The sequence below is a fragment of the Flavobacterium ginsengiterrae genome, assembly GCF_039539785.1.
Taxonomy (GTDB): domain Bacteria; phylum Bacteroidota; class Bacteroidia; order Flavobacteriales; family Flavobacteriaceae; genus Flavobacterium; species Flavobacterium ginsengiterrae.
This window is the reverse complement of record NZ_BAABDU010000005.1, coordinates 1-57,671: the sequence shown is the minus strand read 5'-3', so window position 1 is coordinate 57,671 and position 57,671 is coordinate 1. Positions and strand designations below refer to the sequence as shown.

48 protein-coding genes (1 of these 48 running past the window's edge) are annotated in these 57,671 nt (G+C 32.4%); 27 read left to right on the top strand and 21 right to left on the bottom strand.

Annotated features, from left to right (window positions below; all coding sequences use genetic code 11):
• From ABD859_RS16005 to ABD859_RS15985, 5 genes are all read left to right on the top strand, one after another.
• Nucleotides 1-730, top strand: the 3' portion of a protein-coding gene (locus ABD859_RS16005) for a sigma-54-dependent transcriptional regulator (protein ID WP_345145603.1). 629 nt of this gene lie to the left of the window's left edge; only the last 730 of its 1,359 coding nucleotides appear in the window; the start codon falls outside the window, past its left edge; its stop codon occupies nt 728-730.
• Between the two features lie 439 nt (nt 731-1,169).
• Nucleotides 1,170-1,460, top strand: a complete 291-nt coding sequence (locus tag ABD859_RS16000; protein WP_345145602.1) for a GNAT family N-acetyltransferase — start codon at nt 1,170-1,172, stop codon at nt 1,458-1,460.
• Between the two features lie 16 nt (nt 1,461-1,476).
• On the top strand, nt 1,477-2,097 hold the full coding sequence (locus tag ABD859_RS15995; RefSeq protein WP_345145601.1) for an alpha/beta hydrolase: 621 nt from the start codon (nt 1,477-1,479) through the stop codon (nt 2,095-2,097).
• Nucleotides 2,097-2,453 (top strand): cupin domain-containing protein, encoded by a 357-nt coding sequence (locus ABD859_RS15990; RefSeq protein ID WP_345145600.1) that lies wholly within the window; start codon nt 2,097-2,099, stop codon nt 2,451-2,453. Before ABD859_RS15995 ends, ABD859_RS15990 begins: the two co-directional genes overlap by 1 nt.
• Nucleotides 2,454-2,628: 175 nt before the next feature.
• Nucleotides 2,629-3,246: a TMEM175 family protein gene (locus tag ABD859_RS15985; RefSeq protein WP_345145599.1), complete on the top strand. Its 618-nt coding sequence runs from the start codon at nt 2,629-2,631 to the stop codon at nt 3,244-3,246.
• A gap of 6 nt (nt 3,247-3,252) precedes the next feature.
• On the opposite strand, the gene ABD859_RS15980 is transcribed toward ABD859_RS15985, so the two are convergent.
• Entirely contained in the window at nt 3,253-4,842 is a 1,590-nt protein-coding gene (locus ABD859_RS15980) for a sigma-54 interaction domain-containing protein (RefSeq protein ID WP_345145598.1), read from the bottom strand.
• 314 nt (nt 4,843-5,156) lie between these two features.
• Between ABD859_RS15980 and ABD859_RS15975 the strand changes: the two genes are divergently transcribed.
• Nucleotides 5,157-6,095 (top strand): ring-cleaving dioxygenase, encoded by a 939-nt coding sequence (locus tag ABD859_RS15975; protein WP_345145597.1) that lies wholly within the window; start codon nt 5,157-5,159, stop codon nt 6,093-6,095.
• Between the two features lie 53 nt (nt 6,096-6,148).
• On the opposite strand, the gene ABD859_RS15970 is transcribed toward ABD859_RS15975, so the two are convergent.
• Nucleotides 6,149-8,152 carry a RagB/SusD family nutrient uptake outer membrane protein gene (locus ABD859_RS15970; RefSeq protein ID WP_345145596.1) on the bottom strand — a complete coding sequence of 668 codons (2,004 nt, stop codon included), beginning with the start codon at nt 8,150-8,152 and terminating at the stop codon, nt 6,149-6,151.
• A 12-nt stretch (nt 8,153-8,164) separates the two neighbouring features.
• Complete coding sequence (locus ABD859_RS15965; RefSeq protein ID WP_345145595.1) at nt 8,165-11,557, bottom strand: SusC/RagA family TonB-linked outer membrane protein; 3,393 nt, start codon at nt 11,555-11,557, stop codon at nt 8,165-8,167.
• Nucleotides 11,558-11,915: 358 nt separating this feature from the next.
• On the opposite strand from ABD859_RS15965, the gene ABD859_RS15960 reads away from it, so the two are divergent.
• From ABD859_RS15960 to ABD859_RS15950, 3 genes are all read left to right on the top strand, one after another.
• Entirely contained in the window at nt 11,916-12,773 is an 858-nt protein-coding gene (locus tag ABD859_RS15960; RefSeq protein ID WP_345145594.1) for a helix-turn-helix domain-containing protein, read from the top strand.
• A gap of 74 nt (nt 12,774-12,847) precedes the next feature.
• Complete coding sequence (locus ABD859_RS15955; protein WP_345145593.1) at nt 12,848-13,444, top strand: DUF417 family protein; 597 nt, start codon at nt 12,848-12,850, stop codon at nt 13,442-13,444.
• Between the two features lie 19 nt (nt 13,445-13,463).
• Entirely contained in the window at nt 13,464-14,003 is a 540-nt protein-coding gene (locus ABD859_RS15950; RefSeq protein ID WP_345145592.1) for a carboxymuconolactone decarboxylase family protein, read from the top strand.
• Between the two features lie 123 nt (nt 14,004-14,126).
• Here ABD859_RS15950 and ABD859_RS15945 read toward each other — a convergent pair whose 3' ends face one another.
• From ABD859_RS15945 to ABD859_RS15910, 8 genes are all read right to left on the bottom strand, one after another.
• Nucleotides 14,127-16,949: a M16 family metallopeptidase gene (locus ABD859_RS15945; RefSeq protein WP_345145591.1), complete on the bottom strand. Its 2,823-nt coding sequence runs from the start codon at nt 16,947-16,949 to the stop codon at nt 14,127-14,129.
• A 167-nt stretch (nt 16,950-17,116) separates the two neighbouring features.
• Complete coding sequence (locus ABD859_RS15940) at nt 17,117-19,180, bottom strand: protein-disulfide reductase DsbD family protein (protein WP_345145590.1); 2,064 nt, start codon at nt 19,178-19,180, stop codon at nt 17,117-17,119.
• 188 nt (nt 19,181-19,368) lie between these two features.
• Nucleotides 19,369-20,790, bottom strand: a complete 1,422-nt coding sequence (locus ABD859_RS15935) for an alpha/beta hydrolase family protein (RefSeq protein ID WP_345145589.1) — start codon at nt 20,788-20,790, stop codon at nt 19,369-19,371.
• A complete protein-coding gene (locus ABD859_RS15930; RefSeq protein WP_345145588.1) occupies nt 20,790-22,790 on the bottom strand; it encodes a TlpA family protein disulfide reductase in 2,001 nt (666 codons plus the stop codon). The genes ABD859_RS15935 and ABD859_RS15930 overlap by 1 nt, the downstream gene beginning before the upstream one ends.
• A 52-nt stretch (nt 22,791-22,842) precedes the next feature.
• On the bottom strand, nt 22,843-24,240 hold the full coding sequence (locus ABD859_RS15925; RefSeq protein WP_345145587.1) for a RagB/SusD family nutrient uptake outer membrane protein: 1,398 nt from the start codon (nt 24,238-24,240) through the stop codon (nt 22,843-22,845).
• 11 nt (nt 24,241-24,251) lie between these two features.
• Nucleotides 24,252-27,833 carry a SusC/RagA family TonB-linked outer membrane protein gene (locus tag ABD859_RS15920; RefSeq protein WP_345145586.1) on the bottom strand — a complete coding sequence of 1,194 codons (3,582 nt, stop codon included), beginning with the start codon at nt 27,831-27,833 and terminating at the stop codon, nt 24,252-24,254.
• Between the two features lie 100 nt (nt 27,834-27,933).
• A complete protein-coding gene (locus ABD859_RS15915) occupies nt 27,934-29,130 on the bottom strand; it encodes a FecR family protein (RefSeq protein ID WP_345145585.1) in 1,197 nt (398 codons plus the stop codon).
• Nucleotides 29,131-29,230: 100 nt separating this feature from the next.
• Nucleotides 29,231-29,746 carry an RNA polymerase sigma-70 factor gene (locus ABD859_RS15910; protein ID WP_345145628.1) on the bottom strand — a complete coding sequence of 172 codons (516 nt, stop codon included), beginning with the start codon at nt 29,744-29,746 and terminating at the stop codon, nt 29,231-29,233.
• 281 nt (nt 29,747-30,027) lie between these two features.
• Here ABD859_RS15910 and ABD859_RS15905 point away from each other — a divergent pair, with 281 nt between their 5' ends.
• From ABD859_RS15905 to ABD859_RS15885, 5 genes are all read left to right on the top strand, one after another.
• Nucleotides 30,028-30,354 (top strand): ArsR/SmtB family transcription factor, encoded by a 327-nt coding sequence (locus ABD859_RS15905; protein WP_345145584.1) that lies wholly within the window; start codon nt 30,028-30,030, stop codon nt 30,352-30,354.
• A 60-nt stretch (nt 30,355-30,414) separates the two neighbouring features.
• The gene (locus ABD859_RS15900) at nt 30,415-30,888 is read left to right on the top strand and encodes a DUF6428 family protein (RefSeq protein ID WP_345145583.1); all 474 of its coding nucleotides are present in this window, start codon (nt 30,415-30,417) and stop codon (nt 30,886-30,888) included.
• A gap of 50 nt (nt 30,889-30,938) precedes the next feature.
• Nucleotides 30,939-31,358, top strand: a complete 420-nt coding sequence (locus tag ABD859_RS15895) for an arsenate reductase ArsC (protein ID WP_345145582.1) — start codon at nt 30,939-30,941, stop codon at nt 31,356-31,358.
• Between the two features lie 155 nt (nt 31,359-31,513).
• Nucleotides 31,514-32,089, top strand: a complete 576-nt coding sequence (locus tag ABD859_RS15890; RefSeq protein ID WP_345145581.1) for a hypothetical protein — start codon at nt 31,514-31,516, stop codon at nt 32,087-32,089.
• Nucleotides 32,090-32,092: 3 nt separating this feature from the next.
• Nucleotides 32,093-34,210, top strand: a complete 2,118-nt coding sequence (locus ABD859_RS15885) for a cation:proton antiporter domain-containing protein (RefSeq protein ID WP_345145580.1) — start codon at nt 32,093-32,095, stop codon at nt 34,208-34,210.
• Nucleotides 34,211-34,244: 34 nt separating this feature from the next.
• On the opposite strand, the gene ABD859_RS15880 is transcribed toward ABD859_RS15885, so the two are convergent.
• The 10 genes from ABD859_RS15880 to ABD859_RS15835 all read right to left on the bottom strand — a co-directional run bounded on the left by ABD859_RS15880 (nt 34,245) and on the right by ABD859_RS15835 (nt 43,544).
• Nucleotides 34,245-34,694 carry a response regulator gene (locus ABD859_RS15880; RefSeq protein WP_345145579.1) on the bottom strand — a complete coding sequence of 150 codons (450 nt, stop codon included), beginning with the start codon at nt 34,692-34,694 and terminating at the stop codon, nt 34,245-34,247.
• A 607-nt stretch (nt 34,695-35,301) separates the two neighbouring features.
• A complete protein-coding gene (locus tag ABD859_RS15875; protein ID WP_345145578.1) occupies nt 35,302-36,300 on the bottom strand; it encodes a hypothetical protein in 999 nt (332 codons plus the stop codon).
• Between the two features lie 186 nt (nt 36,301-36,486).
• Nucleotides 36,487-36,864 carry a hypothetical protein gene (locus ABD859_RS15870; protein WP_345145577.1) on the bottom strand — a complete coding sequence of 126 codons (378 nt, stop codon included), beginning with the start codon at nt 36,862-36,864 and terminating at the stop codon, nt 36,487-36,489.
• 225 nt (nt 36,865-37,089) lie between these two features.
• Nucleotides 37,090-37,242, bottom strand: a complete 153-nt coding sequence (locus tag ABD859_RS15865; RefSeq protein ID WP_345145576.1) for a hypothetical protein — start codon at nt 37,240-37,242, stop codon at nt 37,090-37,092.
• A 36-nt stretch (nt 37,243-37,278) separates the two neighbouring features.
• Nucleotides 37,279-37,800: a hypothetical protein gene (locus ABD859_RS15860; protein ID WP_345145575.1), complete on the bottom strand. Its 522-nt coding sequence runs from the start codon at nt 37,798-37,800 to the stop codon at nt 37,279-37,281.
• On the bottom strand, nt 37,800-38,993 hold the full coding sequence (locus tag ABD859_RS15855; RefSeq protein ID WP_345145574.1) for a hypothetical protein: 1,194 nt from the start codon (nt 38,991-38,993) through the stop codon (nt 37,800-37,802). Before ABD859_RS15855 ends, ABD859_RS15860 begins: the two co-directional genes overlap by 1 nt.
• Nucleotides 38,993-41,182 carry a type II secretion system protein GspD gene (locus ABD859_RS15850; RefSeq protein WP_345145573.1) on the bottom strand — a complete coding sequence of 730 codons (2,190 nt, stop codon included), beginning with the start codon at nt 41,180-41,182 and terminating at the stop codon, nt 38,993-38,995. Before ABD859_RS15850 ends, ABD859_RS15855 begins: the two co-directional genes overlap by 1 nt.
• Nucleotides 41,183-41,225: 43 nt before the next feature.
• Complete coding sequence (locus ABD859_RS15845; RefSeq protein WP_345145572.1) at nt 41,226-42,626, bottom strand: GspE/PulE family protein; 1,401 nt, start codon at nt 42,624-42,626, stop codon at nt 41,226-41,228.
• 1 nt (nt 42,627) lies between these two features.
• Complete coding sequence (locus tag ABD859_RS15840; RefSeq protein WP_345145571.1) at nt 42,628-43,104, bottom strand: hypothetical protein; 477 nt, start codon at nt 43,102-43,104, stop codon at nt 42,628-42,630.
• Nucleotides 43,104-43,544 carry a type IV pilin protein gene (locus ABD859_RS15835; protein WP_425554259.1) on the bottom strand — a complete coding sequence of 147 codons (441 nt, stop codon included), beginning with the start codon at nt 43,542-43,544 and terminating at the stop codon, nt 43,104-43,106. The genes ABD859_RS15840 and ABD859_RS15835 overlap by 1 nt, the downstream gene beginning before the upstream one ends.
• Before the next feature lie 437 nt (nt 43,545-43,981).
• Between ABD859_RS15835 and ABD859_RS15830 the strand changes: the two genes are divergently transcribed.
• The 13 genes from ABD859_RS15830 to ABD859_RS15770 all read left to right on the top strand — a co-directional run.
• Nucleotides 43,982-44,710, top strand: coding sequence for a hypothetical protein (locus ABD859_RS15830; RefSeq protein WP_345145569.1), 729 nt, complete (start codon nt 43,982-43,984; stop codon nt 44,708-44,710).
• A gap of 29 nt (nt 44,711-44,739) precedes the next feature.
• On the top strand, nt 44,740-45,672 hold the full coding sequence (locus tag ABD859_RS15825; protein ID WP_345145568.1) for a hypothetical protein: 933 nt from the start codon (nt 44,740-44,742) through the stop codon (nt 45,670-45,672).
• Between the two features lie 241 nt (nt 45,673-45,913).
• Nucleotides 45,914-46,957, top strand: coding sequence for a hypothetical protein (locus tag ABD859_RS15820; RefSeq protein ID WP_345145567.1), 1,044 nt, complete (start codon nt 45,914-45,916; stop codon nt 46,955-46,957).
• A 3-nt stretch (nt 46,958-46,960) separates the two neighbouring features.
• Nucleotides 46,961-47,869 carry a DUF4200 domain-containing protein gene (locus tag ABD859_RS15815; RefSeq protein WP_345145566.1) on the top strand — a complete coding sequence of 303 codons (909 nt, stop codon included), beginning with the start codon at nt 46,961-46,963 and terminating at the stop codon, nt 47,867-47,869.
• Nucleotides 47,870-48,050: 181 nt separating this feature from the next.
• Nucleotides 48,051-48,239 (top strand): hypothetical protein, encoded by a 189-nt coding sequence (locus tag ABD859_RS15810; protein WP_345145565.1) that lies wholly within the window; start codon nt 48,051-48,053, stop codon nt 48,237-48,239.
• A 7-nt stretch (nt 48,240-48,246) separates the two neighbouring features.
• Nucleotides 48,247-49,602, top strand: a complete 1,356-nt coding sequence (locus ABD859_RS15805; RefSeq protein WP_345145564.1) for a hypothetical protein — start codon at nt 48,247-48,249, stop codon at nt 49,600-49,602.
• Nucleotides 49,603-49,618: 16 nt separating this feature from the next.
• Nucleotides 49,619-50,608 carry a hypothetical protein gene (locus tag ABD859_RS15800; protein ID WP_345145563.1) on the top strand — a complete coding sequence of 330 codons (990 nt, stop codon included), beginning with the start codon at nt 49,619-49,621 and terminating at the stop codon, nt 50,606-50,608.
• A 6-nt stretch (nt 50,609-50,614) separates the two neighbouring features.
• Entirely contained in the window at nt 50,615-51,097 is a 483-nt protein-coding gene (locus ABD859_RS15795; protein WP_345145562.1) for a hypothetical protein, read from the top strand.
• Nucleotides 51,094-52,383 carry a hypothetical protein gene (locus ABD859_RS15790; protein WP_345145561.1) on the top strand — a complete coding sequence of 430 codons (1,290 nt, stop codon included), beginning with the start codon at nt 51,094-51,096 and terminating at the stop codon, nt 52,381-52,383. Before ABD859_RS15795 ends, ABD859_RS15790 begins: the two co-directional genes overlap by 4 nt.
• Entirely contained in the window at nt 52,371-52,718 is a 348-nt protein-coding gene (locus ABD859_RS15785) for a hypothetical protein (RefSeq protein WP_345145560.1), read from the top strand. The genes ABD859_RS15790 and ABD859_RS15785 overlap by 13 nt, the downstream gene beginning before the upstream one ends.
• Nucleotides 52,700-53,176, top strand: a complete 477-nt coding sequence (locus ABD859_RS15780; protein WP_345145559.1) for a PulJ/GspJ family protein — start codon at nt 52,700-52,702, stop codon at nt 53,174-53,176. The genes ABD859_RS15785 and ABD859_RS15780 overlap by 19 nt, the downstream gene beginning before the upstream one ends.
• Nucleotides 53,166-54,302, top strand: a complete 1,137-nt coding sequence (locus tag ABD859_RS15775) for a type II secretion system F family protein (protein WP_345145558.1) — start codon at nt 53,166-53,168, stop codon at nt 54,300-54,302. The genes ABD859_RS15780 and ABD859_RS15775 overlap by 11 nt, the downstream gene beginning before the upstream one ends.
• Nucleotides 54,303-54,520: 218 nt before the next feature.
• A partial coding sequence (locus ABD859_RS15770) for a hypothetical protein (RefSeq protein WP_345145557.1) occupies nt 54,521-57,671 on the top strand: 3,151 nt, incomplete at its 3' end.

The window sequence follows — 57,671 nt, the reverse complement described above, 5'->3', positions numbered from 1 at the left end:
AGAACTTTTTGGACATGAAAAAGGCGCTTTTACAGGAGCAAATTCTTTACGAATTGGAAAATTTGAACAAGCACATAACGGAACTATTTTTCTAGATGAAATTGGTGAATTGCCTTTAGACTCTCAGGTAAAATTATTACGCGTTTTACAAGAAAAAGAAATTCAGCGTTTAGGTGGAAATTCAACCATAAAAATTAATGTTCGTATTGTTGCGGCAACCAACAGATCGTTGGAAAAAGAAGTTGCAGAAGGCCGTTTCAGGCTCGATTTGTATTATCGATTGAATGTTTTTCCAATTGAATTACCGCCATTAAAAGAACGAAAAGAAGATATTGAAGCACTTGCCAATCATTTTCTTAGAAAATATGCTGCAAGTTCGCGCAAAAACGTTTCGAGTATAAGTGCCAATGCTTTGGAACAACTAATGCAATACAACTGGCCGGGAAATATTCGCGAACTCGAACATTTGATAGAAAGAAATGTTTTGCTTTCTAAAACAAATGAAATTGAAAAATTTGATCTTCCACTGTCAGTCTCGAGTCCGATTCAAGAAAGTTCGGGTAAAATGAAAACGATGGAAGAAATGGAAAAAGAACATATTTTGAATGCATTAAAAGCCTGTGATGGAAAAGTTTCGGGAATCGGCGGTGCAGCAGAACTATTGCAAATGTCTGCTCAAACCTTGTATTCAAAAATGAAAAAGTTAGGGATAAAACAGGGATATAATTAATTTGTTTTGCCGTTTTTAACCGCAAAGGACGCAAGGAATTACGCAAGGTTCGCAAAGGTTTGTTATATTGATTATTAGGCACAGTTTGTCATTTCGACGAAGGAGAAATCTCCGCAAGAAGCTCGACAAAGATTGACTTCTCATTGCGGAGTTACTTACGGAGATTTCTCCTCCGTCGAAATGACAAATTAGACTTTTATTCTTTGTGTTTACGAGTACGATTTTTCATTTATTAAAATGAAAAACAAGACTTAAAAAACTTTGTGTCTTTGCGCCTTTGCGGCAATAGCATAAAAAACAGGAACATTATTAATCTAGATTAAGCTGACTTCACAGTAAGCTTAGCGAACTTTGTAACTATAAAACCAACAAATAAAAACAAAACTTCGCGAACCTTGCGTAAACCTTTGCGCTCTTCGCGGTTAAAAACCAAAAAATTATGGAAACAATAAAACTAGAATTAGACGAAAAAAAACACGGCGCTTTTAATCTTTATGTTGACGGAAAAAAACTAGGTGAAATGGTTATAAGTTTAAAAGATGATGTATTAACCGTTTACCACACAGGTGTTGAACCGGAAGCTGAAGGAAAAGGTTACGCAAAAAAACTTCTTGAAGAAATGGTTTCGTATGTACGCGAACATAAAATGATGGTTAAAGCACTTTGTCCGTACGTACATGCACAATTTACAAGACATCCGGACGAATATCAAGATATCTGGAAAAAATAATTCAAAAACAAAGCTTATGAACTTAGATACAATTACAGCGGGCGTTCCTTTAAACGAAGCCAAAAAAGCTTTAATCATGCTTCACGGACGTGGTGCAACTTCGCACGATATTTTATCGATTGCCAAATATCTTGATGTAGAAAAATTTGCTTTAATAGCGCCGCAAGCAGAAAACAGAACGTGGTATCCCTATTCGTTTTTAGCTCCGATTAACGAAAACGAACCTTCTTTTTCAAAATCTTTAGAAGCCATACATCAGGTTTTAGTTGCAGTACAGCAAAACGGAATCGAAAAAGAGAATATTTATTTCTTAGGATTTTCGCAGGGCGCTTGTCTTGCTTTAGAATTTACAGCCAGAAATGCTGCAAAATATGGTGGCGTCGTGGCTTTTACAGGCGGACTTATCGGCGATAAAGTTTACGAAGAGCATTATCACGGAAACTTTGAAAATACGCCAATTTTCATCGGTACAAGCGATCCAGATTTTCATGTTCCTGTAGAAAGGGTAAATGATTCTGAAGCACTTTTGAAAAAACTGGGCGCCAATGTGACCAAAAAAATCTACGACAATATGGGACACACCATAAGTCAGGACGAAATTGACTTAGCCAATCAACTTATTTTTTCTAAGAAATAATGATTCAGATTACGCGAGTTTACAGCGACGAAAATGGCGAAAGTCATTTTGAAGATTTTGAAGTTCCGTTGAAAAATAACGGTGACATCGGCTTTTTGTCTGATGATGAACCTGTAAAATCGATCGTTTTTAGAGAAGTAAAACCTTCATACGATTATGATTTTCACAATGCGCCAGACCGTCAATATATAGTTTTACTTGACGGAGGCGTAGAAATCGAAACTTCATTAGGAGAAAAAAGAACTTTTGAAACGGGTTCTATATTATTGGTTGAAGACACAACTGGTAAAGGACACAAAACAAAGAATATCGAACCAAAACTTCGAAAATCGATATTTATTAAACTAAATCACTAGTTACAAGAACGCGGATAAAACGGATTTGCTAACGCAAAAACGCTGATTTACGCGGGTCTATTTACAACTTTTAGAAAAAACTGTGTAAATCTGCGTCTTCGTGATAACGAATCCGTTTTATCCGCGTCAAAATACTTTGAATTTAAATTATACCCAAACAATCAAATCATAAAAAATGGAAAAAGAAACCGGAAGAATAGAAGGCTTCAGCGATGGCGTATTTGCAATTGCAATTACGCTTTTGGTTCTAGATCTTCATGCGCCCGAAATTGGAATTGTAAAAACCAGCAGCGAATTATTGACTTTTCTAAAAAGCGAATGGACAACCTATCTGGCTTTTACGCTTTCTTTTTTCAGTATTTTTATCATGTGGGTCAATCATCACAAAATTTTCAAACAGATTTACAGCCGCAATACCGGAATCATGTTTGCCAACGGATTGATTCTTTTTCTGGTTTCTGCCGTTTCCTATCCAACTGCATTATTAGCCCGTTTTTTTGATGGCGAAGCTTCGAATATTGCGGTTGCAGTTTATACGGGAATCTTCGTTTTAATCAATATTTCGTACAATCTTTTATGGTTTATTGCGAGCCATAACAAAAAACTGCTTCGTCCAGGAATTACCGATTCGGCTATAAAGAAAATCACAAATAATTATCTCTACGGATTTCCAACGTATTTAATTGCTTTCGGAATTTCGTTCAAGTTTCCCACAATTGCATTGGCTATTAATATGATGCTTCTGATTTTTTGGGCTGTTTCTTCTGGAAAAATAAAAGTTGCTCAGGAATAAAATCGCCTAAAAATACTTTTTCTTAATCCCTAATTTCTGCATTTTAGAAATGAGCGTTGTTGGAGGCAGATCTAATAAAACCGCAGCGCCTTGAGGTCCGGAAATTCTTCCATTGCATTTTTTTAAAACTTTTAAAATATGCTCTGCTTCCACTTCTTGCAGGGTTTTAGTGTAAAGTTCATTTTCGGTACTTTGAGATTCTGTGATAAAAACTTTCGAAAAAGTCATTTCTTTGATTATCTCATCTTTGGCAAACAAAATACTGCGTTCCACCATATTTTCGAGTTCGCGCACATTTCCCGGCCAAGGATTTGCTGCCATACTTTTAAGGACTTTTTTAGAAAATCCTTTTATCTTTTTTCCGATTTTCTGCGAATGTTTTTCTAAGAAAAAATTTCCCAGAACTTCTATATCTTCCGGTCGTTCACGCAAGGCCGGAAGTGAAATCGGAAACACATTCAAACGATAAAATAAATCGCTTCTAAAATGACCTTCTGCCACTTCTTTTTCAAGTACTTTATTGGTCGCTGCAATAACTCTTGCGTTTACTTTTATAGCATTTTGACCACCAATTCTTTCTATTTCTTTTTCCTGTAAAACACGAAGCAATTTCCCTTGGAGTTCCAAAGGCAGTTCTCCTATTTCATCCAGAAAAATAGTGCTGTTTTTGGCAAGTTCAAATTTTCCAATTTTTAAATCTGTCGCTCCCGTAAATGCTCCTTTTTCATGTCCGAATAATTCACTTTCGATTAAACTTTCGGGAATTGAAGCGCAATTTACTTTAATCATTTTTTCATTAGAAACCGATGATAAATGATGAATAGCGTTTGCAATTAACTCTTTTCCTGTTCCCGTTTCACCTAAAATCAAAACCGTAGATTGTGATGGCGCAACTTGGTTTACCAATTCAAAAACCTTTTGCATGACTTGGCTGTTGCCGACAATTTCAAGAAAATTTTCTTCTTTTATAAGTTTTGGATCTGGTTTTCTTTCGCTTAAATTATTTTTCAAAAACTGCAATTCTCTTAGATTGCTTTCGTATTCTTCCGATAATTTAATATTTCTAACCGTTATGCAAAGCTGTGAAGCAATTCCACGAATAATTCGATTGGATTCTCTCGTAAAAGTGACGGCATTTTTAAAGAATAGAAAAAGTACACTTTGATTTCCTTTTATAGACGGCAGGCAAATTCCGATTCCGTTTTTGAAATTTTTATTTTTTATGGAATGAAGATAATCTGGAAGTTTGTTTTTCTTTTCAGTTAAACTTTTTAAATCAAAAATAACCGAATCGGCAGAATCCAGACAAACATCAAAAAAACCATCATTTATAATATAGGTTTTGTTTTCTGTATTTTTTTGATCTGAGAGTTGATAGAAGATTTCGTAACTCGTTTGATTCTCTTCCGCGAAAGCGAAAATAAAATCTTCAAATAAAAACTGCTCTTTTAAAACATCATTTACAACCGTGTGAAATTCTTCTTTGGTTAAAGCTTCAGAAAGCCATTTGCAGATCGACAAAACCAACATTTGTTCTTTTTCTCTCTCCTGCAATCTGTTGAGCATAATTGCGGTTTGATCTGCTGGCTTTTCCATAATTATTTAGACGTGGTATTTTATTGGGTAAAAGGTAAATTTAAGAAATAGCCTAATTTAAATTACTATTGATTTTTGAAATAAAGCATTTTCGAGATATAAAATTACGATATATCGTATAATTAAAAACCATCAAAGAAGCCAAAACCTTTGTTTTACAACACATTAATTCAAATGGAATATTATTTGGATATTATTTAAACGATAAAAAAATACCGCTTTTTTATTTCTTAATCTAGGTTAATCGATGCGCAGTCATAACGGACGTAAATTTGTAAAAGAAAAATCAAACAACAATTTAATACATAAATACCATGGAAAATAAAATTTTAGGCTTACACCATATTACTGCAATCGCAGGTGACGCTAAACGTAATTTCAACTTTTATTCAAATATATTAGGATTAAGATTTATCAAAAAAACGGTAAATTTTGACGATCCGGGAACCTACCATTTTTACTTTGGTGACGAAGTAGGAAGCGCTGGAACAATCTTGACTTTTTTCCCTTGGGGAGAAGGAATTCAGCAAGGAAGAAAAGGCTCAGGAATGGCAACCGAAATTGGATATTCTGTTCCAAAAGGAAGTTTAGATTTCTGGCAGAAACGTTTTGAGCAGTACAATGTAATTTACAACAAACCTGCTGAAAAATTCGGAGAAAAATACTTGACTTTCTTAGATCCTGACGGTTTAAAATTGGAGTTAATCGAATCTAAAACTGACGATAACAGAAAACCTTGGGAAACTGAAGAAGTAAAAGCTGATGTGGCTACAAGAGGTTTTCATAACATTACTTTGACTTTAAATAATATCAAACCAACTGCAGCGATTTTGACTGAAATATTTGGTTATAAATTAATCGATCAGGACGTTAATCGTTACCGTTATGCAACTGATGCAGTAGAAAATGCAGCAATTGTAGATTTGGTAGAATTGACAGATGAAAAACGCGGACACGTAGCAAACGGTTCTGTGCATCACGTAGCTTTTAGAGTTAAAAATGATGAAATTTTAATGCACTTCCGTGAAAAAATCGAAGAATACGGATTGTCTATTACACCACAAATTGACAGAAACTATTTCCACTCTCTATATTTCAGAGAACCAGGCGGTGTTTTATTCGAAATCGCAACCGATAATCCTGGATTTACGGTAGACGAAAGCTTAGAAGAATTAGGTAAAAACTTAAAACTTCCTGCTCAATACGAATCTAATAGAGCTGAAATTGAGGCTCATTTGGTTAAGATTAATTAATTAAAAAAAGGCAGCCTTTAGAGGCTGCCTTTTTTATTTAAAATCAAAATTGGTTAAATTTTACTTTCGTCATCAACGGCATCCTGCCATTTATCCCATACTTTAACAGATTCGTTATAACCATCATAACCATAATTCTGACTTAACTGACCTTTGATGTTTGGTTCTATAGCAAGTCTAAAAGGAATTGGCCAGTAATTGTTTCGTTTGTCCATAGAATAAAACTTTACGCCTGGTTTAAGAGAAATACCAGCCGGATATTTGTTATACAATGTGTAATGAACAATACGCTGCCACCAGTAACTTCCTCCAGCTGCATCTTTTCCTGATTGTTTGTCCCATGTAGCGATGTTGTACGTATTACCCCATTCATCAGGTTTTCCGCTTAGAGCCAGACAGTGTGAAATACGTTTTAACTCGACATTTCTCCATTCTTCCATATAAAGTTCTCTTCCTCTTTCTGCACAAATATCACCTATAGTTACTGTGGTATACATTTGCGAAGCTTTTGCTCTGGTTCTTACCACATTTACATCCTGAGCAGCACCAGAAACGTTGCCTTGGTAAAAACGTGCTTCAGCGCGCAATAAATAAGTTTCGGCTAAACGATAAATATACATATGTGCACTTGCGCCTGCGGTAGCTCCCTGAAAATCATTTGCTGCCGGATTTGCTTCGGCCACAACATCGTGATAAAAGATTTTATAATGCGGGAAATCAAACCAGTCACGAATAGAATCTTGTGCTAATAATTTACCTGAAGCATCTTTCATTCTAAAGTTTTGACCAGCCCATGCCGCACTTCCACCTGCACCCGGAGCATATTTAAGGTCTTCCATATTTACCCAGTTACCCACAGTGCTGTTATGTCTTAGGTCGACTTTATCCTCAACTCCATTTACAACCCACATAGGATGTTGTGAATAATAAGAACCGCTGATTGTACCAATGCCACGTCCAATTGCTCTTTGATAATCGTATTTTGCATTGTAATTCGTTTTATCTGTCAACGGAAAACGAGGCGCTGCAGTTTTACCGTCTGGAGTAATTAAATTGGCATCATTCCAGTTTGGACCAAAAATTCTCATTGAAGAGAATGCTAAAAATGATTGTGCTCCTCCATTTGGTGCTACCAGGATAGCTTCCGTATTCGCAGAAATTACTTTGTTTTCAGGTCTGTGCAAATCCCAGATTATATTTCTGGTAATAGGCCACGCTGTAGGGTTTCCTCCCGGATCAAAAATTCCTAAAGTATTTTGTGCCAACGCATAACCTGATTGATTAATTAAAATATTAGCTTGAGCTTCAGCTTCGGCAAATCTGCCGGATGCTAAATAACATTTAATTAATAACTGACGGCATGCTCCTTTGCTTATCATACCTACATAACCAATTTTTGATTGTTCCGGCACCCATTCTACAGCTTTTTCCATGTCTGCCGTAATCATTTCTATAATGGCTTCTTTTTTAGTAGAATAATAGCTCTGCTTTGGAACTTCAAGAATTTTAGTGATCAACGGTATGTTTCCAAATTGATATACCAGATTAAGATAGCGGTAAGCTCTGTGGAAATATGCCTGCCCGATATATTTGTTTTTAACCTCTTCAGATAAGCTTGTTACCTTACCTATATAAGTCAATACCGTATTAGCATTTTTAATACCTGTATAAGCTTCTGTCCACATAAACCCAAGATAAATTGCTTCACCTCCTGCATCTCTTCTAAAATCTCCGGTAGGAACAATTGTATTAGCATAATCAGCAATATTACTTCCTGTATCTGTTTTTCCGTACTGTGCCATATCAGAAAAAAGATACTCTGTACCAATAGGCACGCTTACACCAGAATAACCAAAGTGAATATAGTTATTGCGCAGCTGTTTATCGCACAGTGCTAAAGTTGCCTGCAGACCTGCTTCTGTAGAGAATGTAGTTTCCGGTTCGTAAAACGAAAGCGGATCTGCTTCAAGAAAATCTTTTGAACAAGAACTGGAAAGCACCGCCAAAGCAACAAAAGGCACTAGTCTTGAAATTTTATTTTTAATATATTTTTTCATTGTTTACTAATTTTAAAGTTGGAAATTAAAACCTAAATTAAACTGTCGTGTAGCCAGTCCGCCTGTTTCCGGATCTCCAAAATATTTCCATTCTTTAGATGCAGACCACGTTGCCACGTTTTGAACCGAAGCATAGATTTTTATACTTTTAACATGAACTTTATCTAAAAGATCTTTAGGAAGTGTATAGGCTAACGAAATATTGTCTAAACGAATAAAACTGCGATCGTACAATCTTCCCGGTGCAACCGGAGTTCCGGCAGGTCCTTTAGCATCAAGACGTGCCCATTCATTTGTTGGGTTGTCAAGCGTCCAATATGGATTTACATAAGGATTGAAGTTGAATTTATATAAACTAGAATCATTGAACGTATTCATATAATTTGAATCAAGCGATTTGCCCCCTACATTAGAATACATACTGATACCTAAATCCCAATTTTTATAAATCTTAAAATCATTTCTAAGCGACCATTGTACAGGTGAATTATAATTTCCTAAATACTGTTTATCTTTTTCATTATAAACCGCTTTTTTATATGGATTACCATCTGCATCTACTGCATCTACATCATCTGCTGTATAGCTGTTAGCCACTTTTGGATCTCCCGGACGCTGTCCGTATTTTTGAGCTTCTTTCCATTCATCTTTCTGCCAGATTCCGGTTACTTTATAATCCCAGATTTGAGTGATTGGTCTGCCTATAAACCATCCGTTAGCAGAATCATCTCCTTCTTTTTTACCAATAACATTGCCGCTTTCATCTTTAATATCTACCATGTTGCCGTACAATGACACGATTTTATTTTCGTTATACGATATTCCAAATGAAGTACGCCATTCAAAATTTGGCTTTTTCATATTCAGCGTATTAATACTCAACTCGATACCTTGATTTTGAACTTCTCCAAGATTAGTAGCAATTGATGAAAAACCAGTAAAACCAGGCAGAGACTGACTCATAATCATATCACGAGTAGATGCTCTGTAAAAATCTAAAGTAGCAGTGATACGATCACGCAAGAAACCTAAATCAAAACCAATATTTTTTGAGGTAGTTTTTTCCCATACCAAATTTGGATTTGCCATACGATCAAGAGACAAATACTTAATTTCAAGAGCTTTTCCTGACGGATCTAAATATCCCATTGTACCTGTATTTACTAGATTTGCCAATGAAACGTACGGATCTTCAAGTGTTCTGTTCCCATTTTTACCCCAAGACAAACGTAATTTACCAGTAGTCATGGCATCCCAGTTAAACCATTTTTCGTTTTTAAAGTTCCATGCAACCCCAAAAGAAGGGAAAACGGCATAAGGGTTTGACGCTCCAAATGCCGAATATCCATCGCGGCGTATTGTTGCTGTAAACATGTAACGATTATCAAAAGAGTAGAAAAGTCTGGCCATTAATGCATCTGCTGTTTCATGTGTGTCGTTTGATCTAATGGCACTATTGGCCATTGTTGCCGTGTTAACATAATGAAATCCTAAAGCATCTGAAGGCTGAATATTATAAGCATCCATTCCATCTGACCAAAAACGACGCTCTTCAGCTTCCTGAACAAAAGTGGCAATAAAGTGATGTTTTTGAGCAATTGTATAATCCCAAGTTAATGTGTTATTCAGGTTATAATCAAATCTTGTCGAATTATTTCTGTTTACCCCTGTTGTTGCTGCCGGCCAGTTTGGATTTTGTGTTGATCTAAAATAGCGATCATGAAAAAACTGATAACGAGGCGCAATATTAAACGAGTAAGTAATTCCTAATGGTAAAGTTATCTTAGCATTAAAAATTGTATTTAATGTTGTATATCCTGTCTCTTTTTCAATAAACTGACGCTCGTAGTAATAATTATAATTCTGTCCGGAAACATTTTTCCCCATTGGCTGTCTCTCATAGTTGCCATTTGCATCTATAAAAGTTCCAAACGGGCTGGTTCTCATCATATTATTAAACCCAGAACGAGTATCAAGAGAAGGGGTAACATCTCCATCTGATCTATCCTGAAAATTAACATTTACACCAACATCTAACCAGTCTGTAACTTTAGCATCAACTTTCATATTAGAACGTGCTGCTTTATAATCATTTCCAACAATCGCTCCTTCTGAAGTTAAATAACCAAAAGACACATAATAATTTACCCTTTCACCTGCTCCGGAAATACTTAAATTATTGTCATGATTAATTCCTGTTCTAAAAGAGCTGTTGCTCCAGTCATGCGTTTTATCTGCCAGAAAATTTGCCATAAGCGAAGGATCAAAATTCAATCCCAAACGGGTTCCCCAAACTTCTTTTGAACTTTTTCCGTTTGTTTGTGCTGCAGGCTGATACGCTAGCCATTGTGCCTCAGTAATACCCCATTTTGACAAATCATTTGGATTCGAAAAATACCCCGGTCTACCATTAGCAACTGTTCCGGCAATAAATGCTTCATATTGTCCGGTTGCTGTGTTAACACCGTATGTCTGGGCAGTTTCCCAGTCTTCACGATATTTTAAGTATCCTTCTGGAGAATACACACTGCGATAAGCACTTTTATTGCTGATTGTAGTATTGGTAGTAAAACTTACCATAGGTTTTCCTGATTTACCTTTTTTGGTAGAAATAAGAATAACTCCTGCCGCCGCTCTTGATCCATATACAGATGCAGCTGAAGCATCTTTTAAAATATCAAGCTGTGCAATATCATCTGGATTGATTTCTGATAATTCACCATAAAACTGCATTCCGTCCAGAATAATAAGAGGTGAATTATGAGGACCTCCTGTTTTTATGTTTTTATCTGAATTACCAGTATACACAGAAGTCTGCCCGCGAATCTGTATATTTCCGCCTCCTTTTGCAGAAGGATCGTAACCTACTCTTACACCCGGAGTACCTCTTAAGATATCCTGAACTGTCTGCGGATTTTGGTTTGCAAGCCGGTCTGGTGTTACCTGAACAACCGCTCCCGTTAAATCCTTTTTCTTCATTTTACCATAACCTACTACAACTACCTCATCTAATGAAGTTGTTGCTTTTTGTAATTTTACAGCAATTGAAGTTTGCCCTTTTAAGCCGATTTCGGCAGTTGTGTAGCCTAAATAAGATATTACTAATATTGAATTAGTATTTTCTACTTTTAAAACAAATTTCCCGTCAAAATCTGTTAACGCGGCATTTTTACTTCCTTTTTCCAGAACAGTAACTCCCGGCAATGGCATACCGTTTTCGTCATTTACCTGTCCTTTAATTTCGGTTTGAAATACATTTTGAGATACAGTTGTACTCGTAGAACTAACAGCGTATGCCGAAATCTGAAATAAAGAAAACAATACAGATAATATCATCATTTTCTTTTTCAAATTAAAGTCATACACGCCGTTAGGATCTTTTTTAATCCTAAAGTGATTTTTCATTTTTGGTTTGAAATTTTGGTTATTGATAGTTAGTTTTGAAAATCACTTTTGCGCTGCCTCACCCGCATTATGATTTCACCGCAAATTTGCTTTAAAGCAGGGATATTAAAATACGTTTTTGGGTATACTATAGTATTGAGAATACAGTAAACGCAGTATTTTAGTATTAAAAAAACATATTAATCAAAAAAGAAGCTAAATTCTGGATATTTGATTGTTTCTAAATGTAGTATTTGAATTTTGATTTGATTTTAGACAATGAATATTGTTTTATATTCTTGAAATGAATAAAACTTAAACCCTGTACGGATTCTATATTATTTTAATAGATTTGTTAATCTATACTAATGATCCGGCTATGAAAAATATTTTGAGTGAAAATGGTGAGAATCTTTTCAGTATTGAAAAAAGTGAAAACTTTTCTTTAGAAACTCCCATTCAATTATCTCAATATTTAATCATTCTTATTCATAAAGGAGAAGGAATTTACCATGCTGATTTTGCTTCTTTTAATTTCTCCGGTCCTACATTATTGTTTTCAACACCTTTACAGACAATTTATATTGAGCAGTTAAAAAATATTGAATATACAGTTCTCAAATTTCATGGAGACTTTTACTGTATTGAAGCGCACAGAGAAGAAGTAGCATGCAATGGTCTTCTTTTTAATAATATTTATTTAGAGCCGTCTATCATTATCTCAGAACAGCAGCATAATGATTTCAATAAACTTTTACTGCATCTGGAAGAAGAACTGGCTGATCCTCATTCTTCGGAAATGATTTTAAAAGCATACCTGCAGGTAATTTTGGCTAAATGCAGTACGGCTAAATTACGAACTATGGAAAAGGATATTGTAACAACGTCTAAAGATGAAAAAATGGAACAGTTTAGAATCTTATTAGATGAAAAATATTTAATCCTTCGAAAACCAAATGATTATGCCCAAATACTTTCTATTTCGCCTAATACGCTTACCAAAAAAAGCATTAAGTATTTTGGAAAAACACCAACTCAGTTAATACAAGACAGATTAATACTGGAAGCCAAAAAACAGCTGCATCTTACTACACGCAGTATTAAAGAAATTGCTTATCTGCTTCAATTTAATGATGAACATTATTTTAGCCGTTTCTTTAAAAAATATACGCAGATTTCTCCTCAGACTTTTAGAAATAAAGGAGGCATCTCTCAAGTGGCATATTTGTCCAAGTAATATCCTTTTTCGTCCATTTCAGGACCGCTGTATACGCTATAACTTTGCTTCATCAAAAAGTAAAAACCTTTATTATGAAACAAATAGTATCAATACCGCTATTGCATTTTTTAGCAGACACTCAGTCTCAATTTATTAATTTCATTAGAATTGCCACTGCCATCGTAATGATTTGGATTGGAGGTCTGAAGGCTTTTCATTACGAAGCAGACGGAATTGTTCCTTTTGTTGCCAATAGTCCCTTAATGAGTTTTTTCTACAACAAAGAAACTCCGGAATATAAACAATACAAAAACCTCGAAGGTCAGGAAATCACCAAAAATATTGAATGGCATAAAGAAAACGGAACTTATTCTTTTTCATACGCACTAGGAACTTTCATTGTGATTATTGGCCTGATGAATCTGCTGGGAATATTCTACAACAAAATAGGTCTGATTGGAGGGCTTTTAACTTTTGTAATGTCATTGGTAACACTCTCTTTTTTAATTACTACTCCAGAAGTTTACGTTCCAGATTTAGGCGGTGATTTACCCACAGAACATTTTGGATTTCCATTTCTTTCTGCCGCCGGAAGACTCGTTATTAAAGATGCAATTATGATGGCCGGCGGTTTAATTACTGCCTCAGAATCTGCAAAAAGAATACTTAAAAATAAAACACAATTTTAATTTTATAAATATACATATCATGAAAACAATTCAAGTACCCGCAAAGGATCAATTAAATACTGTTTCACAATCTATATTGGAAACTGTTCAGTCTAAAATGGGAAAAATTCCTAATCTTTATGCTACAATTGGCTATTCTTCATCAGCATTAAAAGCAATGTTAGATACAGAAGCCTCACTTTCTACAGATTCATCTTTTTCTGCCAAAGAAAGAGAAGCCATTAATCTAATTGTGTCTCAGGTAAATAATTGTGATTATTGTCTTGCTGCTCATACCATGATTGCCAAAATGAGAGGTTATAGTGAAGAAGATACTATTGCAATTCGTAAGGCACAGTATCATGATGCAAAACTAAATGCAGTTATTTTATTAGCTCAATCTATAGCCTCTAACAAAGGAACCGCAAACCCATACGATTTAGAACGTTTTTTTGAAGCTGGTTACGACGAAAAAGCTTTAATAGAAGTTACAGCATTAATTGCTTTAAGAAGTTTTACAAATTACGTTTTTGCAAATACAAAAATTCCTGTTGATTTTCCTGAAGCTCAGACTATATAATTATAAAAACAAAAAAAGAGCTGTTGGCAAAAACAGCTCTTTTAGGTTTTTCAAGATAGTTGTACAAGCTTACTAATTCAAAATACTTCTAAAAAATAAAAATGAATGAAAAACCAATTTCTTTTAATATTCCGGCGCAGTAATCTTAGCTTTCGATTTCATGATAACTTCTACTGTACTTGGTTTTGCGAAAAATTCTTTGGCAAAAGCTCTTACATCTTCGGCTGTTACTTCGTTTAATGTCTTTTTATAAATTACATCGTCGTTAAAAGATTCGTTGTTAATCAGCATATTGTTTAGATTTCCTAACCAAAAACTGTTTGTTAAAACTTTCTCTGCTCTGCCTTTCAAAAGTGTATTTTTAACGGACTGAATATCTTCTGCTTTCGCTAAATTCTTTTGCATTAAATCGATTTGTTCGTAGATAATTTTGGTCAGTTTTTCTTCTTTATCAGGATCGCTGTCAAAATTGATTGTCATCGAATATTCATCCGAAGGTTTTCTGGTAACTCCAGACGAAACGTGAACACCGTAGCTTCCGCCCTCTTCTTCACGAATTAAATCCAAGTATTTTTTAGACAACAATTCTTCTAAAATTCTTGATGTAAATACATTTTTATACGTGTACGGAAATTGCTTTGAAAAACGAATATAAACGCTTGCTTTTGGCACATTCATTTCGCGAACCAATAACTGTTTGGCAATTCCCAGCGCAGGATCAAGATGATTATCTACGTAATTTTCTTTTTTATTTTCGTTTGAAGAAATACTTCCAATATATTTTTCTAATAATGAAATTGCATTTTCTGGTAGATTTCCTGTGAAAACAAAAGTAAAATCGGCAGCGTTTTGAATTCTTTGTTTGTACAATTGGGAAGCTGTTTCAAAACTTAAACGTTTCAAAAACTCCTGATTAACCAACGGAACTCGTTTGTTATGATTGTAATTTAACTGCGAAATCGTATCCTGAAAAACTTTCGGATTCGAATTGGCAGCATTTTCTAAAGAATTACTAAAACTCGTAAGCATTCTGTCATAAGAATCTTTATCAAATCTTGGCTGTTCAAAATACAGATACAATAACTGCAGTAAAGTCTCAAAATCTTTTTGATTACTAGAACCTTGAAATCCTTCTGTTAATTCAGAAATATAAGGTTTTATATTTGCGATTTTCCCGTTTAATTTATCTTTCAAATCGGTACTTTTAAAAGCGCCCAAACCAGAATTTTCAACCAAACTCACAGCGATTTGCGAAGAAGGAATATCTTCTGTTTTGATCAACGAACTTCCTCCAAAACTAAATGCCGAAAACAAAACTTCGTCTTTTGCCAAAGTTGTCGGATACAAAACAATCTTGGCACCATTTTCCAAAACATAACTTTTTGCTCCCGCAATTCCGTCAATTGTTGTTTCTTTTACCACTTTAGAACCTTTTAATTCTGCTGTGACCAAAGGCTGATCGGTATTGGTTTCTTTGTATTTATCCAGCTTCATTTTTTTAACTAAAGCCATAACATTTTCATATTCTGCTTTTGTTGGATAAATAACATCACTTTTATCAGGACCAGTAACTGTCATGACAATATTATCTGTGGTCTGAATCTTTTTAACAGCTTGATTTACTTCTGCAAGCGTAATTGTCGCTAATCTCTTTTTTATATTTTCATACTGTGTTTCGATACTTTCAAACGGTGCCGCTTTCAGAAAATAATTAACCAATTCTTCAGAGAATTCATCAGACTCGATTTTGTCTTTGTTTTGAAGTAAATTTTCATAAAAACTCAAAACACTTTCTTTGTTTCGGTCTAATTCTTTTTGGGTGAATCCGTAACGAACCGCTCTTTCGGTTTCGATCATCATTTGTTTGAATCCTTCTAACGTTTTGTTATTTTTTGGAGTTACATACAAATAATATGAATCGGTTAATCTAGAAACTTCAGAAGAGCCGCTTCCAATATTTAAAACCGAAGTTTCATTGTTTTGAATAAATTCCTGATAACGTCTGTTCATCATATCGATGCACAAATTTGTTACTAAATCTCTTCGCACCGTTTCATTGCTTTTTACTTTATCAAAATCTCTTTTAAAATATAAAACAACGCTGGTTTCCTGCGCTTCTTTATCTTTTGCCAAAACATATTCCATTCCTTTATTATTCGGAACAGAAACATAGTAACGTTCAACAGCATTTTTAGGCATTTCTATAGAAGAAAAAGTAGCTATGATTTTCTTTTCGATTTCTTTTGCATCAATATCTCCAACTACAATAACAGCTTGTAAATCTGGACGGTACCATTTTTTATAATAATCTCTAAGAACTTGATATTCAAAATTATTAATGATATTTAAATCGCCAATTACATCACGTTTGGCATATTTTGAACCTTTGTATAAAATCTTATCGGTTTCTAAACGAAGCCTAAAATCTGAATTTCTTCTCGTACGCCATTCTTCTCGAATTACGCCGCGTTCTGCATCAATTTCGGAATCTTTTAACGAAAGAAAACCAGACCAATCGTGCAATGCCAAAAGACAGGAATCAATTAGTTTCGAATCTGTTGCGGGAACATTACTCAAATTATAAACCGTTTGATCTTGTGCGGTATACGCATTAATATCGGCACCAAAACGAACACCTTTTTTCTCCAACATATCGATAATACCTTTTCCTTCAAAGTTTTGTGTTCCGTTAAAAGCCATGTGTTCTAAAAAATGCGCCAATCCGTTTTGATCGTCGTTTTCTAAAATTGCTCCAACATTTTGAGCGAAATAAAAACAAACACGATCTTTTGGAAATTCGTTATGAAGCACATAATATTTCATTCCGTTTTTTAATTGTCCGGAAACAACGTCTTTACTCAGCGGAATTGTGGTCGAAAACTGAGCGAAGCTTTTAAATCCTATAAAAAGGCCGAAAAGCAAATACTTTGATTTTGAGATTTTCATTTTTTGTTAGTTGTGTTTTTTTGTTGTTGGGTTTATTTTGAACGCGGATGACGCGGATTTGCTATCGCAAAGACGCAGATTTTCGCAGATTTAAAAACTACAGATTTAAAAAATCCGTTTTTTTCCGCGTTTTTGCGATAGCAAATCCGCGTCATCCGCGTCCTATGTTACTTTTTAAAATTTTTTATCCCTTCCTGAAGCCATTTATAATACGCTTCAATATCTGGATTATAAGCTGATGGTTTATTCAAATCATTTTCGTTATGATCCATTAAAACATAATACGGCTGTGCATTGGTTTTATATTTTAAGATTTGAAGTTCGCTCCATTTTTGTCCTGTGTATTTCAATACTTTTCCTGTGATTTTAGAAACAACCTGTTCATTTTCAGGTAAAGGCCTCTTATCATCAACATATAACGAAATAAGTACAACATCATTATTTAAAACTCCTAAAACCTTTGGGTCCGGCCAGACTCTTTCTTCCATTTTACGGCAGTTTACGCAGGCATAACCTGTGAAATCAATCATTACGGGTTTGTTCACTTTTTTCGCGTAAGCTAAACCTAGATCATAATCATGAAAAGTCGGGATTCCGTTTGGACCGCTTTCTGCGCCTTCCGGTAAAGCTGATTTTTCATTATTAGAAGTCGTGGTATTTCCAAAACCATTTGGAGATTCGCTGTATTGTTTTGCAGGCGGAAATCCGCTGATATATTGTAAAGGTGCCCCCCAGAGCCCCGGAATCATATACACTACAAACGCCAGAACAACGATTCCTAAGCTTAATCTTCCGACAGAAATATGTGTAAGCGGAGAATCGTGAGATAGTTGGATTTTTCCAAATAAATATAAAGCGAGGACAGAAAATATGGCTATCCAAATGGCAAGGAATACTTCTCTTTCTAATAAATGTAATTGCAAAACTAAGTCGGCGTTACTTAAGAATTTAAATGCCAAAGCCAATTCTAAAAAGCCTAAAACTACTTTAACCGAATTTAACCAGCCACCTGATTTTGGCAGTGAATTTAACCAGCCCGGAAATGCTGCAAACAATGTAAACGGCAATGCAATAGCTAAAGAAAAACCAAACATTCCAACAATTGGTGCCATTCCTGCCTGACTTGCTGCCTGAACTAATAACGTTCCAACAATTGGTCCTGTGCATGAAAAAGAAACTAAAGCCAGTGCCAAAGCCATAAAAAAGATACCGACAATACCGCCAACTTCTGATTTCTGATCGACTTTTGTCATCCATGAACTTGGCAAGACGATTTCGAACGCTCCTAAAAATGAGATTGCAAAAACGACTAAAAGCAGGAAGAAAATAATATTAAAAGTAACGTTAGTTGCCAAAGCATTTAAGGCATCTGCTCCAAAAATGGCCGTTACTAAACTTCCTAAAATCACATAAATAATGATAATGAAAAGTCCGTAAAACATGGCATTTCTTATTCCGACTGCTTTGTTTTTACTTTGTTTGGTAAAGAAACTCACCGTCATTGGAATCATGGGGAAAACGCAAGGTGTAAATAAAGCAGCAAGTCCTCCTAAAAAGCTGAAGAAAAATAGTGTCCAAAGGCTTTCTTCAGGGGCTGTTTTTCCTAAAGAAGCTTTTTCTGTATTTGTGTTTTTAGGAGTTTCCTTGCTCGCAGTAACAGAATTTGTTGTGTTGTTTGTGGTATCCTGTTTAGTAATCGATTCGTCTTTTGCAGGCAAATCTGTATTTTTTGTTTCTGTAACTGCGTTTGCTGTTTCTTCGTTTACAATTGGTTTATCTGATTTTTTGAAAGTAAATTTTAAATCTTTTTCTCCCGGAGGCAGACAGCTGTTATCATTACAAACCATAAAAAATATAGTTGCATTGATGGTAAAAGCGTCTGCTGTTTTACGTTCAATATTTTGAGTAAAAACTGCTTTGTCTGCAAAGTATTTAATTCGCATATTAAAAACAGGATCATCAACTTCATGTCCGTCAGGTTCTTTTACACCTCCAATTGTTTTGTAATTCTTCGATTTTGGAAAAGTAAAAGCCGTTGGTGCTGGTCCGCCAGACGGAACATTTTGCGAATAAATGTGCCAGCTGTTTTCGATTTTGGCTGTTATAACCAAAATATATTTATTGTCTCCTGCTTCTTTTACTGAAGTTGTAAACGAAACCGGATCGTAAATTTGGGCAGTAAGGTTGCTTATCGTAAAAAGAAATACGATAAAACAGATTAGTTTTTTCATGTAATTTATTTTTAGATTTTAGATCTCAGATTTTAGATTATTGCACTGAAATCTCATTTTTGTCATTTCGACGAAGGAGAAATCGCACTAGAAACTCCACAAACTAAATCGACAATCTTTATCGATATGCGAGTGCGATTTCTCCTTTCAGTCGAAATGACAAACTAAGTTCAAAACAATCTATTGAGTTATTTTTTATACCTAGTCAAAATCCATTTTGTAATATCATCCAAAACTTCGGGTGCAAAAACTTCGTCAAGTTCTTTGCTTTCGTTTTGTGTACAAGTGGTACAATGCTGATACATATGATTTAAACCCGGATATATTTTAGTCGTTAAATCTTTCGTGCCTAAATATTTTTTAAACGATTCTATATTTTCTACAGCTGGAACCTGAATGTCTTTATCTCCATTTGCTGCAAATACCGGAATCGTAATTTTTGGAAGATAATCTTCTGGTTTATAATGAATCGTGTAGCGGTACCATTTTCTATCGGCATCTTTTCCGTATCGGTATAAAAATGTCTGGTCGCGTCCGTCTAGTAATTGTGTTTCTTTTAAAGTTATAGAATCCTGCTTCGCCATCCATTCTTTTAGTTTTACGGCCATTTCAGGTTGTGCCGATTCTCCGTCTTTGGTATCGTAAACAATTTTAAACATGATGTTGTACATTTCCATTTGTTTGGCTACCGTTTTATCTGAAAACTTATAGCTTTTTAAAATGGCTGTATTTTGAAGATTCAGCATATCTAAACCGCTTACTCCTACTCCAGATAAACTAATCATGAATTTAACTTCTTTGTTTCTGGCACTAACAATTGACGCAATCATTCCGCCTTCGCTGTGGCCGATTAAACCAATGTAAGAGGCATCGATGTTTTTATCACTTTTCAAATACGCGATTTGCGCATCGACATCATCAGCAAAATCTCCCGTAGTTGCTTCTTGAAAATCTCCAGACGTTTTCCCAATTCCTCTGTCGTCTACACGCAAACTTGCAATGCCTTGTTTTGCCAGATAATCTGCCATAACCGCAAAAGTTTGTCTTCCTGCAAAAGTGTAATTTCTATCGTGCTGACCGGTTCCGGAAATCAAAATAGCCAATGGATATTTCTTTTTATTCTGCGGAATTGTAAGCGTTGCGCCGTAAGTCAATTTAGTGCTTTTTCCTAAAAAAGTCATATCGATAACCTGATATGGATATGGCTTTTTCGGATTTTGAGCAAAATATAATGGCTGGATTTCTTTCTCTTTCTTTAATACAATTGATGCATTTGCAATACTGTAATAATTGAAAATTCCAGAAATGGCTGTTTTGGCTGTATTGTATTTTCCTTTAAAAGAAAAACCATACATTTCACTTTTAAAAGAAACACTGTCGGCTTCTACTTTAGTTCCAACTTTTATATTTTTCATTTCAAACTCCGGAATACTTACCATAAGTGAATCAGTTTTATATTTTGCTAAATCGCCCGATAAAATAATCCGTGTCGAATGATGCTGTCCCTGCCAGATTGTTTGTGAAAAACTAATCTGGCAAGTCAACATTGTGAAACTTAATCCTAAAAGAATTTTGTTTCTTTTTATGTAATTAAAAAATGAAGTTCTCATTATTTATTTTCTGCTTTTAAATGCTCAACGATAATTGAAATTTCGTCTACTAATTCGCTTGGACTTCCGAAGTAACCATTTGACATCCAACGTAATTTTCCGTTTTGATCGATAATCATTTTTTCTGGAATTCCAGAGAAATGAAATGCTTTAGAATATTTATCGTAAACAACATCAAATTTTCCTGTTTTTGGATTTTTTCCGTCATAAAGAATATTAAAATCAAAACCTTTTTCTTTTATGAAAGCCTGAGTTTGCGCTTTAAAATCTTTGATATATTCCATTGTATCAACGAAATAGAATTTTATATTTTCGTCGCTTTTGTATTTGTTAACCGCCATTTGCATTCCAGGCATTGCATTTTTACAAGGTCCGCACCACATTGCCCAAAAATCAAGAACTACGATTTTTCCTTTTTGATCTGCCAGCTTTACTTTTCCGCCTTTACTGCTTTCTAATTCAAAACCGTCAATTGGAAGATTGATCAATTCTGAAATAATTTTCTTCTTGTGTTCTTCAACATTGCTTGCCGATTTTAAAGATTCTAAATAGGCTTCAAAACCTGCAGCAGGTTTTCCTTCTTTTAAATAAATTTCTTTTAAAGAAGCTAGCATTGCAGGCGTTACTTGATTTTCTTTTACAGAAAGTGCCATATATTCTTTAGCTTCAGCTGTTTTTCCTTCTCTTAAAAGCATTCTGGAATAAACCTCATTATAAGTTGCTACTTTATAAGCCATTACCGGTTTTATTTTCTCCAGATATTTTTTCTCTAAATCGTAGTTTTTAAAGATTTCCTGAATTTTAGCATAGGTAAAAAATTCTCTTGCACTACTTTGTAATGCCTGAGCCTGCCATTCTTTCAACGATAATTTTCCAACGTATTCTTTTGGTACATAAGCTTCTCTGGCTTCTAATTCAGGATAAATTATATCCGCATATTTTTTCAACGTTTCTAAAGATGTTTTTTCAGCACCTTCCTGATCTCTGTCAAACGGAATCGAAACTAAATGCCAGGCGTAATCCATTAAAATATTGTACGAAACTTTCTTTACACTATTCATCGAATAGTTGTAATCTTTGTTTTTTACGATATAATTGTAAGCAATACTTTTGAACATTTTATCGTAAAAAAGACTTTCTGTATCTGTTGTTACATCTTGGAATTTAGATTGTGGAAAGTTCTTTTCAAATGCTTCGTACTGTTTTACTTTTTTGTCAAAATCAGCTTCGGCGAATATTTTTTTAATTTCAATATCGCGTGCCCAGACTCCATTTAGGTATTTTTTCAATAAAACATTCTGAACAGAATCTGCAAAAACTTTATGTTCCGGCTGAGCCATTAAACCAATCGTTTTCTGAATGTTATATTGTGTTATATTATCTAAATTCTTTTCTGCAAGAACATTACGAATTTCTCTTTTTATCAATTTTGGCTGTTGTTCTCCTGTTTCAAGCTGTTTGATTTTTGCTCCTTCATAAAACACATGTGTACGCGCATCCGGATGGTATTTTAATTCGTTATTAATCCAGAATAAAGTAACTTCTTTTTTGATGTAAGCGCTATCGTGTACAATATTTGGAACCTGATCCTGTAAGTCTGGACTTCTTAAAAATCCCCATCCTACATAAGAACCAAGATCTTTTTCTAAAATCCATGAATACGTCATTTTTCCTCCGTTATCTTTAATCGTATCTGATTTAAAAACACAAGTTATAAACGAAGCTTTATCTGAAAGTTTCATCTTTGTCTGCCATTTTTTATCGCCTGCAGATTTAAGCGTAATATCATCTGCAAACCATCTGAAATTATCGTAAGTATAAACTATGCCTTCTACATGTTTTGCATTTGCCAGAGGAGTATCGGCAGCATTATAAGTTATGGTGATTTCTTCTCCTCCATTTGGATGTTCTGGTGAAAGAAGAAACTTTTGTACTGTTTCCTGAGCGTAAGATGCCGTGCTGACACTTAAAAAAAGTGCCGCTAATTTTAATATTTTCATTTTTTTGTTTGTTTATGCACGCTCAGAGATTCTGAGCGTGCTATATTTTTAATTATGGATTTTGTTTTAGGTTTGGAGCGTATTCAAAATAAATTGGAGCAAAAGGCATTTGATAACGATCACTATTTGGGGCAAGTGTAAACGTTTGACCGGCAAACTCATGCGTAATTGTTTTTGCAAATTCCGGTTCTTTGTTTAATCGTTTCAAATCAAACCATCTAAAACCTCCGGTTCCCATTAATTCCCTTCTTCTTTCTGCTAAAACTTTTATTAAAGCATCCTTGCTGTCTGATGCGGTCAAAGCAACATATTCTCCGGCTCTAAATCTTTTTTGTCTTAACTTATTTATTTCTGCCATTGCCTGTTCTCCAGATCCTGCTCTTGCCAGACATTCGGCTTTTATAAGCATCATTTCCGGTACGGTTGGTCCGGCATTTCTGCTTTCTCCATTTAAAGCTTCTTTAGAATATGTTCTCCCAATTGTATATTCAGAATTAAAACTGCTTGATGGCTGCGTAAATAATACGTAACGCAAATCGTTTGTATCGAATGAATTAACTAATTCGTCACTTAATGATAATAACTGCGGTGCAAAAGTTAAAGTGCTGTATCCATTCCATTTAGATAAGATTAATTCTTTATCTAATCTTCTTGTTGGGTAAGCATCAAATTCATAATCTGCCAAGTTCATCAATGTACTTTGTATTGCGAGTGCTTTTTCTGCATTTTCTAAAGCTAAAGGATAATTACGCATGTACAAATACGTTCTTGCCAGAAGTGCATAAGCGGCTGCCTGAGATGGAAATGCTACATTGTTTCCTGAATTAATTGGTTTTAATCCTGAATTTACTGCATCTTTAAGATCACTTAGAATTACATCGTAAGCATCCTGAACTGAAGTTCTTTTAATGTCATCTGAAACTGTAGGCTTAGTAAAAAGAACAATTCCGGGATCTGTTGCCGAAGTAGATGCATCATACGCTTTTCCAAAAGTATTTACTAAGGTTAAAAAAATAAAGGCACGATGTACTTCTGCTTCTCCTTTTATGGCTATTTTTTCGGCTTCAGTTCCGTTTGTACTTGTCATTACTTCATTGATAACTATGTTAACATTGTATAAAGCACTGTACAAATTATTCATATCGTAATCATTTTCTCCATCAAAATAGACAGTTTCTGACCATTTATATAAATTTACAAAAGGGCGATAAGAATCAGTTGCAGTTAATGCGTTTGTTTGTGCTTCATTTTGAAAACTAATATCATCTGATGCCACATCTATATTACCATACGTTTTGTCTAACGTGTAGGTATTGTTTAGAAGATATCTGTAGTTTATGGTTTCCTCTGGTATTAATTTTCCTTCGGTTTTAATATCAACGTAATTATCACAGCTTAGTACAATGGCTCCAACTGCAGCGATTGTAATATATTTTAAATATTTTTTCATCTTTAAAAAAATTAAAAATTAACATTAAAACCAATTGAGTAAATCGCTATTGCCGGCAGTTTCATATTAGTTCCTGTGTAAGGCAGAAAGTCAGGATCAAGACCGTCTTTATTTTTTCTCCAGAAGAAACCAAGATTTCTTGCTGTAAAAGTTATCGATGCTCCTTTTACAAATCCTCTGTCTATTAAATCTGTCATGTTATACTTTAGAGATAGTTCTCTAAAACGTATGTGATCTCCGTCCATAATCTGATCTTCTCCATACACATATCTTACGTAACTTAATCCTGCTGATCCCTGTATTCCTGGCACAGAAGTAAAAGCTTCATCTCCCGGATTTCTCCATCTTTTATCGATATCTGTATTTAAATCGTATTGATTAAATCTTCCTGATCTGTTTACGTAACCTCCGTAAGTTGGTTTAAATAATACGTAATCAAATTTGTAAGTTGCTAAAATGTATAATGACAGTTTTTTGTAATTAAAAGTATGGCTGAAGCTTCCGTAATAGGCAGGAATATTGGTTCCCATGTATTTCATATCTTCAATATCTTTAAGAGATGTAAAAGAATTTACAAGATTACCTGCCTTATCATATACCTGAGTTCTTCCTGTTGCATCTAATCCTGCTGATCTAAAAGCGAAAATACTATTTAGAGGATATCCTTCAACTGGCGGTGTTGTGCCTGAACCATTTAAATACTGACTGTAATTTTGAAAACGAGAATCAGTAACATCAGTTCTGTTGTAAGAAACTACAAGAGCAGAATTCCATGAAAAATCTTTTGTTTTTAGTATCGTTCCGTTTAGACTAAAATCTATTCCGTGTCCTGCCAAAGTTGCAGCATTTTGTACCAGTGCATTATTTGATACACCATAAAATGGAGATACAGGAAAATCTACAATTAAATCTTTACTGTCTTTTTTATAATATTCTATCGTACCGTTTAATCTGCTGTTTAAGATTGAGAAATCAATTCCAAAATTTAAAATTGCTGTTTTTTCCCAACGTAAATTAGGATTTGCCGGCTGCGTTATAAAAGCATAAGGCTGCTGCGAAAATGAATCTAAGTTACTTAAACTGATATTTGTAAAAGGAAAAACATCTAAGTTGATATTTCCATTAAATCCATAACTAGTTCTGAAGCTTAAACTATTAACAAAATTTACATCTCTAAGAAACGATTCTTCTTTAATATTCCATTTTGCTCCTGTAGACCATAATGGTGTTCTTCTTAATCTTTTGTCAACTCCAAAATTGTTGTAATCGTCTAAACGGGCACTTCCGGTAAGGGTATATTTATTTTTAAAAGTATAACCTGCATTAGCATAATATGATAAAAATCTTCTGCGAAAATCTTTGTGTTCATTTCCGTTACTTAAAGTATAATTGTAACCGTTTACATCTACATAATTTTGCGAAGGAAAATCAACTGAAGTCTGCGTTTTTGAGTTATAACCAAATAATGTTCTTGAATCTTGAGTTTCTCTTGTTTCTCTGGCTTCGATTCCTGCCATTGCATTAATTAAATGGTTTTCACCAATAATACCGTCATAGTTCAACTGACCTCTCATGGTATAATTGCTTTTTCCAAATGTATTGCTCTGAAAAATACCTCCCAGCGGAATTGCTCGTACTAAATCACCATCATTGTTTATAGAAGTAGCCGAATTAATTCTGTCGCGTGTATAAAAAGTATTTTCATTATACATATTGTCATTTGTTAAACGAGAAGTTTCTACAGAATAAGTCCCAACGGCATCTAAACCTTTTAGTAAAGGAAATGCAGCAGAAATCGTGGCTCCAAAATTCTGTTCATTCAACTCTCTATCCAGATTTTTTAATTCATCAACATAATTATAAGTCCATGGTAAATACCCTTTTTGTTCTAAAGGAATAGTTTGTCCTGCATAATAAGTACGATAGTAATCTACTGATTTTCCGTTATCATCAACAATTTGATCGTAAGGAAGTAAGGTGTTTAATGATATTCCTAATGGAGAAAGTCCTAAACTATTTTCATGATATTTAAAAATCGAACCCCTTAAATTAGTTGTCATTTTTACATAATTGAACAACTTAAAGTCCTGATTTGATAATAAAGTCAAACGTTGTCCATCATTACCAATTGCCTGAGTTTCTTCTTTAGAATATGACCCTGACATAAAATAAGAATAATCGTTTTCTGCACCGCTAAAAGACAAGTCGTAGTTTTGACTAGTTGAAGCCTGCAGTAAATATTTCTCTGCCTGTCCGTAAGTATTACGATTACTTAATGTAGCCAAACCAGCATTTTTCTGAGCCTCAGTTATTTCGCCGCGCTTGTACTTAAACATCAAATCCATTCCCTGACTAACAGGACTGGTAAGCATATACGTTACACTTGCCGGGTCTGTAACCAAATTTTTATCGACAAATTCCTGTTCTAAATTTAAAACCTGAGATGAATTCATCAATGGTAATTTTGATAATGAAGGTTTATTAGAGAAACTATAATTCTGAGAAAAATTAATTCTCGTTTGTCCGGATTTACCTTTTTTGGTATCAATAACCATAACTCCGTTTGCTGCTCTTGCACCATAAATAGAAGCCGCTGCCGCATCTTTTAGAAAAGTAATTTTTTCTATATCATTTGGGTTTATTGTTCTGATGTCTAATTCAGTAGGAGTTCCATCAAGCACAACTAAAGGCATTGCATTGGTTTCTAAAGTAGATTTTCCTCTAATAGCTACATTATAACTCGATTGTCCTGCACCAGATCCTGCTTTATGTCCGTATACAAAAGTATTATCTGCATCTAAAATATTTAATTGCAAACCAGCAACCTGACCTTCTAATCTGTGTAATACGTTGTTAACAGGAACTTTTTCTAAATCTTTGGCTGTAATAACAGTAAAAGAACCTGTAGAACGCTCTTTATCAATCTTTTGATAACCTGTTGAAACAATCTTTACTTCATCTAATTTGCTCACATCTTCCAGCATTATTGGATTGATTATTAAACTATCAGAAATTGTAACTTCTAGTTTTTTATACCCCATATATTCAAAAACAAGCACATCGCCTTTTTTAGCCATAATTTCGTAAGAACCGTCAAAATTGGTTACTGCACCATCTTTTGTGCCTTTTACCCAGATTGTTGCACCAATTAAAAACTCTTTCTTAGAATTGGTTACAACACCTTTAATTTTTATTTTTTCCTCCATAACAGAGGCTGTTCCTGTTTTTAATTTGGCATTTTGCGAAATAACAATCAATTTATTATTTACAAATTCTGCTTTATAATTATCACCAATTAACTGTTTTATAACAGCCATTACATCGGCATTATTTACTTCTACATTCACTCTTCTCTGTGCATCAAAAAGATCATCACTGTAGAAAAACTCTACTTTTGTTTTTCTTGTAATGGTTTTAAGAACAGTCGAAACAGACTGATTTTTGGCATTTATTGTTACTTTTTGCGAATAAGCAAAAACAGCTATATGGCCTAAAAAAATGGTTAATATTAGGGATTTCCTCATGATGCCAAGAAATTTATCCCAAAGCGCGGATTTTACCCCACAATCTTTTGCGGATAGTTTTTTTTTCATACTTTTAAAATGTTTTGGTTGGTTAATAGATTTCGAACTCTTTTTTTCGACTAAACAATACTTGCCGGGAAATACGCCAATATTTTCCGGTTTTTTGTTTTTACTTACTTACGGTTACTTCATAGGTTTGGTTTACTTTGGTTATTTTATATTTGATATTTGATGTTTTACTAATGATATCCAGCAGATTTTCGATTGGTTCTTCTTTTAAAACAATGCCTGTAAACTTAATCTGCTCTAATGATTTTTGTTCGAACTTGACATTAAAGCTGTACCATCTCGACATTTTGTTTAAGATGCTTTTGAGGTTTTCATTTTCAAAATAAAACTTACCGTCTTTCCATGCGGTGTACACAGATGGATCAACTTCAACAACATCTAAAACCGCATTTGAAGCTCTTGCCTGCTGACCTGGTTTTAAAATCACCAATTCGTTGTTTTTTGTATTTGTTTCAGATACCTGTACTTTTCCTTCTGCCAGTGTTGCCGCAAAAAGTTTGTCTTCTGCGTAAGCGCTGACATTAAAATGTGTTCCTAAAACCGTAACATTTCCTGAATTTGTTTTTACTGTAAAAGGACTGTGCGGATTTTTACTAACCTCAAAATAGGCTTCTCCTTCTAGGGTCACGGTTCTTTTGTTTCCGCTAAATTCTACCGGATATTTTAGTGAAGATTTTGAGTTAAGCCACACTTTAGTTCCGTCTGACAGGTTTACGGCATAAATACCGCCAACGGGAACAATTAATGTATTTTCGCCTGTTGTTTTGCCCTGAAGTGCTTTTGCATCATAAACCAAAACCTGATTTACGTTTGAAATTACACCATTTTTTGAAACAATTTTTTCCTTTTTGGGTTCTAAAGAAACTACTGTTCCATCTGCCAGAACCAAAGTTGGATTATTATATTTTGTTTCTATTGTTTTTACAACAACTTCCTGTTTTTGAATTTCATCTGAAGTATTTAAATAATAAAACACAGCAGAAATTCCAGCCAGAAACAGCACAATTGCAGCATAACGGAATAATCGTTTGTAATTAAAAAGCGGTTTTACGGGCGTTTCTTCAAAATTGATTTTTTGCTTTATTCTTTCAAAAGCCAAATCAGTATTTATGCTGCTGTAAAAAGCTTGTTTAGATTTCAAAGTTTCTAAATCAATAACTTTTTGATAATATTCTTGATTTTCGGGTTTAGAAAGCCATTCCTGTAAAAAAGCTTTTTCTTCTATTGATAATTCACCAATAAGAAGTTCTTTCCTTATAAGGTCTGCGATTATAAATTCTTTCTTTCCTAAAGACATAATTTTTGATATTAAGTATCGGTTATTAACACTTTAAGTAAATGTTATATAACTAAGAGTACGAAACATTAAAAATGGGTGGAAAGAATTTTGATTTTTTTTAAAGAAATAATAAAATAAATAAAAGTTCAGAATGATTCTTTAGTTTTTCCTTCAATAAATCTATAGCGCGGGCACGCTGCGACTTTACTGTATTGACAGATATATTAAGCTGTTCGGCAATATCTTTGTATTTCATTCCTTCAAGACAGGAAAGCTCAAAAACTTCTTTGCATTTCTCCGGAAGTGAATTTAAAGCTTCTGTTAAAGCGGCATATAATTCTTCTTCGAGAATGGTAAAATCAAATTCCGGAGTTTCATCAGAAAGTGATGCATCTAATTCGACAATTTTACGTTCTTTTTTTAAAGCCAATAAAGAACCGTTTCGCACCATGGTATAGAGATACGATTTTACATCGATGATTTTTTCAAACTTAATTCGGTTTTCCCAAAGCTGCAGCATTACATTTTCTACCACTTCTTCGGCAAGGAAATTATCTTTCACAAAATTAAAACTGTAGCTCACAAGACGTGGATACAAAGAATAAAAAAGTTCTTTGTAGTACGCTTCATCAATACGAATATTTTCTTGTTCTGAGTTAATTTTGTGTTTCTTTATTTGCGCAAATATAAATTTTATATCAACAAAACAGTGTTTTTACCAAATATTTAGCATCAAAACCATTAAACTACTGTAAAAAAGTAAGAATAAAATGCTTTTTATTGGTTATTATGTTTTACAACATGTTTCAAACTATATTCAATTTCAAAAAAATTAAACCAGAAATCCAAAATTTAAAATCGAAACATTTCATAATTACATTTTATATCGTAATATTGCAATATTAAATTAAAAGTATGGGAGCTACTAAAACAGAACATTTTACAGATTCACAAAATCAAATAGCAACGATTGCTAAAGCTTTGGGGCATCCTGCAAGAATTGCTATTATCGAATATTTAATGAAAGTTGATGAATGTATTTGCGGCGACATTGTAAACGAACTGCCTCTTGCCCAGCCAACAGTTTCTCAGCATTTAAAGGAATTAAAAAATGCCGGAATTATAAAGGGAAATATTTCAGGAAATGCGATTTGCTATTGTATTGACGAAAAAGCATTTGACGTTTTAAATTCCTTCTTTTTTAAAATAACACAAACCATATCAAAATCTAAATGCTGCTAAAAAGCTTTTTTTTTAAATAGTTTATCGCAATATTGCATTTAACAAATAAAACACAAAACAATGAAATTATCAGATATAAAGCAGATTTTACCAACATTAGAAAATGTTGAATTTCAATTAGAAAACGGAAATTATGTTCCTGACCATTTCCATGTTACCGAAGTTGGAACAATTACAAAGCATTTTATTGACTGCGGCGGTGTAATTAGAAATGAAAAAACAGTAAACTTTCAGCTTTGGAATGCTAACGATTTTGAACATCGTTTAAAACCGGCTAAGCTATTGCATATAATTAAACTTTCTGAAGAGAAACTTCATATTGAAGACTCAGAAATTGAAGTAGAATACCAAAACGGTACAATTGGAAAATATGATTTAGAGTTTAACGGAAAAAACTTTGTTCTTAAAAATAAAACAACAGCTTGTTTAGCTCAGGATTCCTGCGGAATTCCAGCTGAAAAACAAAAGATTAATTTAATTGAGTTAAATAATGACAATTCGTCCTGCTGTAGTCCAAATTCAGGATGCTGTTAAAAGATTTGAAAATCTAAAAGGAAAATTTTACAGTTTATTGATTTCAAAACATGAAAAAGAAAATACTTATACTCTGCACAGGAAATAGCTGCAGAAGCCAAATTGCAGAAGGATATATGAAATATTTTGCAAATGGAAGAGCCGATATTTACAGCGCCGGAGTAGAAACACATGGTGTTAATCCGAAAGCGATTGTGGTAATGCAGGAAGATGGTATAGATATTTCAAATCAAACATCAAATAATATAGAGGAATATAAAAATGTTGATTTTGATTATGTAATTACTGTCTGCGATAATGCTAAAGAACGCTGCCCTTTTTATCCTTCTCAAGCATTAAAATTTCATTATAATTTTCCTGATCCTGCAAAAGCAATAGGAACCGATCTTGAAATTTTAAACCAATTTAGAACAGTAAGAGACTTAATAAAAGATTACTGCAAAAACTTTGTAGAAGAAAATCTAAAGTAAAAATAGTTTCAATTTATTAATATTCAAAACCTGCAAGTTCAACGATTTGCAGGTTTTTGTTTTTATAAAAATCTCTTTGAGTTTCTATTTCAAGGGGATTTCTTTTCATCTCTGCTATTTTTTTCTTAACTTGTAAATACCAAACAAATCTAATTATGTCTTTAGAAAAAATCCTTTTTATACTCTTTGCCTTTCTTCTATTCTCCTGCAGTGATAAAAAAGAAAAAGAACTGACAGAAAGAGAAAACGCGCTTTTAAAACGCGAACAACAGTTTGCAGATAAAGAAACTGAATATGAATCTTTAGTAAAAATGAGAGACAGTCTTACAGAAGTTAAAGAAGTTAAAGACACGATTTCTGAAATTAAAAACTGGCCGGACAACCTTACAACTGACTGGAATAGCAAAATGGTTTGTAAAGAATCAAACTGCAGTAATTATGTAATTGGTGATCAGCGCAGCGAAACCTGGAAATTTATCTCTGATTCTACAGGAATTTATACAAATGTCCTTAACAATAATAAATTGATACGCGTATTTAAAGCCCAATATAGTCCAGAAAAAATAATGCTTGATTTTGCAAAAGACAGTACTGCAAAAAGTAAGACTAAAATAAATGTAGTTTTAAATGATATTAAACAAAATGTCATCAAAGGCACACAAACAATAACCGGACAGGATAATTGTAGAGCTGTATTTTCTGTTGAGCTTACGCCTGTTCCTAAAAAATAACGAATGTTTCTTAGTATACACCATATCACCCTTCCTATAGAAGATCCTCTTTTAAAATTTCTTATAGAACTTATTATCATTTTATGCATACCGCTTTTACTTAATAAAATAAAAGTACCGCATCTGCTTGGTCTTATTATTGCCGGAGCTTTAATTGGTCCAAACGGATTTGGGGTTCTTTCCAGAGATAGCAGTGTTGTTGTTACAGGAACAACAGGTTTGTTATATATTATGTTTCTGGCGGGACTGGAAATTGATATGGGCGATTTTAAAAGAAACAAATGGAAAAGCATTACTTTTTCTATTTACACCTTTGCAGCGCCTTTTATTTTGGGGTTTATTGGCGGATATTATATTTTACATTTCTCTGTACTTACTTCGGTTCTTTTTGCGAGTCTTTTTTCATCTCATACGTTAGTCGTATATCCTATGATAAGCAGTTTGGGAATTTCTAAAAATCTGGCGGTAAATATAACCGTTGGCGGAACAATGATTACAGATGTTCTTTCACTTCTTGTTCTGGCAGTTGTAGTTGGCATGTCTCAGGGAGAAGTCGGCGCCTCATTTTGGATCAAATTATCAGTATCAATGATCTTGTTTACTTTGATTGTTCTTTTGATTTTTCCTATAATTGCCCGCTGGTTTTTTAAAAACGTATCTGATAAAATATCGCAGTATATCTTTGTTATTGTAATGATTTATCTGGCCGCGCTGCTGGCAGAACTTGCCGGAATTGAAGCCATAATTGGAGCTTTCTTTGCTGGTCTGGCTCTTAACAGATTAATTCCGCATACCTCATCTTTAATGAATCGTGTGGAGTTTGTTGGAAATGCTATTTTTATTCCTTTCTTTCTTATTAGTGTTGGAATGCTCATAGATTTTAACGCTTTTATACAAAGCTGGGAAACGCTTGGCGTTGCTGTAATTATGCTCATTGCTTCGATAGGCGGAAAATATGCAGCAGCAGTTTTGACTAAAAAAACTTTCAGGCTTACTAATGATGAAGGACAGCTGATTTTCGGTCTTAGTTCGGCATCGGCAGCCGCGACACTTGCGGCGGTAATGGTAGGATACAACATTATTATTTCAGAAACCGAAACAGGCGAACCTATCCGTCTTTTGAACGAACATGTATTAAACGGAAGTATTTTATTGATTTTGATATCCTGCACCGTTTCATCTTTTGTGTCTATGGCAAGCGCACAGCGTATTGCACAAACGGATAAAGACGATACAGTATCAGGAAAAAATGAAGAAAACGAAAATATTCTGCTGGCCGTTAATCACGAAGAAACTGTAGAGAAAATGGTTAATCTGGGATTATTAGTCAAAACGAATCAAAATAAAAAGCTTTTTGGAATCAATATTATAAATGATGTTGCTAATGAATCATCTGCAAAAAATGCCGAAAAAATATTAGGTACTGCCGTAAGTCTTGCTGCAGCTGCCGATGTTGTGCTTACACCCGTTACGCGTCATGATAATGATGTGGTAAGCGGTATAAGCAATGTTGTAAAAGAACAGAAAATTACAGACCTTATTATTGGACTTGAAGAAAACAAAGGCTTTTCGGCTTCATTTATTTATAATTTATACAATGGATACCTGCATAATAAAAATATAAATGTAATGGTATACCATGCCGTACAGCCTGTTGGTACTATCAAAAAATATACTGTGCTTATTCCGGCCGAAGCCGAGAAAGATGCCGGTTTCTTTCATTCCATGCTTCGAATTTGGAATATAGGGCGCAATTCCGGAGCGGTAATTAGTTTTTACGGAACAGAAAAAACTTTACAGATTTTAACGCGTATCGCCAAAAAAGCAAATATTGAAGCTGCTTTTAATACCGTAAGCAGCTGGTCTGAAGCAGCAACGGCAGCTTACAACTTAAAATCTGACGAAGGACTGATTATTATGATGGCCGACAGGGGAATGCATTCTTATTTCCCACATATGCGCGAAATACCGGAGCTTCTTAATAAAAATTTAAGCAATAATAATTATTTATTGATTTTCCCTTTTTCGAAAACAGAACAAAATACGACCGAAAAAAGAGCTGTAAGCAATGTGGATGATTTTGCCGAAATTGGAAAAATCATTGGAAGAATATTCAAGTAGCCTTTAGACTGAACGCAAAATTCAGGCTTTTCTCTTAAATCAAGCGAAACGATTTTATATCAGATATATCAGAAATCCAGTCCATTTTCATGACAGTATCCAGAAAAAACTTTATTTCATTGTACGAAGCAGGTTTTACTGCATAAAAAGAAGCTCCAAGATCAAAAGCGGTTTGTATTGTAACAGGATCATTTGATGTAGAAAGTATAATAACAGGAATATCTGCAAATTTGCTTTGTGTACCTTTCATCATTTCAAGACATTGCAGTCCTGTATATTTAGGCATATTTATATCCAGAAAAAGAATATCAGGAATCGACGATTCAGAGTGAAGTGCATTCATAAGCTGCAATCCGTCTTCAAACTCTGTTAAAAGTACATTGGGTTCTAATTCAGATAGCGCTTCGGCAAAAATACTGCGATCATCTATATCGTCATCTGCAATAAAAATATTGCGCGGATTAATCTTAGTTTCTAAATTCATCACTTAAATATTTTTGTCGACAAAAATATAAGACAAGGATTTAAAAATCTGCAGATATCCATACAAGCGAGCACCCGTAAATCAATAAAAAAATGAATTATATCCGTGAAAACGGTTAATTTGGTAAAAATAGCATTTTTATCCCATTTTATATTAGATTTAGAGGAAAACCTTTCTTAATTAACACAATATAGCTGTGTTTTTACAAAAAAACTCAATTTTATATTTTTTCTCTTAAAATCAAATATTCAAACGTTCTCTTTTTTCATATTCTTAATTCTTATATTTTTTTAGCAGGGGCTAGATTCATTTCATAAACATTAATGTCATTTTTCAAAGTCTTTTGTCGAAAGAATTTTCGATAAATGACTGTTTTATTTTATCTTTTTTCAACTTCAACAAACTTGTTAATTTATAATCATTGTCAAAAACATAATCTGGAACAGTAAAATTTAAATCAACTTTTACTACTTAAGAGTGAATTGAACCATTACCAATTAATTTTGAATCTGGAAGTTTTAAAGCTATACCAATTATTATCATTTTCAAAATATGGAAATGTATTTTGAGAAAAAATTATTTGAAAACATACAATCGGAGATAAAATTTAATTTCTCATTGAATTATTTTTAGATAATATTATTTCTTTTTTTAATTCTTCATTTTCTTTTTCAACTTTATCAAGACGCTTATTCTGTTCAATTACATATAAAGTTAATTCTTCAATTTTCTGCAATAGTTTAGAATTCATTTCCCCAAGATTAATCCCATTTTTTAGTACTTCTTCTTCACTAGGAATGTTTTCTAAATGTCCTTTTTCTGCAATATGCTTTTCAACTTCTTCCAGAGTTGGCAGAATGTATTCTTTTTTAAAAACAAAATCTGGCCATTCTTTCAAATCTACTTTTACTTCTCTAGAATGAATTGTTCCATTTACGTCTAGTTTATTTTGTGGATTTCCTGATCCAATTCCGACATTTCCATTATCCATCATAGTAAAACGGTTATCACATAATCCTGTTCCACAACCTAAATTATCATATGCCCAAAATTGTAAACTATTACCATATGGGCCAGTCATGTTGTAAATTGCCCATGTACTCGCAGCTCCATTCGAAATCTTAGAAGGATTTTGTAATTGTATTTTTCCACCTCCCGCATCAGAAATAGAACTTGTGATCACTCCTTGAAACAATCCACTTCCGGATACTTCTAATTTATGATTTGGATTAACGATTCCAATTCCTATATTACCATTATTCAAAATATTAAACAAATCAGTAGAGTTATAGCGCATTCCAAACATATAATTATTCTGAGCGGGATATCTAATTAAAGTCCACTGTCCTTCTCCTGTACCAGATACGTTATTAACAGCACCTAAGGCAATAGTGGAATGATCGTTTGCTGTTGATGGCAATAACCTCAAGTTTTCGTTATAAAGAGCATTTGAGGTTTGATTCTTTATAACACCAAAAACATCTAATGGAGCTGACGGATTATTAGTTCCTATACCAACATTGCCATTAGCCGGAAAAGGGTAAGTATTTTGTGCAAAATTTATTTGCGAAACAAATAAAATAAGTAACAAACAAGTCTTTTTCATATTATTTATTTTCAATTTTTTCAATTCTTCTCTTCATTTTTTTGTTTTCTCTGTGCATTTCTGCATTCTCTTTTTTCATTTCAATAAAATATAGAGTTAATTCCTCTATCTTCTGTAAAAGTTTAGAATTTATTTCTCCAAGATTGATTCCATTTTCTAAAACTTCTTTTTCACTTGGAATGTTTTCTAAATGCCTTTTTCATTTATATGTTTTTCGACTTCTTCAATTTTTGGCAAGTTATATTCTTTTTTAAATACTAAATCTGACCAGCCTGCCATATGAACTTTTACTTCTTTGGAATGGATTGTGCCGTTTACGTCTAATTCAGTACTTGGATTTAATTTTCCAATTCCAACCTTACCGTATATAAATGAGAACCGACTAGCATCTAACTGCATTTTTGAATAGGTATTTACAGCTCTATTACATGATTGCAACCCGACAAAGCTAGTGGCAGGATCTAAATACACTTCAAATCCTTCTGCTTCGTTATTTGAAACTACTAGTTTTTGTTTTGGATTTTTTGTTCCAATTCCTAAATAGCCATTAGGATCAATATGCATTCTCTAATAACCATACGTTCCAGAAACTATAGTGCCTGTCATATATGTTATAGTCGAATAGCCCGATACATTAATATAAGATTTAATTGGGTTAGTACCACCTCCTGCTGATAATCTCAAAAAACCATCATCGGCACCATTTCCAGCACTACTATAACCTCTAATTTCTCCATTCTCTAAAGTTTCTGCCGAAATCGGCGGTCTCGCAGTGATATTATTTAATCCTCAATTTAAAGCTAGTGATCCATTAATAGTCAATTTACTTATAGGAGCCACAGTTCCTATACCAACATTTCCATTTTCTGGAAATGGAAATGTATTTTGAGCAATATTTACCTGTGCAGCAAATGCCGCAAAAAATAAAAAAAATCTTTTCATAATTATTTAAGCTTTTGGTTTGTTATGAGTTTTAGATTAAACTCCCTTATTTTTCTGCATTATGACCTCAACAAACAATTGATCTGCATTGGTCTTATAATTTCTTTTTTTTACAAAGTTTAAATGCTTGATATTTCCAAGCATTGGATTGTTTTCTACTTTGCTTAAAACTGTCAAACAACCATTAAATGTACCTTCGAGGGAAAATGTATAGCTTGTAGTAGTAAATCCTTTTTGCGAAATAATGTGGGGTTCTTTAAAATCAACAATTTTTAGATGATTACTTTCACTATATAATGTCAATTGTTTTAATAAATCATTTTGAAATGAGTCTGATATATTAGCATCATAGCTTGAAAGAATTAGATCCAGTTGTTTTTCTTTTTGAACTAATTGCGCAACTAATTTTGGCATATCACTATCAGCAGCTATCTCTTCTTGTTTCTTTTTATATTCTGTATAATATTCTATTGTATTTGAAATTGCAAAAGAATAACATATATAAAGCACCACACAAAAACCGGCAATTAACAGCTTATTTTTTTTGTTCAGATTCATTACTTCAATGTTAAGTTTATAGAGAATGTTGTTTCGTTATCTTCATTTTTACCAAAATGAGTAATTAAAACTTTGTCTATCCATTTCAATTTTTCAATATCTTCAATCCATTTAGTAAAATCCTGATTGACAATTATAGTTCCGGAAATTATAATCGTTTTATCTTTTGTTAATATTTGTTCTTCTGCTTTTACTTTTTTTTCAAGCGGATTAAATGTCAATTCTGTTAGTAATATTGAAGAAGGGACTCTGCTTGCGATTTCATTGATAATTAAAGAACTTCTGGAAGTCATTCTTCCATCTATCCCTTTAACTTTTTCTTCTTTTACAATTATTCTTTGTTTTATTTTATTGACATCTTCAATAGAAGATTTATTTACCAACAAGGTTTCAGATGATTCCTGAGCCAATTTATAATAATGACTAAAAAAAATAAAATTGAGAACGAGTATTGCCAGTACAATTCCAACCATTATTTTAATCCCTTTATTAAAAAAGGTTTTCTGATTATAACCATCATATAATTCTTCACTGTAAGATATTATCGATCCAGTATTTGATGTATTATTCAGTATTAATCGTAAAATACCTGAAAAAGGCAGTAATTGTCTATTCTCAATTTGAAAATCATTGATTGTATAAGTAATTGTGTTTTCTAAGTAACCTGCAGAAATTACCTGATTCTCATCTCTTGATATCAGCTGGTGATTGGTATAAAACTCATTCTGATCTGAGTAATTAATTATATCGGCAATTGAACAAACTCCAAGGCTAATCCCAGCGATTGTATATTTTTGGCTTTTATAGTTTTCAATCAGTAAGTCTACATACGCTTTTCTAGAAATGGCAATGACCGACTTTGTTTTTAATCGCCATATTTCATAATAAAATTCATCCCAATTAGTATTCGGAAAAGCTTTATGTAATAGTTTTTCATCCGAAGGATCAATTCCTGAAACTTCTTTTTGAATTACTTGGTTTGAATTTATAATAAGAAAAAAAGGCAGTTTAGTATCCCACTTTTCAGCTATTTTACCATTATAACTAACTCTGTCTTTTTTACTAATTATGAGTCCTTCTTTTTTCTTTTCGACTAAAAGCAAGGCAACTTTATCTTCATTATTAAAAGTAAAATGCTCAACGGCAATGTATTGCTTTCCGAGTAAAAAGTTACTTAAGGATAATTTAGCCATTAGTAAATAACAGTAGGTTTAATTAATACACTTAGTTTTTTCTTAGAATCTTCTCTTTTGCGTGAACTAAAAATCCACTTTATAATAGGAATTCTTGATAGCAGAGGTACTCCTGTACCTGAATCATTTTTTACAGATTCTTCTAATCCGCCTAAAACAATTAAATCCTGATCTTTAACTCTAATAATTGATGTAAATTCTCTTGAATTAATTCCGGGAGGCGCATCTTTATCTACTTTTTGTCCATTAAAGCTTGATTGAATTACTTTAATGTCCATAGTAATCTGTCCGTTACCAGATACTAAAGGCATAATTGTAACTGATAATTCAGCATCGATAGGCTGGTAATTTTTAACTTCTGATGCTTGTGGAATCTGTGATCCATAATAATTTTGATTTGTTACAACATAATAAGTAGTTTCTCCAATAGAAAGATATGCTTTATGTCCATTTAAAGTTGATAACCTTGGGGATGAACGAACTTTTAAATTTCCATTTGTTTCCATTGCTTTAAGACTTAAATAAAAATTAGGCACAACCTGCCCTATATTTAAAGAGCCAAATCCGCTGAAACCATCAATTATTTTATTAATTGTTGATGCTCCTAATTTTATATCTGCATTTGGAAAAACGGTTCCAGAAGTAGTAACTGGTTTATCACCAATTCCTGCCTGAATTCCTGTTTCTACTATAGCACTTCTATTAACTTCAAGAAGCATTACTTCAATCAAAATAACTGGTACAGCTTTATCAATATAATTTATAAAAGATTCGAATCTCTCAATATTAGCCGCAGGACCATTTACTAAAAAGCTGTTTAACTCTTTATCAATTTTTATATCAAGATCTCTTTTTATCTCATCTGGAACAATAGTTAAAATAGATTCTGACGGGGCACTGCTTGTACTAGATGATGATGAATAATTACTGTTGTTATTATTACCAATACTATTACTCTGATTTGAGAAATTAGAATTAGAATTATATCTGTTATTATTCTCAAAAGAACTATAATTAGAATAATTATTCACGTTATTTAATCTTCCGGCACTTCTTCCTTCTTTTGCAGGGTCACTTAACAGCTCAATAGAACGATGCATTAAAGGAATTGATTTTATATTCCTAACAACCAATTGATCTTTAGTTCCGAAATAATAAACTGCTCCGCTTTTCTTAAAAGTATATCCACCATTTCCGGAAGGTGAAGATTGAACAGAACCACCATTATAGTTTTGCTGTGAATTACTTTGAGAAATATTATTATCTGCCTTAGTTTCAAATAATTTTACGAGCAGCTCATCAAAAGTTATATTTTTTGCTTTAACGGTTCCATTTCCAGCATTTTCTAGCGGACTTGAAATAAACATATCGATATCTAGCTCATGACCTATATCGTATACAATGCTTGAAATTGGTGTATTTTCAAAATCAACATTCAGAAGTTTTTTATCAACATCGACAACGGTAAAGAAAAAATTAGATTTTCTAGGTCTTTGAGGTCTATTTTGTCTTATTTCTCCATTTTGATTTCCTGTACCTTCTACAACAAAATTCCCTTCAAGTTTATCAAAAATGTAAAAGTTATCTCTTGATTTAGTTACACTTAAATTATTAGCATATGCCATCTTATTTAAAGCGGCATCAAAAGGCATGCTTTTAATATAAGCTGTTAAAGGCTGATTTTCTAAGCCAGGTGCAAAGACCAGATTTTTATTGCTGACGTCCATAATTTTTCTAAACACATCATACAATTTATCATCTTTTAAATTCAGAGAAAGCAGATCATTTGCGTAATCATACAATACATCTATCTCTTTTGTTTTTTGAATTTCAACTGGTTTTTCATATTTTTTTATCGATAATATGTTGCCTGTAAAATCAATTGTAAGATTGTATTCTTTGCATAAAAAAATCAGAAGATCTCCTACTGTAACATTTGAAAAATTATTGACAATATTAATTTGATTTAAATTGCCAGCCACACTAAAATTAAGTTTGTGAATCTGAGAAACTGCCAGTAAAAAACTAGATAATGAAGCTTCTTTTATATTCACGTTTACCTTTTCATTTAACCCCGGTGCATCAGCAGAAATTGATTCAATATTATTTTTAAGCTGTAAAATCCGATTTTCCTGTGAAAACGAAATCTGAAAAATTAATATAAAAAACAGCGTAATTATTCTTTTCATTGAAACTATATTATTGTAAGTTTTTTTTTATATATTTTTAATTTTACAAGAGTAGTGAAAAAACTTCATCAACGGAAGTAGTTCCTTCTTTAATTAATAACAATGCATTACGTTTTAGTGTAAAAATGTCTTTTTCATCAAGATACTCAGTAATATCTAACTGGTTATTTTTAATCAAATTTGATAATTTAGATCCTATAGGCAGAATTTCATAAATTGCTTTTCTTCCTGAATAACCAGTGTGATAACAATTCTCACAGCCAACTGCAGTGTAATGAGTCATCAAGTCATTTGGAATTTCAAACCCATTTGGAAAAATTTCTTTTGAAATAACTTCTTCAGTTTTACAAGAATTGCACAATTTACGAACTAAACGCTGCGCAACACTCATATTTAAAGTACTTGCTATAAGAAAGGCAGGAACTCCCATGTCTATTAATCTGGAAACTGTTGCCCAAGCAGAATTTGTATGTATGGTAGATAATACCAAATGTCCCGTTAATGCTGCACGAATGGCCATATTCGCGGTGTTAACATCACGAATTTCACCTACCATAATAATATCAGGATCCTGTCTTAAAAAAGTTCTTAAAGTTGCAGCAAAATCAAGTCCAATATTTTCTTTCAGCTGAACCTGATTAATCCCTTCAAGAGTATATTCAATTGGATCTTCTACAGTTAAAATATTGGTATTGGGTACATTTAAATTCTTTAATGTTGCATATAATGTCGTTGTTTTTCCCGATCCTGTTGGTCCTGAAATAAGGACAATTCCATTGGGACGTTTAATATTCTCAACATATACAGCTAATTCCTTATCAGTAAATCCAAGAGAACTAATATCTATATGACTTGTATCTTTACTTAAAATACGAAGTACTACTTTTTCTCCATGAAGAGTTGGCAGTACAGAAACACGAACATCAAAATCATGAAAATCTGTAACCATTGTTATACGACCATCTTGAGGCAACCTTTTTTCTGAAATATCCAGCTGTGCACGAATTTTAATCTTGTTTACAATGACTGGATATTCTTCTACTGAAATATGAAATTGCTCTTTTAATTTTCCATCTAAACGAAAACGAACTCTTGCATTTTTTTCATAAGGCTCAAAATGAATATCACTGCTTCCAATTTCCTTAGCATTCAATACGATTTTTTCTAAGAAATCTGAAGTATAATGAATCTCTGAAACGTCATTTGTTGTTTTTCTGTAATTGGTACTTAAGTAGCGATTAATATTTTCTGTCGAATCAGTTTCCAGCTGAACCTGAAAACTTAATAATATACTTAATTCGTTTTGAAGAGTAACAATGTCAGATGCATCAGTTTTAAATATAACAACTTGTCCGATTTTTCCAGTTGGAATTATTCGGTAATAATATGCCTGTTCGGATTTTACAAGCTGCTGAAATTCTATTGGAATATCGAAACTATTCATCTTAACAAACATATAAAAAAGTATCGCTACAGCAGAAAGAAACTGCATAAACAACACCAAAAAACAAAGACATATAACCAGCCAAAGGAACAGTGGACTGTTCTTTTTTATTAGTTATAACTAAATGTAAAATCAATGAAAAAATAAGCGAAAAAACAAACAGAATCCAAAATGAAACTACTGAAAATGAAGCTGCTATAAAAACAAAAAACAATACATCACCTATTCCAATTGTGTTTTTGAAATCCAGCCTCTTAAACTTTGCATATAATAAGCTTGTTCCTAAAAGTATTCCTATAAATAATAAATTGATAGCGAAATTAGTTAGAGCAACTGATAGCGGAAGAACGTTTGTTTGAATTATAAAAACAAGAATGCCAATTACAGGGTATAAAAACCAGTAAACCATTCTACTTTTAAAATCCTGATACAAAACAAAAGTAAATACAATAATTAATATTAATTTTAGATACCACATTAATCATTTACAATTTGTTTTGGAACACCATTCTGGTCAATTTCCCAAACATTAAAAACCCCATTTCCATTAAAATCAGTAATGGCTGTCGCTTTTACTTTAAATTCACTATTGCTAGAATGTACGATTTCATAAACGTAGTTAGCACTTCCATTTTCTTTAGTAGTTTTTGGCGCTTCAAAATCTATCTCCGTAAAATTAGGGCTGTATTTAGAATACATAAAATAATACTGTTTTTCCGCATTATATATAGCTTTTAGCTGTACTTGGGCTTCTACACTTTTGGCTTTAGTAATTAATGGCATCAAGTTTGGCAGGGCAATTAAAAGCAGGATTCCAATAATGGCAAGTACGATCAGCATCTCCTGAAGATTGAAAGATGGTATTTTTTTTAATAGATTTTTTTTCAAAGCAAAATATAAATTAATTTTTACAAATATATCTTTTTTATTGAGAAAACAATAAGACCTATCATAAGAAATAATTCGTTAATAATTTTAAAAATATATAAGATTTTTTTACCACAAATATCATTATGAAATTCCTTTTCTGCCATAGTTTCATCAATTAAAAAAAACTTCTTTAATGTTTCTTTATATACAGGACAAGCCTTCTGTATATTCTTACATATTAATCTGGACGGAATGGAAATACTAAAAAAACAGAAATACATTTAGAAATTTACAAAGAGAACTAAAATGTATTTACTATAGTATCAATTTAAACAATACCGTAAATGTAAGATATTGCTTCACAAAAAACAAAAGACGGATTTTCTAATTTCAAAAATAAAACAATAAATTTTAACACTATATTACATCTATTTGATTAGATTTGTTAACTAAATACAAAAATTAATTTACATAAAATAATTCTTATGCATAAAAAATTTGTTGTCTTAATTCTATTGATTTGTAGTGCATGTCAGACAACCAAAATAAAAAATGATAATTATAAGTTTTCTTCTTCAGTAGTTGAGTTAGGAAGCATTGGAACTTCTAAATTATCTTACAATTTAAACACATTTGAACCTAAAGCTCTTCCTAAACTAGAAAACAATATTAGGGTAGAAATTGGAGTGGTTCCATACAACAAAAAGCTAAACAAAATTTATAAATCAAAAGCAAAATACAACCAAAATCAGACAAAAGTAGCTTATATAGATAGTTTACCTATTAAACCGGAACTAGTGACCATTAAAATATTAGATATTGCTGGTTTGGTTGAAGAAATAAACGCAGACTATAATTCTTCTATTTTAAAACTATTAACCAACACTCAAAACTTGAAAATAATTTCAAGCCTGGCTGTAAGTTTATCAACAGACGAAATCACAAAAATAAGACAATCTGATGCTTTCTATCTTACCAACAATCAATACAAAAAATATACAATAGCTTTATATAAAACTGGAAAAAAAACTGACATTATAGATATTAATCCAGAAACTATCGTGGCCTATCAGGTAAGTTCATTTTGTTGGACAAAGTCAACCAAGGGTATTTGGCTTGTTGCAGATATAGTAAATGAAAAAAATAAATGTTCAGGAACTACAAGCAAAAAATTAAATGAGAAAAATAACAACAAAGACTTATTTGACATGTAATTTTCTTCTCTATAAACATATTAAAAATCATGAATAAAAATTTATTTAAATATTTCTTTCTATTAATTACTTTAACTTTTATTTCCTGCGAAGAAATTTTACTTGTCGACAATATATCTAAAAAAGAAGTCAATCTTATTGCGCCTTCAAATAATGCTGTTTTATCATCATCAGGTGTAACTTTTTCATGGGAAACTATTGAAGGCGCAGACAAATATCAATTACAAATTGCAATTCCTAATTTTGAAGCTCCAAAGCAGATAATTCTCGATACTATTGTAACTAAAAATTCTTACGCGCAACAGCTAAATATTGGAAAATATGAATGGCGAATTAAAGCCATTAATAGTGCATATGAAACAGCCTATTCAAAAAATAGTTTTGAGGTCTTAAACAATGATGATTTTCAAAACAACACTGTAGTTCTATTAACCCCTAGTAATAATTTAACTACCAAAACTGCTTTACAGAAATTATCTTGGGATGCAATAATTGGATCTGTAAATTATCAACTTCAAATTCTAGATGAAAACGGCACACTTATTAAAGAACAAAGTACAGAAACAACATTGCTAAATTTTACTTTTGACGAAGGAAAATATACCTGGAAAGTAAGAGCAAGCAACGGAACTACACAAACATTATATACATCACGCTCTATTTTGGTTGATACTAAAGCTCCTAATACTTCTATTCTATCAGCACCTGTTAATGCAAGTACTACTACCAATACAAGTATTAATTTTCAATGGAGCAGAACTCCTATTGCAGGAAGCAGTGAAAAAGACAGTATATATGTATATACTAACAACGCTTTAACTACGCTAAATTTTAAAGATAAGGGTACAAGTCCATATAATAAAACTTTAACAAAAGGAACCTATTACTGGTTTGTAAAAGGATTTGATGAAGCTGGAAACGAAAGTGCAAGAAGCACTGTTTTTAATTTTACCGTAAACTAATTTATACTTGAAATGATTTAAAACAATCAACCGGAACCTCAATATTTGCGAAAAAAACATTTTTAATAGTTCTTTTCTTTAATATTTAACAAAAACAATTCGACTAGATTCCTAATGATAAAAATGGAATGACTCCTTGAGAAATAAATAATAAACTTATACAAAAAATTGAGCAGCTGACTTTGTATATGATTGAGATGAAAAAAGACATTGAATTATTAAAAAAAGCTAAAAACAAAAAATGAAAAAATTAACTTCTCTTCTATTTATAATTTTATCCCTAAAAACTTTTGGACAAATCAACTCACCAAATGGCAATAATATATTTTCTTATAATGGTGTAGCTGATGTAACTTTTAAATACCCTGAAAGAGGTTCAGGAGGAAGAGCTTTTGTTCATGCTCCAAATAATATATTGGCAATTAATTACGATGGAGATTTTATGGGAGGAACTACAATAGGAAAAAACATACATTTCAAAGATAATGGCAACTCATATATATATTCTAATTTAGGAATTGGAACTTCTGATCCAGCAACAAAATTGCAAGTTTTAGGAGCGCTCACTCTTGGCAGCGAAAGTGTAAATGCAAATACAACCAAAATATTTCTTCAAAATCCAATAGGAAAAACTTGGGCTATAAGTTCAGGGGCAAATATGGTAACTGAATCTAGTTTTTCCATTTATAATTGGTCTGATAACCAACAGATACCTTATTTTCATATATCAAGTACTGGAAATGTGGGCATTGGCACTTATCAGCCTAACGTTCCTTTAACAGTCTATGGTGTTTCAAATTTTTTCCCAGCCAGAATAGGCAGCGGGGACTCAAGATCTCTAGAAATCAGTAACACACCTAATTCAACGACATTTATCAGTAATCAATATCCTGTTTTCCTAAAAACTGGCTCAGGAGATCAACCTTTAATTTTAAGTGCTGCCAGAGTTGGAATAGGAACTGCTAATCCGTCTTCAATGCTAACAGTAGCAGGAAATATTGCATCACGAGAAGTGAAAGTAACAGTAGATGCAGGTGCAGATTTCGTTTTTGACAGAAATTACGATTTACCTACTTTAGAATCTGTTGACAAATTCATAAAAGAAAACAAGCATTTACCAGAAATTGCTTCGGCTGAAGAAATGAAAAAAAATGGAATTAATTTATCTGAAATGAATATCAAACTTTTACAGAAAATTGAAGAGATGACTTTGTATTTAATTGAAATAAAAAAACAAAACGATGTTCTGAGAAAAGACATCTTAGAATTAAAACAAAAGAAATAATATATGAAAAAACTATACCTACTATCACTTGTATTCTTTTTTGCAGTATGTCATTCCCAAGTATCCGGTAGTTTTAATGTTGGTGGAGACAGTGATAAATTTTATCCAGTAAAATTCTATGATGGCGGATGGACTTATAACGTACCAACAAATCTTACATTGGGGAGAAGTTATGTACACACCGATTCTTCATGGAGAGGATCGTTAATGGCTGAATTTAACTTCCATGTTACAGAATGGGGGAATGATTCAGCATTTATTAGAGCAAACATTATTCCATCCAATTCATATAATGGATCTTATACTAACTTTATTGCTGGCTGGAAAGATGTTTCAATCCAAAATGCAGAACGTTCGATTGTAATTTGGCTTAGAGGCGGTGGAACTACGTATTTTTATCAATCAAATTACACAGTGAATCCAACTGTTTATGATGGTGTTCTAAATAGTCTTCCTTATAATGAAGTTAATGGTCCTTCTCACAATTATAAAATGTCAATAGAAGAATATGCCACAACTACAGGAACTTATCAAAATAGGAGTGCATATTTCAACGGAAACGTAGGTATCGGAACCATAAACCCAACTTCAAAACTTACTGTTGCAGGAAACATTGCTTCACGCGAAGTAAAAGTAACTGTAGACGCTGGTGCCGATTTTGTTTTTGAAAAAAACTACAATCTTCCTTCTTTAGAATCTGTAGATCAATTCATTAAAGACAATAAGCATTTACCAGAAATCGCATCTGCTGAAGAAATGAAAAAAGAGGGAATCAATTTATCTGAAATGAATATCAAACTTTTACAGAAAATTGAAGAGATGACTTTGTATATGATTGAAATGAAAAAAGAAAATCAAAAACAAAATGAAGAAATTAAAAATCTAAAAAATCTCTTATCTTCTAAAAAATGAAAAATACATTAATTTAAAAAAAACACTTACAGCTTAAAAAGATCATTTAAAAATTATTCTATGTGCAGATAGAAGTCTTGAAAATTTAATTAATAATGGCAATGAATGCAATGAAAAAGGACATTTAGAAAACATACCAAGTGAAAAAGAAGTTTTAGAAAACGGAATCAATCTTGGAGAAATGAATTCAAAACTTCTTCAGAAAATTGAGGAGCTTACATTATATGCAATTGAAGAGCAAAAGAAAAACATCAAACAATCTGAAGAAATCTTCAATCTTAAAGAGGAAATAAAACTACTTAAAAAGCAAATAAAATCAATTAATTCTATTTCTGAAAGATTATTAAAATTAGAACAAAAGCTAAATTAAATTTTAAATGAAAAAAACATTCCTCATTATATTTATTGTATTTCAGACTTTAATTTATAGTCAAACATTTGATTTGGGTACAAACAGTTTGAAATGGACAAGAGAACAAAAAGATTTTAACAGTCCGCCAAGAGCTGGAGTTTCTGACATGTCATTAAAACTTTGGGATAATTATACCGGAACTAATGCACCTTCTCAATATGGTACACTGCTGGAAATTTATGGCTTGCAAAATCATTTAATTTCCCATCTCTATTTTAATAATAATTGGGAAGGTGGCCAGATTATGTACAGAAGTGCATTTTATAATGAAAATATATGGGGAGAGTGGAGAAATTTATTAGACTCGAAAAGTAATGTGGCATCATCCGGTAATTTAATAATTGAAGGAACCGGAAACAACGGAATAGGAACAAATAATCCTGAAAAAAAATTCCAGATCAATGCTTCAAACGATGATGCAGGGCTCCGAATACATACTAAAACAGGAGATAATAATACCAACACTCCATATCTACTTTTGACAGGAGGCTATTTCCCTAATAACGGAGTTGCATTACAAGGAGTTTCAGATGGAGGATACGGAAGAAAGGCACTAGCATTTTATTCAGGCTGGCAAGGAAATACTGACAGCCCTGCAATTTCTGATCTGCAGGAAAGAATGAGAATTTCTTCAAATGGTTTTGTAGGTATTGGTACAAAAAATCCCGAGACAGCTTTAAATGTAAATATCGGTTCAGGAGGTTCAAATGGAACAGCTGCGATACGAGTTGGCGGGCTGACTAATTACTCGAGTTTAGAATTAGGCATTGATGGTGATTATGACGGAATGATTAGAAGCTATGGCAATAATATAAATTACTACGCAGGTCATTGGAAAACGAAAGGAACACCAGCCTCAGAAAATCACAGTCATAACTGGTACACATCAAAGAATGGTTCTTCTGACTGGTCTTCAATAAAAATGACTCTAAATGAAAATGGAAATTTGGGTATCGGGACAACCAATCCTAAAAATAAACTTGATGTAAATGGTACAATCCATTCTAAAGAAGTAAAAGTAGATTTAGACTTTCCAGCACCAGATTATGTTTTTGCAAATGATTACAAATTAAAAACATTAGATGAGGTTGAAAGTTATATTAGCAAAAATAGTCATTTACCCGAAATTCCTTCGGCTAAAGAATTTGAGAAGAATGGAATCTATTTAGCACAAATGAATATGGCGCTCTTAAAAAAAATTGAAGAATTGACACTGTATACAATTCAACAAAATAAAAAAATAATTGAACTTGAATTGAAAAATAAAAAACTGGAAGATGTTGAAAGTAGATTAAAAAAATTAGAAGAAAAAGCAAAATAACATACAAATAAAATTTATGAAAACAACTAAGTACTTATTCATTCTGGTTATTTTTTTTACATCCATTAATATTTTTTCACAAATAAATATCAACCAAAATGGTTTAAAATCAATTGTTATTGGCCCATTATCAGCAAGTGCAGAACAACCAAAAAGATACGAAATAGCCTCAATAGGATATAACTCTCATCATTGGCAGCATGGCGGGTTAATCATTATTGAACTTTTTAGCAAATACTATTCAACCGGATATGAAAAATATATTTTAGAAAATGGTTATGGACAAGGATCTAATGGGAGTTCGGCAGTTCTCAAATTAATAGAATCGCATGGATTTATTCATTCAGGTAAGATTGTATTAGGAACTCCTGTAGATTTATCAACGAGCGTTGGTGATTATGTAAACAAAAAACTGCCAATTTATTTTGATGTAAGATATTATGCCAAGTACGAAATTAAAATTACTTATCTACAAGAGAAAGTAGATATACTTACAGACTACAATCAAATAAAAATTGATGAAAATCCATTATCATTAGATATCAGCGATTTTGCAGAAACAAATAGTCTTAATGTTAATTTAGCATTAAACGGACCTGGGAATCATTACATTGAAAATGGTAACGTAGGTATCGGGACAACCAATCCTAAAAATAAACTAGATGTCAATGGAACTATTCACGCTAAAGAAGTAAAAGTAGATTTAGATTTTCCAGCACCAGATTATGTTTTTGCAAATGATTACAAATTAAGAACATTAGATGAGGTTGAAAATTATATTAATAAAAACAGTCATTTACCCGAAATTCCTTCGGCTAAAGAATTTGAGAAGAATGGAATCTATTTAGCAGAAATGAATATGGCGCTCTTAAAAAAAATTGAAGAATTGACACTTTATTCTATTCAGCAAAATAAAAAAATAGAAGATCAGTCAAAAGAAATTAAATCATTAAAAAGTTTAGCTTTACGCGTAACTAAATTAGAAAAAGAATCTGCTAAGAAATAAAAATTAATGAAAAATAAAAAAAACCTCTATATACTGCTCCCACTCGTTTTATTGGTTTGGGGAGCTGTTTTGTTTCAGGTATTTTCATTTACTAATTCTGATGAGATATTAGCAATAAGTAATCCTGAATTTACTATTAAACCTTTAAAAATTAATAAAAGAGAAACCTTTACAATTAATGTTAATTATAGGGATCCCTTTTTAGGAAAAATGTATACTGCAGAAAATATTTCTAAAGCAAAAATTACTTCTGGTGCTTCTAAAAAAATTAAACAGCCAGAAGATTTAGTGTGGCCAAATATTATCTACAAAGGTTTAATTGCTGATTCAAAAGGTAAAAACACCATTTACATGTTGATTATAGACAGCAAAAACTATTACATGAAAATTGGAGACACAGAAAACGAAGTATTCCTTAAATCAGGTGATAAAGAATCTGTATATGTAAAGTATAAAGGCAATCTTAATATTATAATGCTTCAGGATTGAAATTAAAATTCAAAATAAAATCTGGTGCATTACAATTTACAGTATTTATTGCTGTATTAATCGCTCTGCTCTTAGCAGGCTTGATTTTATATGCTTATACTTTTATATACATGAAAGAGCAGTCAAAAGGAGCTATTGAAAATATTCAGATTGCGGATATTGGAATTCAGTCACTTTTAGAGCAGAAAGAATTAAATACAGATACCATATCAATTGATTATCTTAATAAAGAAAATCAAATTATAAAAACGCATTTATCGCAGTGGGGAGTGTTTCAAAAAGGAATGACAATCACACAATTTCGAAAGAAGAGATTTATCAAGACTGCTGTAATTGGATCACTTCTGATAGCCGATAAGTCCCCTACTCTTTACTTACAAGAAACTCATAATGCATTAACAGTTGTAGGAAATACCAAAATTCAAGGAATCAATTATTTACCAAAACAAGGAGTTAATTCAGGGTATATAGCCGGAAATAGTTATTACGGTTCACAATTAATTTACGGAAAAACAGAAAAAAGCACATCTGAACTTCCCAAGCCTGAAAAAACTTATTTAGATGCAATCAGTTTTTATATAAAAAACTATAAAATAAATCGCGAGGAAGATTACATCAATTTAAATTCTGGCAGAAAAATTACAAATTCATTTAAAGAAAAAACAAAAGGTTTTTATTCTGAAAATCCTATCACAATTGAAAATAAAATTTTATCCGGTAATTTTATTATTAAATCAGAAACATCTATTAAAATAAGAAAAACGGCTTTACTTAATGATGTTATTTTAATTGCTCCCATTATTGAAATTGAAGATGAAACTGCCGGCTGTTTTCAGGCTATTGCCACTAGAAAAATTGTAATGGGTAAAAAATGTAATTTATCTTATCCATCGGCTTTATTATTATTTCAGGATAATAAAAATAATATTTCAGATAACACTAATTACAACAATTCACGAGATAATCAAATTTATGTTGACACTGGATGCAATATAAAGGGCAGTGTTATTTACATCCAGACAAAAGAAATTGCTGATTTTCAAACGCAGATTGTTTTGGAAAAAGATTCCAAAATAAAAGGACAAGTTTATTGCAATGGTAATTTTGAAATAAAGGGAACTGTTTCTGGATGTGTATATACCAAACAATTTATAGCCAATCAGGCAGGCTCAATTTTTGTAAATCACGTATACAATGCAAGTATTGAAAATGAAAATATTCCTCATTTTTATGGCGGCATAATTTTAGAACAAGAACCTAAAACCGTACTGAAATGGTTATATTAAAAAAGATAAAATCAGCCACTTTAATTGAAGCTGTTGTAGCAACTGTTTTGGTAGTTATAATATTCATAGTTTCGAGTTTAATTTTAAACAATCTTGTGTTTAATACTTTTTCTAAAAACACGCACAGCGTTGAAACCAGAATAAATGAATTAGAATATGAGGTACAGAACAATTCTATAAAACTTCCTTATCAGGAAAATTATAAAGACTGGAATATCAACATTCAAATAGAAAAAAATATATCTGCAAGAAAAATATTTTCTATTTCAGCAGTAAACAATATATCCAAAAAAGAAATTACAAAACAACAGGTAATATGGCAGCCCGAAAATTAAAATCATTTACACTATCGGAATTAATAGTTGTTATGATTATAACCGCTATTGTAGTTGGAATGGCTTTTAGTGTTTTAAGAATCGTACAAAAACAAATTCATGCCATTCAGACTAATTTTGAGAAAACAAGCATACTGGTCCTTTTTGAACAAAAACTTTGGCAGGATTTTAATGACACTAATAATATTGTATATGATAGCGCTAAACAGTTACTAATAATGACTTCGGAAATTGATACAATTACCTATTCTTTTAAAGAAAATTTTTGCATGCGGAATCATGACACTATTAAACTAAAAATTATTCCGAATAAAGCTTTGTTTAAAGGACAGGAAATAAAAACTGGACAAGTTGATGCTTTATCCATATTTGCAGAAACAGAATTACCGGGTTATCAAATTTTTGTTTATAAAAAAAACGATTTAACCTTTTTAATGAATCAGGAAGATGGCCTTTAAAATAGATAATATCCCAAATAAAAAAACCGTTCAGGCTAAAAATACCAATAGTATTGAAAGTTTATTAAAGAAAGAGATTACGCTTTTTGGCGATAGTTTTAACAATAAAAAAAAGCAGGCATTCTATCTTGAACTAGCTGTATTGCTAAAAGCTGGTGTCAGCTTTAAAGAAGGATTGTCATTAATAATTGAGTCATTAAAAAAAAGTGCTGATAAGGATTTAATTCAAAATATACTGAATGATGTCGTAAATGGAAAACCATTTTCAGATGCACTGCGTGCTTCAAAATCATTTACAGAGTATGAATACTATTCTATTCAGATAGGTGAAGAAACAGGAACCACAGCAAGAGTATGCGAAGAGTTAGGTCACTTTTTTGAACGTAAAAATGAGCAGAAAAGAATTATAATTGCTGCTCTTACCTACCCTTCTATTGTATTAAGCACAGCAGTTTTGGTAGTAATATTTATGTTGAGTTATGTAGTACCTATGTTTCAGGATATTTTTAAACAAAACAATATGGAACTTCCTGTTCTCACTCAATTTATAGTAAAACTTTCAGTTTGGACTAAGACTTATGGTCTCTATTTTTTAACAGCAGTTATTGTATTTGTTTTTTCAACTCAATTCTTCAAAAACAATCATGGATATAAAAAAACGATGCATTATTTTTTAGTAAAAATTCCAGTCTTAGGACCTTTTATGACCAAAGTATATCTTGCACAGTTTACTCAGGCTGTAACATTGCTTACTACCGCAAAAGTTCCATTATTGAATAGCATCCAAATGGTAAAAAAAATGATTCAGTTTGTACCTCTTCAGGAAGCTTTGGAACAAGTTGAAAATAGTATTTTAAGAGGAAACAGCTTAAGCTCCAGTTTAAAAAACACTCCCCTTTTCGATAATCGAATTATATCTCTCGTAAAAGTGGCAGAAGAAACCAATCAAACTGAATATGTTTTCAAACAGCTTAGCGAGCAATACAATCAAGAAGTAGTACAACAGTCTAAAGTTATGACTACTGTTCTTGAGCCCTTTATTATTCTTTTTGTTGGAGTACTTGTAGCCGTTTTGCTAATTGCAATGTATTTACCAATGTTCCAATTAAGCAGTGCAATTGGCTAACGTAAAAATACATTAAGAAAAAAACAAATAAATATTATAACTAACTATTATCTAAATGTAAAATGAAAAAGTTTCTATTGTTTTATAATTTAAAATTGAATAAAAAGATCTTACTCTATATTCTTATTTTATTCAATTTTAATTTCAGTTTTTCACAAACAAATTCTTCTTATGCTCCAAAAATAAATAATATATCCAGCTCACCAGAAGCAGCTCTATTGGAAAGATTTGGAGATGTTCCTATTGGGTATTATACGGGTACAGCTAACGTTTCTGTTCCTTTATATACTATAAAAGAAAATGAGATAGAAATTCCAATAATTCTAAATTATCATGGATCAGGAATTAAAGTCGCTGATGAGGCCACTTGGGTGGGTTTAGGATGGAGTTTACAACCTGAAGGTACTATTTCACAAGAAATAAGAGGAAAAGAAGACATTGACGATAATGCGAAGAACTATTTAGGAGGCTATGAAAGTGAATTTTTAGCTTTTAAAACCAGAACAAACCTTACTTCGGGCTCAGAGTTTTTTTATCCAACCGTGTTTCAGCTTGGGGCAGCATTCTGGAGGTTTTGTGGTCCTGGCTTTATTCCACTTCCGGGAATTGAATACGATTCACACTCAATTATAAACAGCTTAATGCAAGGAAATGGTGAGCCTGATATTTATACATATAACTTTTCTGGATTATCAGGTAAATTTTTTATTAATCCTTATACAAAAAAAGTTGTTCTTATAGATAAAAAAGAAGAAATCAAATTTGAAGAACTTGGTGGAGGAAGTGGTTTTAAAGCTACTACTCTAGATGGTAATGTTTATATTTTTGACGTTATTGAAAAATCATATACTGACGGAAGTGGTGATGGAGAAAATTATTCGGGAAAAAGCTATAAATTAAGTGCAATACAGCTAACAAATAATAGAACAGTTAATTTCAGTTATATAGACACAAAAATCGTATCTCTGTTTAATTCTCAGCCTACAATTAATCTTAATTACATTTGCAACACTGGATCACCTCCTAGTGTTACTCCGCCAGTCATGCAGATATATAAAGTTAGTAATGTAAAAACTCTTCAAAAAATTACAACTGATGACGTTCGAATTGATTTCAATTTAAATGATAGAGAAGATTTGATACAAAGCGGCTATACTGCAGCCTTAAATCCGAAAAAATTGCAATCAATTGATATCGTTTCTTTGAAAACAGATAAAAAAGTAAAATCATTTCAGCTTAATTATTCATATTTTTTGTCGCCGGAATCTGCAACATATTTAGGTAAAAGACTAAAATTAGATTCTGTAAAAGAAATTGGATATAATGATAATCAAATTCCTGATAATACAAAACCTTCATATTTATTTGAATATGATACCAGCGTTTCTCTACCTAGCAAAAATTCATTATCAATTGATTTTTGGGGGTATTACAACGGCCAAAGTAATACTTCCTTATATCCTGATCTAACTTATTTTAATTATTATAATAATTCTGCTTCAATCTTCAGATATATAAAATCAAATAGATATGCTGATAATTCTAAAGGCAAAGCAGCTTTACTAAAAAAGATAACTTATCCTACAGGCGGATATACAGAATTCTATTACGAACCAAATTCGTTTTCAAATCAATTTATTCCTGATAATTCTATCTTAAACTCTTCTTATAATCAATTAAATGGCATCCATAAAACATTAACAACTGTTGATAGGAATAATGATTTATCTAATACAGAAACAACATCAAAACTGTTTGAATTAAGCAAAACTGTAAATATACATTTTGACAATAGAATTCTGGATGGTAATGCATTTCCAGGAAGTACCTCCTATACCATTTCTGAGCTGGCAGGAAGTTATATTGAATTTAGGAAAATAAAAAATGGAATAACTTCTCTAATTAAAAGGTGGGATTTAACATCTGTATATAATGTAGATTTTCAGAAAAATCATGGACAAATCTGGATTGAAGATATTTTAGCTCCTTATGATCCAGGTGCAAAATACGTTATTGGCACCTATTTAACGGGAAATAGTCAAACCAAACCAAATGATACATATAGAATCGCGGCTTCACAATCTATTATAAATTATGATGATGATACAGGTGTTAATACAACTGTAAGCAAACAATGTGGATTTAGAATTTCTAACATAAAGAATTATACCAAAAATGGAGAAATTTCGAGTGATAAAAAAATCCGTTATATAAATGAAAACGGTTCATCTTCTGGTAAACTTTTAAGTCAATTTAAGCCATTTCAGGAACTTGAATCATTTTGTAATTATTGTGGTGCTTCAAACAACGGACAGCCGACTTCCAGGTCTACAAGATTTATGCAATATTTACTTTCTCCTAATGATTTTGGAATGAATGAGGGAAACACAATTGGTTATTCAAGAGTAGAAGAAATTGAATTAGCAAAAAATGCAACAGATTCTATTGGTAAAAAAGTATACACTTATAACAATACTCAAAATGTTACAAAAAAAGGATTTCCTACAATTGAATATCAAAATAATGGGCAGCTGCAATCTGAGACATATTACGATAAACTAGGAAATATTGTAACTCAAAAATTGCATACCTATCAAAATCTTGAAAATTTAAATACCACAACATGCAGCGGGATAAAAATTATATCTCATAGTATTGGTGCTGTAGACTGGGGAGATCCATATGCAATAAGCGGTACTAATGATTCATATGTATATACATACGAAACTTACCCAATAAATTCATATTGGTATGTAAAAACAAGCGTCTTAACAACAAATTATTTTAATCAGAATAAATTAATTACTACTGAGAATTATGAGTACAATTCTAAAGGAAAAATTAGATCGATTATAAGTAAAAACAGCAAGAAAGAGATTCTTAAATCCAATAATTTTTTTGCATCAGATTCTGAGATGGCAGGAAAACCATATGTCAGCAATTTATCTTTAAAAAATATTTTTAATATACCATTAGTTACTCAACAATTTAATGGAGATAAAAAACTTTCAGAACAAGAAACACAATTTGGGTTATTTAATGGGCTTTTGTTACCTGAATTTGTTTACGCTGGCAAGGAATCAAATATGGAGAAAAAAGTAACATGCGAATTGTATGATTCTAAAGGTAATATACAACAATATACTCTTGAAAACGGTGTACCTGTAACCATATTATGGGGATACAGTAAAACACAGCCTATTGCTAAAATAGAAAATGCAAGTTATTCACAAGTTGCCGCCATTCTTGGAATAACAACTGCTGTTTTAAACACTTATGATGAAAACCAAATTGCAGCAATAAACACTTTACGCACTAATCTTCCTGATGCTATGGTTACCACTTATACTTATATTCCATTGGTTGGCG

Excerpts from the sequence above, each read along its gene's own strand:
- ABD859_RS15775 (WP_345145558.1), top strand. The coding sequence starts at position 53,166 with ATGGCCTTTAAAATAGATAATATCCCAAATAAAAAAACCGTTCAGGCT.
- ABD859_RS15795 (WP_345145562.1), top strand. The coding sequence starts at position 50,615 with ATGAAAAATAAAAAAAACCTCTATATACTGCTCCCACTCGTTTTATTG.
- ABD859_RS15860 (WP_345145575.1), bottom strand. The coding sequence starts at position 37,800 with ATGAATCTGAACAAAAAAAATAAGCTGTTAATTGCCGGTTTTTGTGTG.
- ABD859_RS15830 (WP_345145569.1), top strand. The coding sequence starts at position 43,982 with ATGCATAAAAAATTTGTTGTCTTAATTCTATTGATTTGTAGTGCATGT.
- ABD859_RS15985 (WP_345145599.1), top strand. The coding sequence starts at position 2,629 with ATGGAAAAAGAAACCGGAAGAATAGAAGGCTTCAGCGATGGCGTATTT.
- ABD859_RS15780 (WP_345145559.1), top strand. The coding sequence starts at position 52,700 with ATGGCAGCCCGAAAATTAAAATCATTTACACTATCGGAATTAATAGTT.
- ABD859_RS15970 (WP_345145596.1), bottom strand. The coding sequence starts at position 8,152 with ATGAAAAAATATATTAAAAATAAAATTTCAAGACTAGTGCCTTTTGTT.
- ABD859_RS15990 (WP_345145600.1), top strand. The coding sequence starts at position 2,097 with ATGATTCAGATTACGCGAGTTTACAGCGACGAAAATGGCGAAAGTCAT.
- ABD859_RS15850 (WP_345145573.1), bottom strand. The coding sequence starts at position 41,182 with ATGAAAAGAATAATTACGCTGTTTTTTATATTAATTTTTCAGATTTCG.
- ABD859_RS15880 (WP_345145579.1), bottom strand. The coding sequence starts at position 34,694 with ATGAATTTAGAAACTAAGATTAATCCGCGCAATATTTTTATTGCAGAT.
- ABD859_RS15965 (WP_345145595.1), bottom strand. The coding sequence starts at position 11,557 with ATGAAAAATCACTTTAGGATTAAAAAAGATCCTAACGGCGTGTATGAC.
- ABD859_RS15855 (WP_345145574.1), bottom strand. The coding sequence starts at position 38,993 with ATGGCTAAATTATCCTTAAGTAACTTTTTACTCGGAAAGCAATACATT.
- ABD859_RS15920 (WP_345145586.1), bottom strand. The coding sequence starts at position 27,833 with ATGAAAAAAAAACTATCCGCAAAAGATTGTGGGGTAAAATCCGCGCTT.
- ABD859_RS15995 (WP_345145601.1), top strand. The coding sequence starts at position 1,477 with ATGAACTTAGATACAATTACAGCGGGCGTTCCTTTAAACGAAGCCAAA.
- ABD859_RS15840 (WP_345145571.1), bottom strand. The coding sequence starts at position 43,104 with ATGTGGTATCTAAAATTAATATTAATTATTGTATTTACTTTTGTTTTG.
- ABD859_RS15805 (WP_345145564.1), top strand. The coding sequence starts at position 48,247 with ATGAAAAAAACATTCCTCATTATATTTATTGTATTTCAGACTTTAATT.
- ABD859_RS15915 (WP_345145585.1), bottom strand. The coding sequence starts at position 29,130 with ATGTCTTTAGGAAAGAAAGAATTTATAATCGCAGACCTTATAAGGAAA.
- ABD859_RS15950 (WP_345145592.1), top strand. The coding sequence starts at position 13,464 with ATGAAAACAATTCAAGTACCCGCAAAGGATCAATTAAATACTGTTTCA.
- ABD859_RS15955 (WP_345145593.1), top strand. The coding sequence starts at position 12,848 with ATGAAACAAATAGTATCAATACCGCTATTGCATTTTTTAGCAGACACT.
- ABD859_RS15900 (WP_345145583.1), top strand. The coding sequence starts at position 30,415 with ATGAAATTATCAGATATAAAGCAGATTTTACCAACATTAGAAAATGTT.
- ABD859_RS15820 (WP_345145567.1), top strand. The coding sequence starts at position 45,914 with ATGAAAAAATTAACTTCTCTTCTATTTATAATTTTATCCCTAAAAACT.
- ABD859_RS15945 (WP_345145591.1), bottom strand. The coding sequence starts at position 16,949 with ATGAAAATCTCAAAATCAAAGTATTTGCTTTTCGGCCTTTTTATAGGA.
- ABD859_RS15865 (WP_345145576.1), bottom strand. The coding sequence starts at position 37,242 with ATGAAAAGATTTTTTTTATTTTTTGCGGCATTTGCTGCACAGGTAAAT.
- ABD859_RS15935 (WP_345145589.1), bottom strand. The coding sequence starts at position 20,790 with ATGAGAACTTCATTTTTTAATTACATAAAAAGAAACAAAATTCTTTTA.
- ABD859_RS15785 (WP_345145560.1), top strand. The coding sequence starts at position 52,371 with ATGGTTATATTAAAAAAGATAAAATCAGCCACTTTAATTGAAGCTGTT.
- ABD859_RS15960 (WP_345145594.1), top strand. The coding sequence starts at position 11,916 with ATGAAAAATATTTTGAGTGAAAATGGTGAGAATCTTTTCAGTATTGAA.
- ABD859_RS15890 (WP_345145581.1), top strand. The coding sequence starts at position 31,514 with ATGTCTTTAGAAAAAATCCTTTTTATACTCTTTGCCTTTCTTCTATTC.
- ABD859_RS15875 (WP_345145578.1), bottom strand. The coding sequence starts at position 36,300 with ATGAAAAAGACTTGTTTGTTACTTATTTTATTTGTTTCGCAAATAAAT.
- ABD859_RS15845 (WP_345145572.1), bottom strand. The coding sequence starts at position 42,626 with ATGAATAGTTTCGATATTCCAATAGAATTTCAGCAGCTTGTAAAATCC.
- ABD859_RS15870 (WP_345145577.1), bottom strand. The coding sequence starts at position 36,864 with ATGCATATTGATCCTAATGGCTATTTAGGAATTGGAACAAAAAATCCA.
- ABD859_RS15975 (WP_345145597.1), top strand. The coding sequence starts at position 5,157 with ATGGAAAATAAAATTTTAGGCTTACACCATATTACTGCAATCGCAGGT.
- ABD859_RS15810 (WP_345145565.1), top strand. The coding sequence starts at position 48,051 with ATGAATTCAAAACTTCTTCAGAAAATTGAGGAGCTTACATTATATGCA.
- ABD859_RS15825 (WP_345145568.1), top strand. The coding sequence starts at position 44,740 with ATGAATAAAAATTTATTTAAATATTTCTTTCTATTAATTACTTTAACT.
- ABD859_RS15930 (WP_345145588.1), bottom strand. The coding sequence starts at position 22,790 with ATGAAAATATTAAAATTAGCGGCACTTTTTTTAAGTGTCAGCACGGCA.
- ABD859_RS15925 (WP_345145587.1), bottom strand. The coding sequence starts at position 24,240 with ATGAAAAAATATTTAAAATATATTACAATCGCTGCAGTTGGAGCCATT.
- ABD859_RS15940 (WP_345145590.1), bottom strand. The coding sequence starts at position 19,180 with ATGAAAAAACTAATCTGTTTTATCGTATTTCTTTTTACGATAAGCAAC.
- ABD859_RS15905 (WP_345145584.1), top strand. The coding sequence starts at position 30,028 with ATGGGAGCTACTAAAACAGAACATTTTACAGATTCACAAAATCAAATA.
- ABD859_RS16000 (WP_345145602.1), top strand. The coding sequence starts at position 1,170 with ATGGAAACAATAAAACTAGAATTAGACGAAAAAAAACACGGCGCTTTT.
- ABD859_RS15815 (WP_345145566.1), top strand. The coding sequence starts at position 46,961 with ATGAAAAAACTATACCTACTATCACTTGTATTCTTTTTTGCAGTATGT.
- ABD859_RS15980 (WP_345145598.1), bottom strand. The coding sequence starts at position 4,842 with ATGGAAAAGCCAGCAGATCAAACCGCAATTATGCTCAACAGATTGCAG.
- ABD859_RS15800 (WP_345145563.1), top strand. The coding sequence starts at position 49,619 with ATGAAAACAACTAAGTACTTATTCATTCTGGTTATTTTTTTTACATCC.
- ABD859_RS15885 (WP_345145580.1), top strand. The coding sequence starts at position 32,093 with ATGTTTCTTAGTATACACCATATCACCCTTCCTATAGAAGATCCTCTT.
- ABD859_RS15895 (WP_345145582.1), top strand. The coding sequence starts at position 30,939 with ATGAAAAAGAAAATACTTATACTCTGCACAGGAAATAGCTGCAGAAGC.